This is a genomic window from Vallitaleaceae bacterium 9-2 (assembly GCA_038396585.1).
GTDB lineage: Bacteria > Bacillota > Clostridia > Lachnospirales > Vallitaleaceae > UBA1351.
Window position 1 is genome coordinate 230,687 of sequence record CP121691.1, and the last position, 57,671, is coordinate 288,357.

Annotated in this window: 62 protein-coding genes and 7 tRNA genes (2 of these 69 running past the window's edge); 59 read left to right on the plus strand and 10 right to left on the minus strand. The window is 38.0% G+C overall.

The window, feature by feature from the left end; translation table 11 throughout:
- The 7 genes from dnaX to QBE53_01140 all read left to right on the plus strand — a co-directional run.
- Positions 1-57: the 3' portion of a DNA polymerase III subunit gamma/tau gene (gene dnaX / locus QBE53_01110; protein ID WZL81730.1), read on the plus strand. It extends 1,560 nt beyond the left edge of the window; the window shows 57 of its 1,617 coding nt (coding positions 1,561-1,617); the start codon falls outside the window, past its left edge; its stop codon occupies positions 55-57.
- An 18-nt stretch (positions 58-75) separates the two neighbouring features.
- Positions 76-426 carry a YbaB/EbfC family nucleoid-associated protein gene (locus QBE53_01115; GenBank protein ID WZL81731.1) on the plus strand — a complete coding sequence of 117 codons (351 nt, stop codon included), beginning with the start codon at positions 76-78 and terminating at the stop codon, positions 424-426.
- A 2-nt stretch (positions 427-428) separates the two neighbouring features.
- Positions 429-1,028 carry a recombination mediator RecR gene (gene recR / locus QBE53_01120; GenBank protein ID WZL81732.1) on the plus strand — a complete coding sequence of 200 codons (600 nt, stop codon included), beginning with the start codon at positions 429-431 and terminating at the stop codon, positions 1,026-1,028.
- 86 nt (positions 1,029-1,114) lie between these two features.
- Entirely contained in the window at positions 1,115-4,267 is a 3,153-nt protein-coding gene (locus QBE53_01125; GenBank protein ID WZL81733.1) for a DUF6240 domain-containing protein, read from the plus strand.
- On the plus strand, positions 4,267-4,422 hold the full coding sequence (locus QBE53_01130) for a hypothetical protein (protein WZL81734.1): 156 nt from the start codon (positions 4,267-4,269) through the stop codon (positions 4,420-4,422). Before QBE53_01125 ends, QBE53_01130 begins: the two co-directional genes overlap by 1 nt.
- A 68-nt stretch (positions 4,423-4,490) precedes the next feature.
- Positions 4,491-5,894: a flagellin gene (locus QBE53_01135; GenBank protein ID WZL81735.1), complete on the plus strand. Its 1,404-nt coding sequence runs from the start codon at positions 4,491-4,493 to the stop codon at positions 5,892-5,894.
- A gap of 8 nt (positions 5,895-5,902) precedes the next feature.
- Complete coding sequence (locus QBE53_01140) at positions 5,903-6,373, plus strand: flagellar protein FliS (GenBank protein ID WZL81736.1); 471 nt, start codon at positions 5,903-5,905, stop codon at positions 6,371-6,373.
- Between the two features lie 77 nt (positions 6,374-6,450).
- On the opposite strand, the gene QBE53_01145 is transcribed toward QBE53_01140, so the two are convergent.
- The 3 genes from QBE53_01145 to pflB all read right to left on the minus strand — a co-directional run bounded on the left by QBE53_01145 (position 6,451) and on the right by pflB (position 9,708).
- Positions 6,451-6,621, minus strand: a complete 171-nt coding sequence (locus QBE53_01145; GenBank protein ID WZL81737.1) for a 4Fe-4S binding protein — start codon at positions 6,619-6,621, stop codon at positions 6,451-6,453.
- 94 nt (positions 6,622-6,715) lie between these two features.
- Positions 6,716-7,447 carry a pyruvate formate-lyase-activating protein gene (gene pflA, locus QBE53_01150; protein ID WZL81738.1) on the minus strand — a complete coding sequence of 244 codons (732 nt, stop codon included), beginning with the start codon at positions 7,445-7,447 and terminating at the stop codon, positions 6,716-6,718.
- Between the two features lie 29 nt (positions 7,448-7,476).
- The gene (pflB, locus tag QBE53_01155; GenBank protein ID WZL81739.1) at positions 7,477-9,708 is read right to left on the minus strand and encodes a formate C-acetyltransferase; all 2,232 of its coding nucleotides are present in this window, start codon (positions 9,706-9,708) and stop codon (positions 7,477-7,479) included.
- Between the two features lie 239 nt (positions 9,709-9,947).
- Here pflB and trxB point away from each other — a divergent pair, with 239 nt between their 5' ends.
- From trxB to QBE53_01180, 5 genes are all read left to right on the plus strand, one after another.
- Entirely contained in the window at positions 9,948-10,856 is a 909-nt protein-coding gene (trxB, locus tag QBE53_01160; GenBank protein ID WZL81740.1) for a thioredoxin-disulfide reductase, read from the plus strand.
- 37 nt (positions 10,857-10,893) lie between these two features.
- Positions 10,894-11,520: an MBL fold metallo-hydrolase gene (locus QBE53_01165; protein WZL81741.1), complete on the plus strand. Its 627-nt coding sequence runs from the start codon at positions 10,894-10,896 to the stop codon at positions 11,518-11,520.
- A gap of 82 nt (positions 11,521-11,602) precedes the next feature.
- Positions 11,603-12,472: a hypothetical protein gene (locus QBE53_01170; protein WZL81742.1), complete on the plus strand. Its 870-nt coding sequence runs from the start codon at positions 11,603-11,605 to the stop codon at positions 12,470-12,472.
- A gap of 70 nt (positions 12,473-12,542) precedes the next feature.
- Positions 12,543-12,902 carry a PilZ domain-containing protein gene (locus QBE53_01175; protein ID WZL81743.1) on the plus strand — a complete coding sequence of 120 codons (360 nt, stop codon included), beginning with the start codon at positions 12,543-12,545 and terminating at the stop codon, positions 12,900-12,902.
- Positions 12,903-12,980: 78 nt separating this feature from the next.
- Positions 12,981-14,261, plus strand: a complete 1,281-nt coding sequence (locus tag QBE53_01180) for a glutamate-5-semialdehyde dehydrogenase (protein WZL81744.1) — start codon at positions 12,981-12,983, stop codon at positions 14,259-14,261.
- 77 nt (positions 14,262-14,338) lie between these two features.
- Here QBE53_01180 and QBE53_01185 read toward each other — a convergent pair whose 3' ends face one another.
- Positions 14,339-15,388 carry a galactose mutarotase gene (locus QBE53_01185; protein WZL81745.1) on the minus strand — a complete coding sequence of 350 codons (1,050 nt, stop codon included), beginning with the start codon at positions 15,386-15,388 and terminating at the stop codon, positions 14,339-14,341.
- A gap of 184 nt (positions 15,389-15,572) precedes the next feature.
- On the opposite strand from QBE53_01185, the gene QBE53_01190 reads away from it, so the two are divergent.
- From QBE53_01190 to QBE53_01260, 15 genes are all read left to right on the plus strand, one after another.
- A complete protein-coding gene (locus tag QBE53_01190) occupies positions 15,573-16,331 on the plus strand; it encodes a peptidylprolyl isomerase (protein WZL81746.1) in 759 nt (252 codons plus the stop codon).
- A gap of 133 nt (positions 16,332-16,464) precedes the next feature.
- Positions 16,465-17,388 (plus strand): UDP-N-acetylmuramate dehydrogenase, encoded by a 924-nt coding sequence (gene murB / locus QBE53_01195; GenBank protein WZL81747.1) that lies wholly within the window; start codon positions 16,465-16,467, stop codon positions 17,386-17,388.
- Between the two features lie 14 nt (positions 17,389-17,402).
- The gene (gene rapZ, locus QBE53_01200) at positions 17,403-18,275 is read left to right on the plus strand and encodes an RNase adapter RapZ (GenBank protein ID WZL81748.1); all 873 of its coding nucleotides are present in this window, start codon (positions 17,403-17,405) and stop codon (positions 18,273-18,275) included.
- A gap of 9 nt (positions 18,276-18,284) precedes the next feature.
- Complete coding sequence (locus QBE53_01205; GenBank protein ID WZL81749.1) at positions 18,285-19,238, plus strand: YvcK family protein; 954 nt, start codon at positions 18,285-18,287, stop codon at positions 19,236-19,238.
- 16 nt (positions 19,239-19,254) lie between these two features.
- Positions 19,255-20,202, plus strand: a complete 948-nt coding sequence (whiA, locus tag QBE53_01210; protein WZL81750.1) for a DNA-binding protein WhiA — start codon at positions 19,255-19,257, stop codon at positions 20,200-20,202.
- 5 nt (positions 20,203-20,207) lie between these two features.
- Entirely contained in the window at positions 20,208-20,465 is a 258-nt protein-coding gene (locus QBE53_01215) for an HPr family phosphocarrier protein (protein ID WZL81751.1), read from the plus strand.
- 2 nt (positions 20,466-20,467) lie between these two features.
- Positions 20,468-21,061 (plus strand): XTP/dITP diphosphatase, encoded by a 594-nt coding sequence (locus QBE53_01220; GenBank protein WZL81752.1) that lies wholly within the window; start codon positions 20,468-20,470, stop codon positions 21,059-21,061.
- 12 nt (positions 21,062-21,073) lie between these two features.
- Positions 21,074-21,568, plus strand: a complete 495-nt coding sequence (locus QBE53_01225) for a metallophosphoesterase (GenBank protein ID WZL81753.1) — start codon at positions 21,074-21,076, stop codon at positions 21,566-21,568.
- 120 nt (positions 21,569-21,688) lie between these two features.
- Positions 21,689-21,763, plus strand: a tRNA-Pro gene (locus QBE53_01230).
- A gap of 9 nt (positions 21,764-21,772) precedes the next feature.
- Positions 21,773-21,843 (plus strand) — tRNA-Gly (locus tag QBE53_01235).
- 33 nt (positions 21,844-21,876) lie between these two features.
- A tRNA-Arg gene (locus tag QBE53_01240) sits at positions 21,877-21,950 on the plus strand.
- Between the two features lie 26 nt (positions 21,951-21,976).
- Positions 21,977-22,050 (plus strand) — tRNA-His (locus tag QBE53_01245).
- Positions 22,051-22,133: 83 nt separating this feature from the next.
- Positions 22,134-22,205: transfer RNA gene (locus tag QBE53_01250), tRNA-Gln, on the plus strand.
- Positions 22,206-22,209: 4 nt separating this feature from the next.
- Positions 22,210-22,283, plus strand: a tRNA-Lys gene (locus QBE53_01255).
- A gap of 37 nt (positions 22,284-22,320) precedes the next feature.
- Positions 22,321-22,402, plus strand: a tRNA-Leu gene (locus tag QBE53_01260).
- Between the two features lie 761 nt (positions 22,403-23,163).
- Here the strand turns inward: QBE53_01260 and QBE53_01265 are convergent.
- Genes QBE53_01265 through QBE53_01275 form a run of 3 tightly spaced genes read right to left on the minus strand, consistent with a single transcriptional unit; the run spans position 23,164 to position 25,582 of the window.
- Positions 23,164-24,759 carry a GIY-YIG nuclease family protein gene (locus tag QBE53_01265; GenBank protein WZL81754.1) on the minus strand — a complete coding sequence of 532 codons (1,596 nt, stop codon included), beginning with the start codon at positions 24,757-24,759 and terminating at the stop codon, positions 23,164-23,166.
- A gap of 11 nt (positions 24,760-24,770) precedes the next feature.
- Positions 24,771-25,220 (minus strand): ImmA/IrrE family metallo-endopeptidase, encoded by a 450-nt coding sequence (locus QBE53_01270; GenBank protein WZL81755.1) that lies wholly within the window; start codon positions 25,218-25,220, stop codon positions 24,771-24,773.
- A 38-nt stretch (positions 25,221-25,258) separates the two neighbouring features.
- The gene (locus tag QBE53_01275; protein ID WZL81756.1) at positions 25,259-25,582 is read right to left on the minus strand and encodes a helix-turn-helix transcriptional regulator; all 324 of its coding nucleotides are present in this window, start codon (positions 25,580-25,582) and stop codon (positions 25,259-25,261) included.
- Between the two features lie 217 nt (positions 25,583-25,799).
- Between QBE53_01275 and QBE53_01280 the strand changes: the two genes are divergently transcribed.
- From QBE53_01280 to QBE53_01365, 18 genes are all read left to right on the plus strand, one after another.
- Positions 25,800-26,294 carry a hypothetical protein gene (locus tag QBE53_01280; protein ID WZL81757.1) on the plus strand — a complete coding sequence of 165 codons (495 nt, stop codon included), beginning with the start codon at positions 25,800-25,802 and terminating at the stop codon, positions 26,292-26,294.
- Between the two features lie 189 nt (positions 26,295-26,483).
- On the plus strand, positions 26,484-26,924 hold the full coding sequence (locus QBE53_01285) for a hypothetical protein (protein WZL81758.1): 441 nt from the start codon (positions 26,484-26,486) through the stop codon (positions 26,922-26,924).
- 81 nt (positions 26,925-27,005) lie between these two features.
- Positions 27,006-28,322, plus strand: coding sequence for a phage tail sheath family protein (locus QBE53_01290; GenBank protein ID WZL81759.1), 1,317 nt, complete (start codon positions 27,006-27,008; stop codon positions 28,320-28,322).
- A 17-nt stretch (positions 28,323-28,339) separates the two neighbouring features.
- Positions 28,340-28,810: a phage tail tube protein gene (locus QBE53_01295; protein WZL81760.1), complete on the plus strand. Its 471-nt coding sequence runs from the start codon at positions 28,340-28,342 to the stop codon at positions 28,808-28,810.
- Positions 28,811-28,913: 103 nt separating this feature from the next.
- Complete coding sequence (locus tag QBE53_01300) at positions 28,914-29,342, plus strand: phage portal protein (GenBank protein WZL81761.1); 429 nt, start codon at positions 28,914-28,916, stop codon at positions 29,340-29,342.
- A 215-nt stretch (positions 29,343-29,557) separates the two neighbouring features.
- A complete protein-coding gene (locus QBE53_01305) occupies positions 29,558-31,612 on the plus strand; it encodes a tape measure protein (protein WZL81762.1) in 2,055 nt (684 codons plus the stop codon).
- Positions 31,612-32,286 (plus strand): LysM peptidoglycan-binding domain-containing protein, encoded by a 675-nt coding sequence (locus QBE53_01310; GenBank protein ID WZL81763.1) that lies wholly within the window; start codon positions 31,612-31,614, stop codon positions 32,284-32,286. The genes QBE53_01305 and QBE53_01310 overlap by 1 nt, the downstream gene beginning before the upstream one ends.
- Positions 32,283-33,230 carry a hydrolase gene (locus QBE53_01315; protein WZL81764.1) on the plus strand — a complete coding sequence of 316 codons (948 nt, stop codon included), beginning with the start codon at positions 32,283-32,285 and terminating at the stop codon, positions 33,228-33,230. Before QBE53_01310 ends, QBE53_01315 begins: the two co-directional genes overlap by 4 nt.
- Positions 33,223-33,597, plus strand: a complete 375-nt coding sequence (locus QBE53_01320; protein ID WZL81765.1) for a DUF2577 domain-containing protein — start codon at positions 33,223-33,225, stop codon at positions 33,595-33,597. The genes QBE53_01315 and QBE53_01320 overlap by 8 nt, the downstream gene beginning before the upstream one ends.
- A 3-nt stretch (positions 33,598-33,600) precedes the next feature.
- On the plus strand, positions 33,601-34,008 hold the full coding sequence (locus QBE53_01325) for a DUF2634 domain-containing protein (GenBank protein WZL83250.1): 408 nt from the start codon (positions 33,601-33,603) through the stop codon (positions 34,006-34,008).
- Positions 34,009-35,061, plus strand: a complete 1,053-nt coding sequence (locus QBE53_01330) for a baseplate J/gp47 family protein (protein ID WZL81766.1) — start codon at positions 34,009-34,011, stop codon at positions 35,059-35,061.
- On the plus strand, positions 35,054-35,599 hold the full coding sequence (locus QBE53_01335; protein ID WZL81767.1) for a DUF2313 domain-containing protein: 546 nt from the start codon (positions 35,054-35,056) through the stop codon (positions 35,597-35,599). Before QBE53_01330 ends, QBE53_01335 begins: the two co-directional genes overlap by 8 nt.
- The gene (locus tag QBE53_01340) at positions 35,599-37,254 is read left to right on the plus strand and encodes a hypothetical protein (protein WZL81768.1); all 1,656 of its coding nucleotides are present in this window, start codon (positions 35,599-35,601) and stop codon (positions 37,252-37,254) included. The genes QBE53_01335 and QBE53_01340 overlap by 1 nt, the downstream gene beginning before the upstream one ends.
- A 46-nt stretch (positions 37,255-37,300) precedes the next feature.
- Complete coding sequence (locus tag QBE53_01345) at positions 37,301-37,546, plus strand: hemolysin XhlA family protein (GenBank protein ID WZL81769.1); 246 nt, start codon at positions 37,301-37,303, stop codon at positions 37,544-37,546.
- Between the two features lie 11 nt (positions 37,547-37,557).
- Positions 37,558-37,782: a hypothetical protein gene (locus QBE53_01350; protein WZL81770.1), complete on the plus strand. Its 225-nt coding sequence runs from the start codon at positions 37,558-37,560 to the stop codon at positions 37,780-37,782.
- Between the two features lie 31 nt (positions 37,783-37,813).
- On the plus strand, positions 37,814-38,341 hold the full coding sequence (locus QBE53_01355) for a M23 family metallopeptidase (GenBank protein WZL81771.1): 528 nt from the start codon (positions 37,814-37,816) through the stop codon (positions 38,339-38,341).
- A gap of 130 nt (positions 38,342-38,471) precedes the next feature.
- Positions 38,472-38,999: a hypothetical protein gene (locus tag QBE53_01360; protein ID WZL81772.1), complete on the plus strand. Its 528-nt coding sequence runs from the start codon at positions 38,472-38,474 to the stop codon at positions 38,997-38,999.
- Positions 39,000-39,075: 76 nt separating this feature from the next.
- Positions 39,076-39,921, plus strand: a complete 846-nt coding sequence (locus QBE53_01365) for a MerR family transcriptional regulator (protein WZL81773.1) — start codon at positions 39,076-39,078, stop codon at positions 39,919-39,921.
- 52 nt (positions 39,922-39,973) lie between these two features.
- Here QBE53_01365 and QBE53_01370 read toward each other — a convergent pair whose 3' ends face one another.
- Positions 39,974-40,348, minus strand: coding sequence for a PH domain-containing protein (locus tag QBE53_01370; protein WZL81774.1), 375 nt, complete (start codon positions 40,346-40,348; stop codon positions 39,974-39,976).
- A 109-nt stretch (positions 40,349-40,457) separates the two neighbouring features.
- The gene (locus QBE53_01375; GenBank protein WZL81775.1) at positions 40,458-40,940 is read right to left on the minus strand and encodes a methylated-DNA--[protein]-cysteine S-methyltransferase; all 483 of its coding nucleotides are present in this window, start codon (positions 40,938-40,940) and stop codon (positions 40,458-40,460) included.
- A 232-nt stretch (positions 40,941-41,172) separates the two neighbouring features.
- Here QBE53_01375 and QBE53_01380 point away from each other — a divergent pair, with 232 nt between their 5' ends.
- Genes QBE53_01380 through QBE53_01395 form a run of 4 tightly spaced genes read left to right on the plus strand, consistent with a single transcriptional unit; the run spans position 41,173 to position 45,279 of the window.
- Positions 41,173-41,931 (plus strand): ABC transporter ATP-binding protein, encoded by a 759-nt coding sequence (locus QBE53_01380; GenBank protein WZL81776.1) that lies wholly within the window; start codon positions 41,173-41,175, stop codon positions 41,929-41,931.
- On the plus strand, positions 41,924-42,697 hold the full coding sequence (locus QBE53_01385; GenBank protein WZL81777.1) for a Yip1 family protein: 774 nt from the start codon (positions 41,924-41,926) through the stop codon (positions 42,695-42,697). The genes QBE53_01380 and QBE53_01385 overlap by 8 nt, the downstream gene beginning before the upstream one ends.
- 8 nt (positions 42,698-42,705) lie before the next feature.
- Entirely contained in the window at positions 42,706-44,067 is a 1,362-nt protein-coding gene (locus QBE53_01390; GenBank protein WZL81778.1) for an HlyD family efflux transporter periplasmic adaptor subunit, read from the plus strand.
- The gene (locus QBE53_01395; GenBank protein WZL81779.1) at positions 44,068-45,279 is read left to right on the plus strand and encodes an ABC transporter permease; all 1,212 of its coding nucleotides are present in this window, start codon (positions 44,068-44,070) and stop codon (positions 45,277-45,279) included. It begins immediately after the preceding gene.
- A gap of 25 nt (positions 45,280-45,304) precedes the next feature.
- Here the strand turns inward: QBE53_01395 and QBE53_01400 are convergent, their stop codons facing one another.
- Positions 45,305-45,751 (minus strand): CYTH domain-containing protein, encoded by a 447-nt coding sequence (locus tag QBE53_01400; GenBank protein WZL81780.1) that lies wholly within the window; start codon positions 45,749-45,751, stop codon positions 45,305-45,307.
- A gap of 102 nt (positions 45,752-45,853) precedes the next feature.
- On the opposite strand from QBE53_01400, the gene QBE53_01405 reads away from it, so the two are divergent.
- From QBE53_01405 to lon, 10 genes are all read left to right on the plus strand, one after another.
- Complete coding sequence (locus QBE53_01405; GenBank protein ID WZL81781.1) at positions 45,854-46,399, plus strand: DJ-1/PfpI family protein; 546 nt, start codon at positions 45,854-45,856, stop codon at positions 46,397-46,399.
- Between the two features lie 356 nt (positions 46,400-46,755).
- Complete coding sequence (locus QBE53_01410) at positions 46,756-47,685, plus strand: ABC transporter permease (protein WZL81782.1); 930 nt, start codon at positions 46,756-46,758, stop codon at positions 47,683-47,685.
- A gap of 1 nt (position 47,686) precedes the next feature.
- The gene (locus QBE53_01415) at positions 47,687-48,883 is read left to right on the plus strand and encodes an ABC transporter permease (protein WZL81783.1); all 1,197 of its coding nucleotides are present in this window, start codon (positions 47,687-47,689) and stop codon (positions 48,881-48,883) included.
- A gap of 8 nt (positions 48,884-48,891) precedes the next feature.
- Positions 48,892-49,908 carry an ABC transporter ATP-binding protein gene (locus QBE53_01420; GenBank protein WZL81784.1) on the plus strand — a complete coding sequence of 339 codons (1,017 nt, stop codon included), beginning with the start codon at positions 48,892-48,894 and terminating at the stop codon, positions 49,906-49,908.
- Positions 49,901-50,893: a dipeptide ABC transporter ATP-binding protein gene (locus tag QBE53_01425; protein WZL81785.1), complete on the plus strand. Its 993-nt coding sequence runs from the start codon at positions 49,901-49,903 to the stop codon at positions 50,891-50,893. The genes QBE53_01420 and QBE53_01425 overlap by 8 nt, the downstream gene beginning before the upstream one ends.
- Positions 50,894-51,027: 134 nt before the next feature.
- On the plus strand, positions 51,028-52,716 hold the full coding sequence (locus QBE53_01430) for a peptide ABC transporter substrate-binding protein (GenBank protein ID WZL81786.1): 1,689 nt from the start codon (positions 51,028-51,030) through the stop codon (positions 52,714-52,716).
- Positions 52,717-52,921: 205 nt separating this feature from the next.
- Positions 52,922-54,208, plus strand: coding sequence for a trigger factor (gene tig / locus QBE53_01435; protein ID WZL81787.1), 1,287 nt, complete (start codon positions 52,922-52,924; stop codon positions 54,206-54,208).
- 17 nt (positions 54,209-54,225) lie between these two features.
- Positions 54,226-54,807: an ATP-dependent Clp endopeptidase proteolytic subunit ClpP gene (gene clpP / locus QBE53_01440; GenBank protein ID WZL81788.1), complete on the plus strand. Its 582-nt coding sequence runs from the start codon at positions 54,226-54,228 to the stop codon at positions 54,805-54,807.
- Positions 54,808-54,825: 18 nt separating this feature from the next.
- Entirely contained in the window at positions 54,826-56,133 is a 1,308-nt protein-coding gene (gene clpX / locus QBE53_01445) for an ATP-dependent Clp protease ATP-binding subunit ClpX (protein ID WZL81789.1), read from the plus strand.
- 86 nt (positions 56,134-56,219) lie between these two features.
- A protein-coding gene (gene lon, locus QBE53_01450; protein WZL81790.1) for an endopeptidase La crosses the window boundary here: on the plus strand, positions 56,220-57,671 show its 5' portion. 867 nt of this gene lie beyond the right edge of the window; 1,452 of the gene's 2,319 nt are visible here — the first part of the coding sequence; its start codon is at positions 56,220-56,222; its stop codon lies beyond the right edge, outside the window.

Here is a 57,671-nt window from a genome sequence, read left to right on the forward strand (position 1 = left end):
GAACGAGCAATTCATAAGATACGTAATAAAATCAACTTTGATGTTGAGATTCAGTAGATATAAGGAGGAATTATTATGGCAAAAAGAGGCGGTTTCCCAGGTGGCGGTATGCCAGGAAATATGAATAATTTGATGAAGCAAGCACAAAAGATGCAACAAAAAATGGCAACAATGCAAGAAGAGTTGGATAGCCAGGAATTTGAAGCAGTTGTTGGTGGTGGCGTTGTTAAAGCCATTGTCACAGGTAAAAAAGAACTCAAGACCGTTACAATTGATCCGGAAGCAGTGGATCCAGATGATGTTGAAATGTTAGAGGACCTTATTGTAGCAGCGGTTAATCAAGCAATTAAAACAGCAGATGAAACTGTGAATAAGGAAATGTCCAAATTAACAGGAGGCTTAGGTCTGCCTAATGGTATGATGTAATCATGGATTATTATGGAACACATATACGAAAGTTGATTGAGGAGTTCTCAAAGCTTCCAGGTATTGGAGCAAAGACGGCGCAGCGTCTGGCTTTTTATATGGTTAACCAGCCAGAAGAAGCGGCAGAGCGTTTTTCAAAGGCGATTGTTGAAGCTAAAAAAAATACCCGTTATTGTGAAAAATGTTGTACCATTACGGACGATGCATTGTGCCCGATATGCCGAAGTGAAAAACGCGATGGCTCGACAATCATGGTGGTTGAAGAGTCAAAAGACTTGGTAGCCTATGAACGTACAAAGCAATATACGGGATTATATCATGTGCTTCACGGAGCAATATCTCCCATGCTTGGCATTGGACCTAATGATATCCGCATCAAAGAATTGGTGACGCGTATAGGTGCACAAGAGATTCAAGAAGTAATTTTGGCGACCAACTCAACGGTGGAAGGAGAAGCGACAGCTGTCTATATCAGCAAAATTCTTAAACCCCTTGAAGTAAAAGTTAGCCGAATTGCTAATGGAGTGCCTGTAGGCGGCGATTTAGAATATGTGGATGAAATTACTTTATTGCGTGCACTTGAAGGGCGCAAGACACTTTAAAGAGGATTATAAAATAACCGAAGGTATTTCGGTTATTTTTTTGTGCAGTTTTGCCGATGTAGATAGTAGAGAATGGAGATGATACAATGGCAACGAATATGATGATTCAGTCGATGAATGGAAAACCCATTGAAAATATATTAAATCAAGGAAAAAATATGAGCTCCCTTCAATTATCAACAGGGGATCTCTTTTATGGTGAGATTATCCACATGGATGATCAAGAAATGAAGATAAGCATTGATCATCAGTCAAATTCACAGGAAATGCTCCTGCAGATGAAAAATGCATCCCAAGAATTTCAGGTAGGCGAGACAATAGCGTTAAAAGTAGTCGAAGCAACAAAAGACATCTTAAAAGTATCTGTAGAAAAGCTGGAAACAGCAAATAAAAGTAGTCAAAATCACGACCCGACCAAAGATAAGCTTCAAGTAGGAAGCACAAAACAGACGATGCTTCAAGAAGAAAAACGTATGGAAGATACGGAGGCTATGACCCAAAAAAATTATGCTCAAGATTTTGCAGAGCAGGTAAAGCAAATTGAGACATCGTTATCAGAAAAAGAATATATGGCGCTTTTAAAAGAAGGATACGATTTGACAAAAATGAGTGTTCCCATGTTAAATCAGTTTTTAAAAATGCATCATCAACATACAGGTGGGGACTTTACGAAAGCTAATGTGGATAAGATAAAAAAATTTGCAGATAAAGTGGATAAAGTCAAGCAAATGGATACACCAGATGTGGTTAAGTTTTTGTTGGGCAATAAAGCAGCGACAATCTCAGAAATGTATAAAAGCTTATACTCAGGAGGTGAGCAACTACCGGAGTATGTTATGACAGAAGCCGATTATGAAAGTATAAAAAGTAGTGCACATCAGATGATTTCCAAGATACCAACCCAAAATGCACAGGAACTTCAGGCAATGACAAAGGAGCTGGTAATGCGTGGAGGTGCCTTAGACCAACGCAGTTTGGATGTCCTTGGGTTTTTGAACCAAGAACATCAAGGAGAAGATGTTCTAAAGATGGCGTTATATCAGTATGAAAACAATGCAAAGCTTGAAAATTATAGTATCTCTGAAGGGGAAAGTGTGGATACTATTATGTCGCGCCAAGAAATCGAACAAGCACTCGAAGAGATCCAAACGATTACAACCAAGGATTTACAACATGTACTAGCGCGCAATAAAGCGGCAACACTTGATAATATTATCCATATCCGTTTGGACCAAGAACTTCAACCTAATGAGGTGATAACAAATGTACAAGACATTGAAGAAAGCCTTGATAAAGAAATTGAAAATCTAAATATCTTACGATATCAGATGACCTTTAAGGCGGCGCTGCGATTAAGTCTTCAAGGGATTAATATTCGAACAACGCCATTAGACTCACTGCGTAGTGCGACCCAGCAAATAGCAGCAGAGCATATTCCAAGTGATGACATACAATCACAAGAGGCAACAGAAGGTTTGGAACAAACACAGGTAATGACACAATCGCCACAACAGGTATGGACGTTATGGCAGTCGAATATGGCACGTATTAATGGAGCGGCAACGCAACTGATTGCCGATGCGTCCCAAGTGTTACCAACCAACCAAATATCGATTAATACATTGCTTGCCAGAGCAAAAGCAGGTACAGAGCGATATGATACACTTCGTACACAGGTTCGACCAGATTTGGGAGACCGAATCGAGAAGGCGTTTTCAAATGTGGATGCCATATTAAAAGATTTGGAGTTAGAGACAACGCTTTATAATCAGCGTGCTGTGGAGATTTTAGGACGTAATAATATGGAGATAACACGTGAGAATATCCAGAAAATAAAACTGATTGACTTGCCGTTGCAAGAACTTCAAAAAAATATGATGCCCCAGCATATAGTATCCTTTTTAAAAGAAGGAAAAAATATAATGAATATGCCAATAACTACGTTGACACAAGCGGTGAATAATAAAACAAATACGACGCGAATTAATCCTGTAGACCAAATGATTAAAGAGCTACATCAACTTTTAAAAGCAGAAGATGTTCCAGAGGCAACGAAAGAATCGGTTATTGGAGTTTATCGACTCATGCATACGATTTCGTCGACCCACAATGCAGCGGTTGGTTTTTTATTGGAACATACATTGCCTGTAAATCTAGAAAACCTCTTTGAAGCGTCTAAGTATATTCGCCAAACCCAGCATCAAGAAGGAAAAATGGATGTTACCATCGATGATGCGACCGGATTTTTGGAAACGGTTAAGCAAGAAGGACCTTCAATTATGGAACAAATTGTGACCGGATACTATGAGAAGGATATGGAGCTTCAAGCATTTTTGGAACATCCATCCAGTCTTGAAGATGAAGTCGAGAGCACTTTGCAAGAAATACGTGATAAAGTACAAGCCTTGGATTATGATAAAATCGATCAGATACTGTTAAAGTTAGATGGACTAACACAAACGGATGGTATGCAGTCGATGGATAAAATTATGCATTTGACCATTGATGAGATTACGGTATTAGAACAAGTGCAAAAAGATCCATTTATGTTTAAAATGCTGTTTGAAGAGATGGTGGCAATTGCTCAGGAAAATGATGTGAATAATACATGGATTGATCCGCTTTTTCAATCATATATGAACAGTCTTGAACAGCAGACAGGCGAAGAAAACGGACGTCAAGGTATTTACAAGCAATTAGAGCAAATCAAAGAAGAGTTTTTGGAAAAAGCGTTAGAGAGACTGGTTGAAAAAAACGACGGGGAAGGTCGTGCACGATCTTTTTCTGATGTGACGCGAGAGATTGAAGCGTATGGGGGACTAGAAGAAAAGCTTTTAGAGGATGAGAGCTATCATACGATTCCGGTGATGATTAATCAACAAATACAACAAATGAATGTGTATTATTTTGAACAAGAGCGTCGTCAAGGCAATCAAGAGGCATCCTCGTCCATATATATGCAGCTTACGACAGAGCATATGGGGACTGCGAATATTCGTATACGCTTTTCAGATGTACCGGAGGTGACCATGTTTGCAACAACAGACAGTGGTAATCAAAAGATGCAAGAGTATGAAGAAGAGATTCGTCACGCTCTTTTGGAACTGGATATGTCAATTCGAACCATCACCTATGCCTCTTTTGAGGTACCTAAACCTATGAGATTCAATGGGGAACAGGCAAAGCGAAACCAACCTATACGTCGATATCAAGAGAGTCGTTTTGAGAAGGTGATATAATGGCAAGAGATGAAGGCATTAAAACATTAGCAGAAAAAATGATAGAGATTATTGGTAAGATGGATCAAGAACTTGGGTTTGAAAAAGCACAAGAGGCAATAGCATCTCCAATGCAACAAGAGGTAAACATCGAGAAAATTCGTCAAAAAGATTAATTTTTTTACGAAATCATCCGATAAAGGTAGAGAAGAGATAATATTTTCAATCAGAAAGGTGTGTACTTATGAGAATTAACCATAATATACCGGCGCTTCGAGCTTTAAATCAATTGAATCGGTCCAATAGTAAATTAGACACAACATTAGAACGTCTTTCATCAGGTCTTCGAATCAATCGAGCAGCCGATGATGCCGCAGGTTTGGCAATCACTCAAAAGATGGACACGCAGGTAAGAGGGTTGGAACAAGCGAATCGAAATGCCATGGATGGCATATCATTAATACAGACGGCAGAAGGTGCATTAAATGAAGTGCATGCGATGCTACAAAGAATAAGGGAATTGGCGGTTCAAGTTTCTAATGGTACTTATGATGCGTCCGATCGAGAAGCGGTGCAAAATGAAGTCAATGAGTTACAAAATGAGATTCAACGAATCTCGGATGATACAGAATTTAATGAAATGAAATTATTAAATGGAAGCGTTGACCGTCGTACATTTTCAGAAGACGAAACCGTAGGCAATATCGTGTCCATGAGTGATACGGTGACTCCTGGTGAATATGCTTTTGAAGTGACACAGGCAGCAACCCAAACAGAAGCTGTGGGTAGTGGCGTTGCCGCAGGCTTTTTTGATGGTGATGGTAAAGCAAGTGTTGGTGGTGTGATTAATGTTAATGGAGAGCAAGTTGAAATTAATATAGGTGACACAGCCGATGAAGTTTTTGGAAAAGTGCGAGATGCGTGTGAACGTGTTGGTGTCACATTAACATCATCGAATACGCCATTTGCAAATGGTGAGAGCTTGACTTTTACCCATGATAAATTTGGTGTGGACTATGAGATTGAAATTACCGGAACGAGTGATTTACTCGCAGGATTAGGCGTAGATACTCCAAATCTAACGGTTACAGATGGGACGGATATAGTTGTGGCTACACCGACAGGGTTCCCTGCGGATATGACTGTTGAAGCGTCTGGGAATGAAGTCGTATTTAAAGCATCGGGTAACTTTGAATTACGTATAGCAGGAGCGGGTGCGTTAGGAACAACGACAATCAATATTCTAGAAACAGGACCATTAAACCTTCAAATTGGAGCTAATGAAGGACAATTTATGGAGATTCGTATCCAAGAGCTGTCACCTAAGACATTGCGATTAACGGAGATGAACTTAGCGACAGTTGAAGGGGCTCAAGAGGCAATAACGATTGCAGACGAGGCGATAACAACAGTTTCAAGTGTGCGAGCTAAACTGGGTGCTTACCAAAATCGTTTGGAACATACGATTGCAAACTTGCAGTCTGCCGGCGAGAATATGACAGCGTCTATGTCACGAATTCAGGATGCAGACATGGCATATGAAATGGCTCAGTTTACTCAACAAAATATTATTCAGCAAGCCGGAACATCTATGCTGGCACAGGCAAATCAGAGGCCGCAATCATTGTTACAGCTTCTACAAGGATAGGTGATTAAATGAACAAGGAACTTGTTAATGAGTATCAAACCCGTATTGTTAATGCCAGTCGTAAAGAGCTTTTAGTTATTAATTATGAAATGCTTTTATCAGAGCTTGAAGAGGCTCTTGAAGGGCTAGATAGTGATAATAATCTTCGCTTTGAAAAGGCTATGCATATGGCGCAAAAACTTCTAAGAGAGTTAAGTGAAGGGTTAAATTTTGAATATGCAATATCAAAAGAGTTGCTGTCGCTTTATATCTATGTGAATAAACTTTTTTTGGATGCACAGGTCCATGATCTAAAAGAACCTTTAGAGGAAGCGGTGACAATTATCCGTATCCTTTTAGATGGATGGAAGCAAGTAGAAAGCGATGAACAAGAGCCGGTTATTGCAAATGGACAAAAGGTCTATGCAGGATTGACTTATGGTAAAGCAGCGCTTAATGAGTCGGTTGATTCTAAACCTAATCGAGGTTATAAGGCTTAAAACAGAATAGAGTGATATAAATATTCAACAAAAAAGAGCTATTGCGAAAGCAAAAGCTCTTTTTTAATCGTTATGTATTATTCTGGTTGAGGAGCATCTACAGGACATACGTCTGCACAAGCGCCGCAATCGATACATTCGTCAGCGTTGATTACGTAAATAGAATCGCCTTCTGAAATAGCACCAGTTGGGCATTCTGATTCACAAGCACCACATGAAATACAATCGTCATTAATAATGTAAGCCATCCGTTACACCTCCTACTTAATCTGTTAACAGTCTCATTTTATACCATATAAACAATAAATACAAGATGAAATTTTTACTAGTCTTAATCTGTATTTATTCGTTCATAACAACGTGTTTATTATGTGTTTTAAAAATATCATATGTTCGTTGCATGAGAGCGGCACTTGGTTCAGGAGTATCTTTTAATGTATAGTCTAGTCCAAGCTCTTTCCACTTGTATCCACCCATTTGATGGAATGGCAAAAGCTCGATTCGATCAATATTAGGATAATTGCTTAAGTGTTTGGACAAGCCTGTGATTGCTTCTTCTTGATCGGTTAGATCAGGGACAAGAACGTAACGCACCCATGTAGAAATATTTTTCTCGCGCAGGTAGTCTAAAAACTTTAAAGTAGGTGCCAACTCAACACCAGTCAGATTTTTATATTTTTCAGGATCAAAGTGTTTTATATCTAATAATACAAGGTCGGTCAGGTTAAGGATTTCTTTGACTTGATCATTAAAAATATAACCGGATGTATCAATGGCGGTATGAATACCGTGTTTTTTTAAGCGCGTGAAGAACTCTTTGACAAAATCAAGTTGTAAAAGGGGTTCTCCCCCGGTGACGGTAACACCGCCACCAGAATAATTCATGTAAGATTTATATTTTAAAGCTTCTTCAACTAAGTGATCTATGGAGGTGTCTTTTCCGTCTTTCATAATCCAAGTATCAGGGTTATGACAATATTTACAACGTAATGGGCATCCTTGAGTGAATACAACGAAGCGAATGCCGGGGCCGTCAACGGTTCCGCAAGTTTCGATGGAATGGATTTTTGCCATTGTTTTACCTCCTTATTTGAATCTATAAACTAAGCTCGTTCGTGGAAAGTACGGTTAATAACGTCAAGTTGTTGCTCGCGAGTTAATTTGACAAAGTTAACCGCATATCCAGATACACGGATTGTCAACTGAGGATATTGCTCAGGATGATCCATAGCGTCAATTAAAGTTTCTTTGTCAAAGACGTTAACGTTGATATGGTGACCGCCGTCATGGAAATATCCGTCAAGCATTCCGACAAGGTTGGTTACACGCATATCTAAATCTTTTCCAAGTGCTTTTGGAACAATAGAGAATGTGTAACTGATACCATCTTCAGCGTGTTCAAATGGTATTTTTGCAACAGAAGCCATAGATGCAATAGCACCGTTATGGTCACGTCCGTGCATTGGGTTAGCACCAGGAGCAAAAGGATCGCCTGCTTTACGTCCATCTGGAGTTGAACCTGTTTTCTTACCATAAACAACGTTTGAAGTAATAGTTAAGATACTCATTGTTGGAACGGAATCACGATAAGTCTTGTGCTTACGTAGCTTATTCATAAAACGTTCAACGATATCTGTAGCGATAAGGTCAACACTATCATCATTGTTTCCATATGCAGGATAGCTGTTAGGTTCAACTTCGTAGTCAACAGCAAGACCTTCATCATTACGGATAACTTTTACAGTTGAATGCTTGATTGCAGATAATGAATCGGCAACAACAGAGAGTCCGGCGATACCACATGCAGAGGTTCTTAGTATATCCCGATCATGAAGAGCCATTTGAAGCTTCTCATAAGCGTATTTATCGTGCATGTAATGAATGATGTTTAAGGTATTGATGTAAAGTTGAGACAACCAATCAAGAATTTGGTCGAATTTTGCCATAACTTCGTCATACTCAAGTACATCAGAAGTAATAGGTGCAAACATTGGAGCAACTTGTGTTCCGCTTTTTTCGTCAACACCGCCGTTGATAGCGTATAATAATGCTTTTGCCAAGTTAGCACGTGCGCCAAAGAACTGCATTTGCTTTCCGATAGGCATTGCAGATACACAGCATGCGATACCATAGTCATCCCCGTAGGTTGGACGCATAAGATCATCGTTTTCATATTGGATGGATGAAGTGTCGATGGATACTTTTGCCACGAAACGTTTGAAAGCTTCCGGCAATTGTTCAGACCAAAGCACAGTTAAGTTTGGTTCTGGAGCTGGTCCGAGTGTATATAATGTATGCAATACACGGTAGCTTGTTTTTGTAACCAGTGGGCGTCCGTCAATAGCTACACCACCGATTGATTCAGTAACCCAAGTTGGGTCTCCGGAGAATAAGTCATTGTATGAAGGCGTTCTAAGGAATCGCACCATACGAAGTTTAATAACAAAATGATCAATAAGTTCTTGAGCATCTTTTTCTGTTAAGAGTCCACGATCAATGTCGCGTTGAATATAAATATCTAAGAATGTTGACACACGTCCAAGACTCATTGCAGCACCATCTTGTTCTTTAATAGCAGCAAGATAACCAAAATATGTCCATTGGATAGCTTCTTGAGCTGTTGTAGCTGGAAGGCTGATATCATATCCATAGCTTTCTGCCATTTGCTTAAGCTCTTTAAGTGCTTTTACTTGTTCAGACAACTCTTCACGAAGAATAATCACATTTTCTTCCATGTAATCCATTTCAAGTTGTTTTTTTGAGGATAACTTTTCTTCGATAAGTCGATCAACACCATATAGAGCAACACGGCGATAGTCACCGATAATACGTCCACGGCCATATGCATCAGGAAGTCCAGTAATAACACCACTTCGGCGCGCACTTCGCATATCCTCAGTATAGGCATCAAAAACACCATCATTATGTGTTTTACGATAACGTGTGAAGATCTCTTTTGTATTTGGATCAAGCTCATATCCATATGAATCTAGGGCGTTTTCAACAACACGAATACCACCAAATGGCATAATTCCACGTTTTAGTGGAGCATCTGTTTGAAAACCAACAATTTTTTCGATGGATTTGTCCAAATATCCAGGTCCATGTGAAGTGATTGATGAGGGAACTTTAGTTTCAGCATCTAAAATTCCTTTGTCGCGTTCTTCAAGCATTAGCTTACTGACTTGATCCCATAGTTTTGTAGTATCTTCTGTAGCTGTCTCTAAAAATGCATCGTCATCTAAGTATGGCGTGAAGTTTCTTAAAATAAAGTCACGAACATTAATGCTTGTTGTCCAACTTCCTTTGTTAAAATCATTCCATGCAGCATTCATTAAGAATTCCTCCTTTATGCTCTCTTAAAAATATAATATCAAATGAAAAAACCTTTTAAAAGGTTATTCATGTTTATGATTATATTATATATGTATACTGTATACACGTCAAGAGGTTTTTATCGGATAATGATAATTGTTCTTAATCGCACGAAAAAAATGATTTTAATACGCACAATCTTATGAATATGATATAATAAAGAGCAAAGTGACTACGAATGTTAAAGCGGAGGTTAATTATGAATGAAGTATTAGATTTAGTCATTATCGGAGCAGGACCAGCCGGGATGACAGCGGCTATTTATGCGAGCCGAGCACAGATGAAGTTTGTTATTTTAGAAAAAGCGTTTCCTGGAGGACAAATTACAAATACATATGAAATCGAAAATTATCCGGGAATCAAGACAGCATCAGGATTTGAACTTACAACGATGATGCAAGAACATGTAACAAACTTTGGTATTGAGATTCAAACAGAAGATGTTCAAGACGTTGAGTTAGATGCAACGATAAAAATAATAAAAACATCAACAAATACCTACCATGCCAAGACGGTAATTTTTGCCATGGGAGCAACGTGGAAAAAACTTGGGGTTGAAGGGGAAGAGACTTTTTCAGGACGTGGAGTCTCCTACTGTGCCACCTGTGACGGTGCTTTTTATCGCAACAAGACGACGATGGTTGTCGGGGGCGGTGACGTAGCTGTAGAAGATGCTATCTATCTGGCGCGTATGTGCGAAAAAGTCTATCTTGTACATCGCCGCGATGAATTACGTGCAGTAAAAGTGTTGCAAGAAAAACTGTTTGAACTTGAAAATGTTGAAATTATCTGGGACAGCGAGTTGACCAAGATCGAAGGGGACCAATTTGTGAGTCGAACAGAAGTAGCCAATAAAAAAACCGGTGAAGTGCGCTCAATCGATGCAGATGGTGTATTTATAGCTGTAGGAAGTAACCCTAATACTGAATTTTTACGTGGAAAAGTCGATATGGATCAAGGGGGCTATATAGCAACCGGAGAAAACTGCATGACCAATGTTGAAGGTGTTTTTGCAGCAGGAGACTTACGCCAAAAATCCCTGCGACAAGTCATCACAGCATGTGGAGATGGAGCAACGGCGGTCTATAGTGCGGAGCGTTTTATATAGACCTATAGAGAGTGCATAAGAAGTAATGGAGGAAAAGATGAAAATAAAAACCATAGAAGTGAGTTTTTTGCAAACCAATTGTATGATCATATGGGATGAAGCGACACACCATGGTATTATTATTGATCCAGGTGCAAAAAGCGCTAAAGTTCTTGATACTATTGAAACTGAAAACTTAGTCATTACGCATATTCTTATTACACATGGACACTTTGACCATGTAGGCGGAGTGAATTTTTTAGTAGAAGCATTAAAAGAACAAGGCCAAGCGCCACAGGTGTGTATGCATGGTTTGGAAAAAGAGGAAATGGAAGCAGGGGCTAAAAAACAGCATGAAAAACAGTTTTTTGATATTGATATAGATTTAAAAGACAAACAATCATTAAACGTAGGATTTACAGCATTTGATCTAATTGTGGTTCCGGGACATACAAGCTATAGTGTGTGCTTTTATAATAAGGAGCACGGGTTTGTTGTATCAGGAGATACCCTCTTTTACCGAACGATTGGTACATCTGGATATTATAATGGACCGGATACAGACTTGCGCGAGTATGTGAAAAGACGTCTACTAACGCTTGCGGATGAGACTGTAGTATATCCTGGGCATGGAGATACGACAACAATTGGTGATGAAAAGCGAATGAATCCGTTCCTTGCATAATACGCCTGTTATCTTAAGGTTATGAAGATACATATATGTGTCGATATAAAATATATAAATAACCTTTAAAGTAGGTGATATAATGAATGGAAAAGTCTTATTGTTTGTACGAGATTATCAGATAAAAAGAAACTTGATTAGTTTGCTGACACATTTACAAGTCCAGTTTATGGAATGTTTTGAAGAAGAAGAATTGAGCTTTAAGTTGCAATTATATACACAAGGCAATCGTATATTTATTTATGAGTTTACAGGCAATGTCAAACAAGAAGAATATGAACGTGTGAAAGCGATCAAGGACAAAGGCTGGAAAATCCTTGCTATTTATCCAAGGTATTCAACCCGCTTTATTGATGAAAGCCAAAAAATACAGATTGACGATATATTAACCCATCCGATTGAACCGGAATCCATGAAGCGCAAGATGATTGCACTTATTAATAAGATGGCACCGGAAAGTAAAACTCAGCCAGTTCATCCTGAGAACTTACAAGATGCAGTGCGGGTTGAGATAAACCGAGCAACACGAGGTAATTATCCCTTGTCGTTTATTATGATTTCTCCACCGGAGATGTCCGATGAACACAAGGATATTTTTTCTGGAAAACTAAAAGAACATCTACGAGAGACGGATATGATTTATACAGAAGATGATGCAAACACATACATGATGTTGTGTCCGTTTACTCCTAAAAATCTTCTGGTTGAAGTAGAAAACAAGATTCGACGGGTATTTGAAGAGCTTAGGGAACCCTTTAAGATAGCGCGTAAAGACAAAGTATATGTTCATGGACTTACACTAGATGAAGATGGTCAATCGTATCAAGAAATCTATGAAAAATTGCTAAAAGGCATTCATGACAGTAAATTATTAGATCAAGAGGATATTCAAGATATATTTAAAGATCGCACGAAGCTTATGGCGTATCGTAATCTGTTTAAGCGAATATAACTTGCTTGTTTCTTCATATGTTTTGTATTATAATGAAGGTGTAAGAATATGAGACGGAGAAGGTGAATAGATGAAAGAACGCAGAAAGTATAAACGTTTGCCAATTAAGTTAATCATTGATATTGACAAACTCTTTAGACAAGATAATGAAATTATTAGCGACATAAATGAATCGATTGAAGTCGTCGATATTTCAAAACGTGGTATCGGCTTTTTGTGCAAAGATGAATTGCCATTAGATTACTACTTTAATGCAAAGATTCAATTTGATGAAGTACGTTTTTTCTATTGTGTCATTAAAATTATCCGTAAAGAAAAGATTGACCAGGGATATCATTTTGGATGTGAATTTGTTGGACTGGCAGAGTTCTTATCTAAAAAAGTAGATGAATATGAATCGATTCTTAATGATATGGATTCAGAAGTATAGAAAGATGTGCGTGACTAAGAGATAAAGCAGTACATGATGTACTGCTTTTTGTTTAACTTTTTTTACTGGAGGTATGATATGAGCATGTTAGAAGCTGCGGCACAAGCGAAAAAGGCATCAATTAAATTAGCGGCATCATCAACGAAACTAAAGAATAAGGCTTTGAAAAATATTGCTGAAGTATTGGTGGCCAACAAGAAGATGATTATAACGGCAAACCAATTAGACTTAGAACAAAGCGAAGCAGAACATTTAGAAGCGCCGTTACTGAAAAGACTGCGTTTTGATGATGCAAAGATTGAAGAAGTGGTGGAAGGAATACACAGTTTAATCAAACTAGAGGACCCTGTGGGACAAGAATTGTTAAAAACCGAACTTGATCATGGGTTGATGTTGGTTAAAGAAAGCTGCCCTATTGGTTTGATTGGTGTTATCTTCGAGTCGCGCCCGGATGCCCTTGTTCAGATTGCAAGCCTTTGTTTAAAAAGTGGCAATGCAGTTATGCTAAAGGGTGGAAGTGAAGCAAAAAGAACGAATAAGGTTTTGACCGAACTTATTGTTCAGGCAACGGATGAAGCGGGGATTCCTAGTTCATGGATTCATAATATTGAATCCCGAGCAGAAGTGTCTAAAATGCTAGGTCTTGATGAATATATTGACTTGATTATTCCAAGAGGCTCCAACGCATTTGTGCGATATATTATCGAAAATTCAAGAATTCCGGTTCTAGGTCATGCAGATGGCATCTGCCATGGATATATTCATCGGGATGCGGATATACAGATGGCTGTTGATGTTGCTCTAGATTCAAAAACCCAGTATGTGGCTGTATGTAATGCCATGGAAACACTATTAGTGCATCGAGGCATTGCCAAGGAGTTTTTGCCTAAATTAGCTGCAGCATATGCACCCTTTAATGTTCGCATCCATGGGTGTGAAAAAACACAGATGATTATTGACTGTGAACCGGCAACAGAACAAGACTGGAAAACAGAATATCTAGATTATGAAATTTCGATTCGAATTGTTGATAGTATGGAAGATGCAATAGAACATATTAATACTTATGGTTCAGGACATACAGAGACGATTGTGACACAAAACAAAGACAAGGCAAAAACATTTATGATGCTTGTTGATTCAGGAAATGTTTTTCACAATTGTTCAACACGATTTAGTGATGGATTTAGATATGGATTTGGTGCGGAGGTTGGGATTAGCACCAACAAAATACATGCAAGGGGTCCGGTTGGACTTGATGGGCTATTAATCTATAAGTACAAACTTTATGGGCATGGACAAATTGCAGGTGACTATGCACAAGGTATAAAAAAATTCACCCATCGACACATTAAGTAACATATGATTTTGGAATTATTATAGGCCAAGGAAAATTTTTCATCAACGAAAAATATCCTTGGCCTTTGTGTATGATTTTAGTTGTTTTTAAATCGATAGGTTGTCTTTGTACGATATATTTGTCCCGGTTCTAGAAAGCGACTTTCAACAAATGGTGCATTAAGAGCATCCGGGTAATACTGGGTTTCAAGGCAAAAGGCTGCTTGCTTTTGAAGGGGAATATTATCGCTGGCAATAAAGGTATTATCAATATAATTGCCAGAATAGAAAACGACACATGCAGCATCTGTGGTGACTTCCATGATGCGACCTGTTTTTGGGTCTTTGGCAACGATTAAGGGAGCGCTTGATGGCTGATTAAGCTCAAAAGCGTGATCGTATCCACCGGCGATACGAATTTGCTCTACATCGTCATTGATATTTTTACCAATAGGTTTTGCTACACGAAAATCAAAGACGGTACCTTCTACAGGGCTAAGACAAGTAGCGATGGTCTCTTCATTTACTGGAGTATATCGGGTTGCTTGAATTTCTAATTCATGGTCATGAATCGTTGTTGTATAGTCTCCACTTAGGTTGAAATAGCAGTGATTAGTCATGTTAACAAAGGTTTTTTTATCAGTTGTACACGTGTATTGAAGGGTGAGGGCGTTGGTATTATCAAAAGAATAACTGACGGTACAATCTAGATTACCTGGAAAGCCCTCGGTCATATCGGGACTCATATGATGTAAGGTAATACTGGCTTTTTCCTGACTGCAGTATTCGCTGACTTCCCATATTTGCTTGTCAAAAGCATTAGGACCTCCATGTAAGTTGTTGTTACCATCATTTTTGGCTAAAGTATATGTGGTGTCGTCAATGTCAAAGGAAGCGCCGGAAATCCGTCCGCCGACACGACCAATCATTGCGCCAATATATCCATCATAAGTTTCATACTTTTGAACATCATCATAGCTAATGGCAACATTTTTAAAGATACCGTCTTGATCAGGTACGTTGATACTTCGGATGATTCCCCCTAGGTTTAAAATGGACACACTGGCACCTGCTTCATTCGTGAGTGTATACTCCATCACATCATCGCCGGCTTGAGTTTTTCCAAAGAGCTTTTTGCTGATTTCCATAATGCATATCTCCTTCTCTACACTAGATTTTTGCAAACAATTTTACGATAAAATCCATTATACACCAACGCTTATAATGCTACAAGTAAGCAAGGGATAAAATCCGTTTCGACTGTTGCGAAAACAAGTAAAATATGTAATACTATAGAATGAAAACTAAAATAAATTTATGTTAGGAGACAAAATGGAAAAAGTTGTATTAGCTACAGTTGGTGATGTGGAAATCACAAAAGAGCAAATGATCAATATTTTAAGAAATATTCCTCAAGAGCATGCAGCAAGTGTTGCTGGTGAAGAAGGACGCGTACGTTTACTTGATGAAATGATTGCAGGTGAACTTTTATACTTAGACGCAAAGAAAAATGGTCTTGATGAAGAAGAAAACTTTCAAAAAATCTTAGAAGATACAGCTAGAACTTTATTACAACGCTATGCTGTAAATAAATTATTTGAAGGCATTGAGGTTTCAGATGATGAGATTAGTACACATTATGATGAAAATAGAGACCAATATACAGAAACAGAAAAAGCGAGTGCAAAGCATATCCTTGTAGATACAGAAGAAAAAGCACTTGAAGTTAAACAAGAAATCGAAGACGGCAAAAGCTTTGAAGATGCAGCAAAAGAGCACTCAACATGTCCTTCAAAAGAACGTGGTGGTGAGCTTGGAGAATTTGGACGTGGCCAAATGGTCAAAGAATTTGAAGATGCGGCATTTGATGCAACTATCGGAGAGCTTGTAGGACCTGTACAAACACAATTTGGATTCCATTTATTGATTGTCGATGCAGTAATCCCAGCAGCGGTTCAACCTCTTGAGCAAGTAAAAGATGCAATTCAAGGGCAGTTGGCACAAGCAAAGCAAGCGGATGTATACTTTAAGGCAGTGGACGAATTGAAAAAAGAGTATCCTGTAAAAGTGAATCCTGAAGCATTGAAATAAGCTATGACTCCTAGGGCCGTTCAGATTCTGTTCGGTCCTTTTATATACCTTTTTTAGAAGGTCCATGATATAATTAGAGGACAAAGAAATTTTCTTAGAGTAAATACAAGAGCATTACAGAATGGAGAAGCGTATGCCGCTAACAAAAAAGCAAGGATTTTTAAATAAGGTGTATGACATAATATCAAAAGATCAGGTATTATGTGATGAACCTTTAAAAGAATATACATCATTTAAGATAGGAGGACCTGCAGATTACTTGATTTTTCCAAAAACTAACATGCAGGTTAGTCGTATAATTAAGCTTTGTAAACAAGAAGAGATGCCTCTATTTATCCTTGGTAATGGAAGTAACCTCTTGGTTACAGATGAAGGCTTTCGTGGTGTAGTGATTCAACTATACAAAGCATTTAATACAATAACGGTCGATCAGACAAGGATAATAGCTCAAGCAGGTGCTAGACTTAGTCAAGTGGCCAATGCAGCAGCGCGTGCCAGCTTAACAGGGCTTGAGTTTGCCTCAGGGATTCCAGGAACCTTAGGCGGAGCCGTCTTTATGAATGCAGGAGCCTACGGAGGCGAGATGGAGCAAGTTGTGCGCCGGGTGACAGCAGTAGACATGGAGGGGAACCTATTTGAATTCACACATGATGAGCTAGCGTTTGCGTATCGCCACAGCATGTTGCAAGATCGGCACATGATTGCCCTAGACGTTGTGATAGAACTTCAAAAAGGAGATCAAACAGAGATTCGACGGATTATGTTTGAACTGAACAAACGTCGCAAAGAAAAACAGCCATTAGAATTTCCAAGTGCGGGAAGCACATTTAAACGTCCGGAGGGATATTTTGCAGGAAAGCTTATTATGGACGCTGGCCTTGCGGGATACCGGGTTGGAGATGCGATGGTGTCAGAAAAACATTGTGGATTTATTATTAATGTAGGTGAGGCGACCTGCTCAGATGTATTGGCGCTCATTGAACATATTCAAACGGTTGTCTATGCGAAGTTTCAGGTCACGTTGGAGCGAGAAGTCAAAGTTATTGGTGAGCGGTGAATTAAGGAGATAAGATGCAATTTTCAATTATAACAGGTATGTCGGGTGCAGGAAAAAGCACCGTATTAAAAAATCTTGAAGATCTAGGATATTTTTGTGTGGATAACTTACCGCCTACACTCATCGGAAAGTTCGCTGATATCTGCTTTAGCCCAGACTCGGGTATCAATAATGTGGCATTAGGGATTGATGTTCGTGGTGGAGAGTTTTTCAATGTGTTGTTTGAAGAAATTGATAAATTAAAAGCTGCTGACTATGAGATTAACATGGTTTTTTTAGAATCCTCTGATGACGTCTTAGTGAAGCGGTTTAAAGAAACGCGTCGCCGTCACCCCTTAGTGAGTGTTGGACGCATAGAAGATGGGATTGCACAGGAACGCGAGCTGTTAAAAGAAGCAAAACGACGCGCAGATTATATTGTAGATACGTCGTCGTTACTGACACGAGAATTGAAAAATGAAATATACAAAATATTTATAGAAGAAAAAAGCTATGATAACTTAATTGTGTCGGTATTGTCCTTTGGATTCAAATATGGAATTCCTTCAGATGCGGACCTTGTCTTTGATGTGCGCTTTATTCCCAATCCTTTTTATCTGGAAGAGCTTCGCTCAAAAAGTGGAAACGATCAAGAAGTACAAGAGTATGTTATGAAATGGGAGTCGTCACAAGTTTTTATGAACAAGTTGACGGAGATGATTTCGTTTTTGCTCCCACATTATGTACAAGAAGGAAAAAACCAACTTGTTATTGCAATAGGATGCACCGGGGGCAAGCACCGTTCCGTGACGTTAGCCAATGAGCTTTATGCACGGTTGGATGCAGATGAATACAGTGTCAATGTCTATCATCGAGATATTCAAAAAGATGCGCGTTTAGGGAAGTAAGAGGATGCTATGTATAAAAATAAAAGGATTGTATGCATTGGAGGCGGAACAGGTCTATCAACAATGCTTCGGGGCTTAAAAGAATATACCGATGAACTTACAGCAATCGTTACGGTAGCTGATAACGGGGGACATTCGGGAATCTTAAGAAAAGAGATGAATATGTTGCCGCCAGGTGATATTCGTAACTGTCTATTAGCTTTAGCTGAAACTGAACCTATTATGAAAGAAGTGTTTCAATACCGTTTTCATGATGGGGTGCTTAAAGATCATAATTTTGGAAATCTATTTTTAGCCGCCTTAACGTCAGTTTATGGAAGCTTTGAAAAAGCGGTTGAAAAAGCAAATGAAGTTCTTGCAGTAAAAGGGCAGGTGTTGCCTGTTTCGATGGAAGATATTCAGTTAAAAGCTACCTATGAAGATGGAACAACAGTTATTGGAGAACATGAGATTGTTTATACAAATAAAAGTAGTTACAAACGTATTATGGGAGTTGAATTGGTTCCACAAGAAGTACAACCCTATCCAAAAGCCATTGAAGCGATTTTAAAAGCGGATTTGGTTGTTTTGGGACCGGGAAGCTTATATACAAGCATTATTCCGAATTTATTGGTAAGCGGTGTTGTGGATGCCATTAAGCAATCATTTGCAACGATTGTCTACGTAGGTAATATCATGACACAGCCGGGAGAGACCGATGGTTATACCCTAAAAATGCATGTAGATGCCATCGAAAAATATCTAGGAAAAGATGTGCTACAATATATCATTGCCGATGATTCGCAGTTTGATGAAGAAGTACGTAAGCGCTATTTGGAAGAGCATTCCATTAAGGTAATCAATGATATTGATATAGATGTCTATAGAAATGTCATTACAGATCAGATTGGATGGTATTCTAAAGAGAGTGGTTATATCCGTCATAATGCGGAAAAATTAGCCGAGATTATTATTGAATTATAGGAAGAGGTGAAGACAAGTGTCCTTTTCATCGACGATAAAAGAAGAAACTGCTCGACTGATTGATTCGCCAAGGCATTGTCGAATTGCAGAAATTGCCGCAATTATTAATATGAGCGGGACGATAGAGTTTGATATAGAGCGAAATCGTTATGGAATCATGGTGCAGACAGAAAATGCAACAGTTGCAAGAAAGTACTTTACATTATTAAAGAAAACATTTAATATTAGTGTTGAAGTCGTTACGCGCAAAAGCCGATATTTAAAGAAGAAGAGAGTCTATAACATATATATTTTGAAGCGGCAAGAAGTGACAAAAGTTTTACAAGCATGCCACTTGTTGGAAGATAATAGCATAAACTATCGAATTGATCCATTAATTGTTGCCTCGACGTGCTGTCGAAGATCATATATCCGAGGTGCATTTTTAGCGGCGGGTTCCATGAGCGAACCGGATAAGACATATCATCTAGAGATTGTTGATGCTAGACAGTCCCACAGTAAAGAGCTGGTCAAATTAATGAATCATTTTGACATGGATGCCAAGATTGTTCTTCGCAAAAAATACTATGTGGTATACTTAAAAGAGGGCGCTCAAATTGTTGAGTTTCTCAATGTAATCGAGGCACATGTGGCGTTAATGAAACTGGAAAATTTACGCATCTTGAAAGAGATGCGCAACAATGTGAATCGCATTGTAAATTGTGAAACGGCCAATCTTAATAAAACGGTATCTGCCGCAGTTCGGCAGATTGAAGATATAAATTATATTCAAGAAGCTGTTGGTTTACATACGCTGTCAGAAGGTCTTGAGGAGCTGGCTTTACTGCGACTAGATCATAGCGAAGCAAGCTTAAAAGAACTCGGACAGATGTTGTCTCAGCCCGTTGGAAAATCAGGTGTTAACCACCGATTAAGAAAAATCAGTCAGTATGCAGAAAGTTTAAGAGAAGCAAGGGAGGATTAATTATCATGAAGGAAAAAAATATCGAAGTAAAAATCGCATCAGGGTTAGAAGCGAGACCGGTTGCGTTGTTCGTACAAGCAGCAAGTCAATTCCAGAGCAATATCTATGTATCCGTACAAAATAAAAAAGTTAATGCAAAAAGTATCATGGGAATGATGTCATTAGGCGTTTTAGAAGGTGAATCAATTCTTATTATTGCAGACGGTGAAGATGAAGAAGAAGCAGTGGTAGCACTTGAAAAATATCTAACTGAGGGCAAATAAATATGGAGCAATGTCTTATTTTTGCAACAAAAAATGAAGGAAAAATGAAGGAAATTCGTGAAATATTATCGGATGTACCTTATAAAGTACAGTCAATGTCAGAAGCTGGTATTGACATTGATGTAATTGAAGATGGTGATACATTTGAAGCCAATGCACTCAAAAAAGCCACTGAGATTTGTCAAGTCAGCAAGTGTATTGTCTTGGCAGATGACTCCGGACTTGAAATCGATTTTTTCGATAAAGCGCCAGGAGTTTATTCGGCACGATATCTAGGTAAAGATACACCATATTCAGAAAAAAATGCAATCATCCTAGATCGGATGAAAGAAGTTCCTCGTCATGAACGAACAGCCCGTTTTGTTTGTGCAATCGCAGTGGCCTTTCCTGATGGAACAACACATGTCGTACGAGAGACGATAGAAGGCGAGATTGGCTATGAAAGCAAAGGAGACAATGGTTTTGGCTATGATCCTATATTTTTTGTGCCTGAACATAAAATGACGACGTCTCAGATGCCTTCAGAGTTAAAAAATCAACTAAGCCATCGTGGAAAAGCTTTAAGAAAAATGAAAGCGTTATACTTTAATGCATAATGGAGTCGAAGAATGTATAAAATTTTGGTAATTAGTGACACGCATCATCATATTGGCAATGTAATCGATTTAATCGGTCGAATTAGCGATTTGAATCATATTTTGCACTTAGGGGACCTTGTTGCGGATGCAATGGATATAAAAGCAATCTGTGACGTTCCAGTGCATTTTGTATCCGGCAATTGTGATGGATATCATCCAGATATTCATGACACACTACTTGTAGAGATAAAAAATAAAAAATTTTTGTTAACCCATGGTCACCATTATCATGTAAAAACATCTTTGACGCATTTAGAGAAAATAGCGAAAGATCATCAAGCCGATGTTGCATTATTTGGACATACACATATGTCACATTTGGGATACAAACAGGATTTATTAATTATGAATCCTGGAAGTATTTCCAATCCAAGAAATTCAAAATTCCCTTCTTACGGGATAATTGAAATCGACGGAGAAGGGCGAATTCACGGGACTTTGAATGATTATAAAAAAAGTTTGTAAAAAGTGTTGACAAGCGAATATAATGTGTGTATAATATCACTTGCGCTTGAAGTTACGGAAAACATCAAAAATTACTTAATAATTACGATGATAATAACCGATAGTGTGACCGATGAAAATCGGGGTGTGGCTCAGCTTGGCTAGAGCGCTTGATTTGGGTTCAAGAGGCCGCAGGTTCGAATCCTGTCACCCCGACTTGCATATGCGGGTGTAGTTCAATGGTAGAACACCAGCCTTCCAAGCTGGATACGTGGGTTCGATTCCCATCACCCGCTTATTTTTATCCGTAGCTACATGGATAAAAGTATGTGCCTGTAGCTCAGTCGGATAGAGCACTGGCCTTCTAAGCCAGGTGTCATGGGTTCGAATCCCCTCAGGCACGTTTGTTTCAAATAATATTTAAATCTGGTGGGTATAGCTCAGTTGGTTAGAGCGCTAGATTGTGGCTCTAGAGGCCGTGGGTTCGAATCCCATTACTCACCCTAAGTCATAAAATGACTTAATATGAATTATAGGTTTGACAAGTAACATGAATTACTTAATAATAGTAATTAGTAAGTAACGATGGGCATTCGCCAAGCGGTAAGGCACAGGACTTTGACTCCTGCATTCGCTGGTTCGAATCCAGCATGCCCAGCTATGGGGCACTAGCTCAGTCGGCTAGAGCACTAGACTTTTAATCTAGGTGTCCCGGGTTCGAGTCCCGGGTGCCTCATTATAAATAGTTTATACTATTTATGCCAACTAAATATGCGGGTGTGGCGGAATTGGCAGACGCACTAGACTTAGGATCTAGCGCTTTACGGCGTGGGGGTTCGACTCCCTTCACCCGCACTATAAGAGTCTCAAGCTTTTGGTTTCAAGGGTTTGGGGCTTTTTTGTGTCTGGAATTATCTGCAAGAATTGCAACTGATTTTATCGAAATTGCACACAAATTGCACACACGTTTTATTCTTCGAGTTTTTCGAGGGCTTCGAGCTTCTTTTTTAGATCAAGATGCGTATATATTTCTGATGTAATCGGTGGGATGCTACTATCAATTTCCATAAGACGTTTCATATTAATAACCTATCGCTTTCTCGCTTGACGTTCTGAAATAAGCTCTCCATCGTCTCTTACGTTTAAGAATCTATTATATTGATAATTGTATCTCTTCAAAACCATTTGCTGGGCTAAAACGGTCAAATATCGCTTCAAATAGGGTTTGACAGTTTGGGCATTGGGAGAATATGCATTTTTCACCTTTAGTATATTTTTTGAGGGTATTATGGTTCATCTTTCAGATGCATATCACTTCAATCTCTTTCAAAGTTCTTTTTGCTTCAGGACGGCTTGCAAAGCTGGAAATATATTTCTTTGCCTATTACTACCTGCTAAATCATATCGGATTACAAATTTCACCACTGTTTATTGATGAATCCCATAGTTCACTCTGTTTTCGGGCATAAAAAAGCCCTTGTTTAACAAGGGCTACGTTTGGTATACTATATTCGTTGGATATAGGTATACGTGTAATCTAATTGGTTATTGTGTATCAGGACCGCTCTGTTGGCGCAGGGCAGTTTTTATATTAAGTTTATTTTATCAATATTTATTTAAGCATAAACTACATCTTCTACATCATCTTCAACATCATATTCATCGTAATCCATTGTATCATCGTAATCATCGTCGTCATCATCTGACTCGACATAATCAGATTCATCTTCTTCAGTAGTGGATAATGACTGATAATATTCTTCGGCGGCCATTGTCTTAATAAACTCAGCAGTAGGATCTTCTTCTAATACAAGTTCTTCCAACTCATCGATGGAAACTTGGAAAAACTCTTTGCGTAAGTTTGCTTTGTTTACTCTTTTTTTATGAAGCTTCTCATGCAGTTTATTTTCGAGTCCAACTGCATCATTGGAAAAGATGAAGCTATGTATATCAAATTTGAAAGGAACAGAAGCGCTACCTAATTCGTTGACACGTTCCTCAGGATTAATTCTTCGGGTCATTCCAACTTTGAATATATTATCACCAAATGATCCTAGGTTACTTATTATATAAACGTTTCCTGCTTTCCCGTTCTGTAGTGTGGAAACTTCTTCTTTTTTGATAAGGACATCAGATAATTGAGCTTCTAATTCTAAGATTCTGGACTTTAATAATTCAGCAGCGGCATCATCCGCATTTTCCATTTGGGATTTTAAAGAAGATAACTCGTTGTTATATTTGGCTTCTTCTTGTTCAATGCGTTCTTTTTGTTTCTTAAGTTCACGACGTTCAGCTGCTTCTTCTTTCATCTGTTGGCGAATGGCAGCTTGCTCTTCTTTGGCTTGTTGTTTCTTGACATAATAATTGTATTCAATCTTAACAGCATTTATAAAGAAGTATTCAATTTCACCAATAAACTTTGATATTGTGCCGGCAATATTTTGATTACCCTCAGCAGCAATAACTTGATATTTTTCTGTAATGCTCTTAATCAAATCAATAGAGTCATCAAGCTTTCCATATTTCAAATTTGAAAGTACATTTTGCAGTTCAGCTTTTAATGAAATGACCATAAGCGAATAAATGGACTTGTTTGCCTTAGTTGTATATCTGGACTCATAATCCGCAAGTGTTTTTTCGATTAAACGCTTATTCTCATTAAATGCTTTTCGCAATTCCTTAATATCCATTGAATGAAGATGCATACTAACACCAGGGGCCAATCGTTCAGCTTCCATAAGATCTGATGCTGGAATAACGACATCAAAATGTTGTACATCTTGATTTATATATTTTTTGATGGCATAACTTATTGATTTATGGATTTCTTTAGATTTTTTCAAAGCACGTTTTGCAGAAACTAATTTTTTGGTCACCTTTGCGAGTTCCTCGGTGCTTTGCTCATAATCCATCTTAGATATATTAAATTGATTACGAACATTCTCTGTTTCAGTTAAAATTGCATTGAGTGCTTCTTGAGCTTCAATAACAGAAGAAATTTGAAGATCCTCATGCGTCTTACTTAATTTTTTGTACTTCGCTTGCAATTCATTGTGCGAAGTGGCAATTGTTGTTAATCTCTCGCTTATCTTCTGGTTTTTTTTGTGTTGTAAATAGACTAAGATCCAACCCAAGATAAAAGGAACGACCAATGCACTAAATGCGAAGACGAGTGCGATAAACCAAGTTTCAAGATACCATTGTTTTTTCATATGAACCCCTTTCAAAATTGTTCGAACACTCCCAATGGCTCAAACGTTATTATATACTTTTTATCTATACGATAAAACAAGCCAAGTTTACGCTTGTAATATTCGATAGTCTCTATTAAAAACTCCTCAGTCACCCCAAGATATTCGGCTAATTCTAAGCGACCATGGCAACGAGCTTTATGTGCTTCAATAATCATATGCAGTGGGATAAGTTTTTCATAACCCCAAGCTCTAGCACGTAATTCCTGCTTCCGATTGGCTATAGACGTTTGATCAAGAATGTCACCATGTGATGTATGGTAGTGACCGATTTCTTCAGCTAAAATACAAGCTTTTTCTGTAGTTGTTTCTATGTGCTTGCTAATGCCGATAACGCCGTCTGCATAGAGACCTTTTGTTCTCATATTCAATTCATAGATATCATCAATATCACTGTCGATCATCAATTCCTCATAAGTCATTTTTTCACCCCTATAAAAAAACCTCATACTAATTCATCTTATTTTTTGCGTTTGCTTTTTACAAACGCTTTAAAGGCTTCTATCTCTTCTAATTCTTCATCGCTCCAATCTTCGCTATCATGATGAGCGGCAATTGTTTGAATATCATCACTGGGGGAATCATCCCATCCCATAAGATATGCTGGATGACATTGAAAAAGTTTTGCCAATTCAACGATTGTCTCATGCTTGATATTTTTTATTTCTCCACTTTCATATCTTTGTGCAGTAGCTTCCTTTACGCCCAAATAATTAGCAACTTCAGCAAGTGTCATATGTAAAGACAATCTTCGATTTTTTATTCGTTCATTTATAATAGCCATCGAGCCACCTCCTAAAGATAATCATAGCACCTACTTACGTAAAATGCAATATAAAATAAATATATCGTTTGAACTTACATAATACGTATTGACATCCAAAGAAAAGGGTGCTACTATCGACTTACGCATTAAGTAAGAAAAAGGTGTGAGCTTACACGATGAGTAAAAAACATAGATTATATAAAGTAAGAAGCAATAAGAATAGGGAGGCGTAATTATGGAAAGAAAAGATACGACGAGTACGATCATAAGATCAGAGCATAATATAAAAACAGCAGTAGAGCAGATGCGAAAAGAATTGTTTGAATATGGATTTATATGTAGAACCATCAAGAAGCTGCAGGCAGAGGTCCAAGATTTGGGTAATCTGGTCAAGGCAGAACGCGATACTTCAAAAGCAATTGTGTATTGGGGATCAGAAACACAAAAAAGCAATAAGATTGTTGATCCGACGGCAGATGCTGTAAGCAATATTATTGATAAATATGAAGCGCAGGTTGTATATGTAAATCAAAAGTTACACGACTTATATATGAAAAAAAACCGAGTTGAAGAAAATATAGATATGTTAGATGATCTTGAGCGCAAACTCATCGAACTAAGATATTTTAAAAAACTGCGATGGTATGAAGTGGCACGTGGTGTTGAATATAGTGAACGCCATTGTCGCAGAATGGACAATGCAATTTTAAACAAATTAGTGCAAATTTAGAAGTCGTCCTTTTATGTCCGTTTTTCTATGCTAAGATAATAGTGTAAGAAATTGCAAAGAGCTTGAAAGCGTATTATAACAATGTGGGATCCGATATCGGGTCCTATTTTATTTTACTCTACAAGTTCAATTTTATTCTTTAAAGGAGGTGAGGTAATAGATGGCGAAGGAGAAAATGGAGGGATTAATATGTTAAGTATGATTCAAAACGGTATCGTGGCAAAACTCGAGCAAGAGTTTGGAACAAAAATCAACGTATACGTTGATGAGGGTGTAGAACAAGGTTTAACGAAACCTTGTTTTTTAATTGCTATAGGAAACCCGAGTGTAAGTCAAAAAATAGGTTCAAGATTTTTGGGACATCATCCATTTAGAATCAAATATCTTGGGATGAGTTCACAAAACAATTTAGAGATTCAAATGTTGGCTCAAGATCTCTACGAAGCGTTAGACATTATCACATTATCAAATGGGGATAAACTTCGTGGAACGAAGATGCGTCATGAACTGGTTAATGGAGAGTTACAGTTTGATGTGAATTATGATATGTATGTTCGAAAAGTTGAAGAGCCAAAAGAACTTATGGGAACACTAGCAGTTAACAACCTAATTAAGGGAGGAAAAGTATGAAGACGAGACAAAAAGGAGTACAAAGCAGTAGGAATAAACATATGAATCAGTTAAATAGTAAGAAAGGATTGGTGAAATAATATGGCACTTGGTGGTGGTACGTTTGTCCTTCAAAACAAAGTGTTACCTGGAACGTATATTAATTTTATTAGTTCCATGAAAGCTTCAGCAACATTATCAGAACGAGGTGTGGCAGTTTTGCCTGTAGAACTGGATTGGGGGGTTGATGGTGAAGTCTTTACGGTGACAGTAGAAGAGTTTCAAAAGGACGCATTAAAGATTTTTGGATATGATTATACACATGAAAAACTAAAAGGACTCGTTGATTTATTTAAAAATATTCGAGTAGGGCACTTTTACAAATTGATGAATGGAGGTAGTGCTGCATCAAACCTCTATTGTGATGCAAAATATAAAGGTGTGCGTGGTAACGATTTGATTATTGTTGTCAAAGTTAATACAGATGATAACACCAAGGTTGATGTGCAAACCTACCTTGGCACAACTTTAGTCGATGAGCAAACGGTTCTTGCAAATACAGATCACCTTGTCGACAATGACTATGTACAGTGGAAGGCAAATGTTGAGCTTTTGGAAACAGCAGGTCTTGAGCTTACTGGGGCGGTTAATGGCATTGAAGCGACGGGAGTAGAATATCAAGCGGCACTTGATGCGTTTGAAGCCTATAATTTTCACACCTTTGGCTGCTTATCAACAGTACCTGAGATTGTTGACCTTGTGGTGCAATGGACAAAGCGATTACGCGATACAGTTGGAATGAAGTTTCAAACGGTTGTATATCGTACGTCGTCAGCTGATTATGAAGGCGTCATTAGTGTGGAAAATACTGTTACAGATTCCAATGCACGTCCGTCGTCACTGGTTTATTGGGTGACAGGTTCAGCGGCAGGGACGCCGGTAAATAAAAGTCAAACAAATAAAATATATGATGGTGGATTCAACGTGGACAGTCGCTACACACAACTTCAGTTGGAAGAAGCCATTCAAGAGGGTAAGTTCGTTTTCCATAAAGTGGGTGATGATATTAAAGTGTTAGATGATATCAATACTTTTGTTAGTGTAACAGATTCAAAATCAGGAGATTTTAGTAGCAACCAAACGATTCGAGTCTTTGACCAAATTGCAAATGATATTGGTGTAGTGTTTAATACGAAATACTTAGGGCATGTTCCAAATGATGCAGATGGACGTATTAGTCTGTGGAACGATATTGTTAAGCATCATCAAACACTTCAAGGGATTCGTGCAATCGAAAACTTTGAACCCAATGATGTCAGTGTTGAAGCTGGAGATACAAAAAAAGCAGTCGTTATTAGCGATAAAGTGACACCGGTTAATGCAATGGCACAATTATATATGACAGTAGTTGTTGAATAAGGAAGGAGTGAAGGATAATGGCAAATTTTATGAATGCAAAGGATGCAATTAGTGCGTCTTTGGCTAAATGTTTCGTGACAATCGAAGGAAACCGTTACGAATTCATGCAGGCAATCAACTTAGAGGCAAGTGTTGAGAAGACAAAAACGGAAGTACCTATTTTAGGAAAAACAGGGAAAGGAAATAAAGCAACAGGATGGACTGGAAGCGGAAACGCAACATTCCATTATAATACAAGTATCTTTAGATCCTTACTAAAGCGATATAAAGACAAGGGTGAGGATGTATATTTTGATATTCAAGTAACCAACGAAGATCCGACATCTGGTGTAGGACGACAAACGGTCATCTTAAAAGACTGTAACTTGGATGGCGGGATTTTGACTAAATTTGACGCGGATGCAGAATATTTAGATGAAGCAATCGACTTTACATTTGAAGATTTTGAGATTCCGGAAGAGTTTATATCCTTATCAGGGATGCAGTAAAAGCACCTAGAAGTGCATATTAATATATTGATAAGAACAAAAAAGGGATGTGCATAGAATGCACATCCCTTTATCATTTAAACGATAAGAGAGGAAGAAAACAATGGGAAATTTAGCAGGTTTTTTGGCACAAAATGCAAAGAAAATAGAAAACATACAATATGTAGTTTCAAAACGTTTTACAGATGAAGAGGGAACGCCAATTCCATGGGAAATTCGATGTATTACATCAACAGAGGATGAAGCATTGAGAAAGTCATGTACAAAGCGTGTTCAGGTTCCGGGCAAACGCGGGCAATTTACTCAAGAGACGGACTACAATCTATATCTTGGGAAGTTGGCAGCAACATGTACAGTGCATCCAAACCTTGATGATATGGAACTTCAAAACTCATATAATGCAATGGGGGCAGACCTTGTCTTAAAGAATATGCTTTCACCTGGAGAATATTCAGACTATTTAATCAAAATCCAAGAAGTCAACGGATTTGAGGTGAGTTTTGAGGAAAAAGTAGAAGAAGCAAAAAACTAATAAGTGAAGGTGATCTTGAGGCAAATATTGCATATTATTGCCTTCACAAATTTCATAAATGGCCTCATGAATTTTTGGATTTGGAGAGGAATGAACGTGCGTTTATCGTAGCGGCCATTGAGATTAAAGTAGAAGAAGATAAGAAAAGAAATAAGAAAGTAAGTCGACCCAAAAAGAGATAATTATTAGATGAACGCACAAAGGTAGGTGATTACATGGCAACATTAATGAATACATTACAACTAACAGATGGTAATCTTCCGGCAATAAGAAAAATGGATCAGTCGATCGATGTGATGACAGGCAAATTTCAAGCTATTCAAAAAATAACACAGAATTTTGTAAACGTAGAAGTTATTCAATCGGCAAGACAAGAAATCAATATGTTAGAAGAAGCAACCCAAGAATCATGTGGATATATGGAAAAACTTAAAAAGACGATGGGAGATTTAAAGGTTGGCGAAGGCGTACAAAAAGTGATGAACCTGTCAGACAAAATGGTCCAAACGACAGCGAAGTTGAATATGGCGAATGACGGTCAACAAAGTACGGCAGAACTTCAAGATATGATTTATCAATCTGCCAATCGATCGGGGACATCCTATGAGGCGAATGCTGGTGCGGTTGCTTCGTTAGCAGAAGGACCCGGAGGCACCTTTTCAGATAACGGAGAAACGATTGCTTTTGTAGAAGCATTTAACAAATCCATGGCGCTTGCCGGAGCTAGCCAAGAACAGATGGATTCAACGCGTACAGAGCTAGTGCAGGCGTTGGGATCAGGCGCATTAGGTGGAGATGATTTTAGCTCGATATTTGCCAATGTGCCCCAAGCTGTTCAGATGATTGCCGACTATATGGATGTCCCTATAGAACAGATGAATACTTTAGCAGACCAAGGGGCGATAACAGGCGATGTCGTCAAAGGCGCGTTACTTTCGTCGATGACAGATATAGATACGGAATTTGAAGCTATGCCTATGACGTTTGAACAAGCAACAAATCTAATTAAAAATAAAGCGTTGAAAGCCTTTGAACCTATATTTCAACAGATATCAAGTTTTATCCAAACGGATTCTTTTCAACAGATTATTAATGGTATTATTGTTGGATTAATGATGATCGTTTCTGTTGCATCTACATTATTTGGAATGTTGCAAGCGGGGGCAGCATTTGTTATTGATAATTGGTCTTGGTTTCAATACATTGTACTTGGTCTTGTTTTGGCTTTTGTTGCATATAATACGCATGCTTTAGTAACGAATGCTTTAATGGGTATTCAAGCTGCAAAAGCTGGGATTTTGGCTGGAGCACAGATGCTCCAAACGGGTTCAACACTTGCAGCTAAAACTGCTCAAGATGGACTTAATTTATCGTTATATGCATGTCCGATAACTTGGATTATTTTAGCAATTATAGCATTAGTGCTTATTATTTATCTCGTAGTTGCAGCAATTAATTATTTTGCAGGAACTGCGATTAGCGCTACAGGGATCATTGCAGGTACATTTATGTGGTTATTTGCTCTTATTGGGAATATAGCCATTGGATTTATTAATAGTACTATTCAATTTTTTATGACATACTTCGTGGAACCGTTTGTTAGAATCATAGAATTTATTCTAAATGTCTTTAACGGAGGTTTTGACAGTTTTGGAGACGGGGTGGCAAATTTAATAGGTCAAATTATATCATGGTTCTTATCCTTGGGAAAGGTTGTAACCACTATTATTGATGCTATATTTGGTACCGATTGGACAGACGGACTTAACTCTTTACAAAAAGAAGTAGGTTCATGGGGCAAGAATAACAATGCAATAACTCTAGAAACAAGAGACTATAAAATTGATCATAGATTTGATATGACAGATGCATATGGAAAAGGATATGATGCAGGGGAAAATTTTGAGCAAAACTTTGACATGGGAAAATTCACAGATGGAATGTTTGGTGATAAAAATCCTTATGAAAATGAGGATCCTTATAACAATGAAAATCCTTTTACAAATAGTCAAGATGATATCTATGAAACATCAAATAACACTGCAAGAATGGCAGACACTATGGATGTGGCAGAAGAGGACCTTACATATTTACGTGACCTAGCAGAACAAGATGTCATTAATCGATTTACAACGGCAGAGATCAAAGTAGACATGGGTGGCATCACCAACCAAGTCAGTGGAGAACAAGACCTAGATGGAATGGTTGAATATTTGGAAAATACACTTTACGAGACAATGGCTGTAGCTAGCGAGGGGGTGCATGAATAATGGCATATATTTTTGAAATGGATGGTGTGGCCTTACCGGTCGCACCGTCCAAAATGCAGATGAAAATCAAAAATAAAAACAAAACAATCAATCTCATCAATGATGGAGAGGTGAATATATTAAAATCAGCTGGTTTGACAGATATTTCTTTTACAGTGATGATTCCGCATGTAGAATATCCCTTCGGATACTATCCGGATAAATTCAAGCCGGCTTATTACTATCTAAGCAAATTTAAAGAATTAAAAAAGAATAAAAAGCCTTTTCGATTTAATGTGTACCGCAATAAGATCATGGGGGCAAAAGTCTTTGGAACAACTATGCTTGTGTCCATTGAAGATTACGCTATTGAAGAAAATGCGGCAGATGGGCAATCAGTGAATGTCTCTATTAACCTAAAAGAATGGAAGCCTTATAAAACAAAGGTGGTAGCTATATCCAAGAAAAATGAAGAAAACGTTGCAACCATTCAGACAACACGTGAAACTGGATCTGCGCCAAAGCCAAAGACATACACCGTTAAACAAGGCGATACACTTTGGAATATCTCAAAGAAAAACCTTGGTCAGGGAGCTAAGTACAGAGAGATTGCATCCTTAAACAACATCGCAAACCCAAATTTGATCTTTCCAGGGCAAGTCTTAACAATGCCTATTGAGGAGGTGAGTCAATGATTGAACTCGAAATTCAAACAAAAACCCTAAAATATTTTCCTGTAGTAGAAGGGACAATTCAATGGGTGACTGAGAGGAAGGGACAACCGGCAAAACTCACATTTTCGGTGGTTAAAGATGAGATTATCAACTTTCAGGAAGGGGACATGGTTAACTTTGTTGTCGATGGCTACAATGTTTTTAAAGGATTTGTATTTACAAAAAACCGAGATAAAAACGGTATCATTAAAGTGACAGCTTATGACCAACTTAGATATCTGAAAAATAAGTTTACGTATGCATACGAAAATAAAACAGCAAGTGAAGTCATTCAAACCTTATGTAAATACTTTGGCATAAATACAGGACAAATCGAAGAGACACCGTGGGTTATCGCACGCAAAATAGAGCAAGATAAGTCGTTGATTGATATGATGTTAAATGCCTTAGATTTAACCCTTCAAAACAGTAAAAAGCTATATATACTTTTTGATCAGTTTGGCGAACTTACATTGCGAGATGCCGAGGCGATGAAGTGTGACCTATTAATCGATCAGCAAAGGGCTGAAAATTTTCAGTACCAATCATCGATTGATAATGAGACGTATAACCTAGTTGTATTGCGTAATAAAGATAACGGAAAAAAAATTATCGCTTCAGATAATAACAATATTGAAAAATGGGGGCTGTTACAATACTTTGATCAATTTGACACAGATGATGTGAATGTGCAGTCAAAAGCAGATGCACTTTTGAAGTTATATAATCAAAAGAGACGCTCACTTAAGATAAGTAAAGCCTTTGGTGACCCAAGAGTACGAGCTGGATATCATGTACCTATAGATGTCCATCTAGGTGATATCGTGGCAAAAAACTACATGCTGGTTGAACGAGCGACCCATTCCTTTAGCCAAGATGTGCACACGATGGATTTGACATTAAGTGGAGGTGGTATTCATGCCTAATTTAATTGAGATTATTAAGCAAGCATCTGTAGAAGCAATAGAAGCATCGAATCCAACAGCTTTTGTATATGGGACGGTCGTCAGTGCGTCTCCGCTTAAGATAAACTTAGAACAGCGCCTAACACTCGATGCTTCACATTTGATTTTAACGACGCTTGTGCGTGATTTTTCGGTAGACGTTACCTTGGATCATGCGACGGCAAATGCACAAGGAGGGACGGGCGATAGCTCCTTTGCAACGCATAAGCATGCTGTCTCTGGGAAAAAAGCGATGACGGTTCATCTGGGATTAAAAGAAGGGGAACAAGTTTTACTCATACGTCGTCAAGGTGGACAAAAATATATTGTATTGGATCGGATAAGGTAGGTGATGGTTGTGATTCCAAAAATAAACGAAGAACTTCCTAGTGATTTTATATATGAAGAGCTTCCAACAAAAACATTTAAACTCAATGGCGCGCGCCAGGTTATTGTTGGACAAGCAGATGAGCTTGAAGCAATGCAACAAGCCATATACTTAATACTTAACATTGAACGCTATGAGAATCTCATCTATTCATGGAACTATGGAATAGAGCTACATGACTTGTATGGGAAAAGTGTGGAGTATGTTCTTGCGACGCTTGAATGGCGGATTGCAGAAGCGCTGCTACAAGATACAAGAATTACAGAGGTAACAAACTTTGATTTTAAGACACATGGAAACAAGATACATGTCACCTTTACTGCGACAACAGTATTTGGTGATATAGAAGCAGAAAAGGTGGTGAAGATATAAATGTATGAAGAGATAACCTACGAACATATTTTGCAAAGGATGTTAGATAAAGTTCCTATGGACGTAGATAAAAGGGAAGGTGCCATTATTTATAATGCGTTGGCACCGGCGGCAGTGGAACTGCAAAACATGTATATTGAGTTAGATGTAATCTTGAATGAAGCGTTTGCAGATACACAGAGCAGACCTTACCTTATAAAGCGGGCAGCAGAACGTGGAATTATTCCAAGCGAAGCGACAAAGGCGGTTGTTAAAGGTGTGTTTAACATAGATATACCGATAAATTCAAGGTTCTCACTCGGTGATTATAATTATAAGGTGATGGAACAAATTACAAGTGGACAATTCAAGCTTGAGTGTGAGACAAGCGGCGAGCTTGGGAATCAAATAGGGACATTGCTACCGATTTCCTATATTGCAGGTTTAACACATGCACAAGTAACGGAGATATTAATTCCGGGTGAAGAGGCAGAGGCAACGGAAAATTTAAGGCAAAGATATTTTTCTTCTTTGGAATCCCAGTCCTATGGAGGAAATGTGGCGGATTACAAAGAAAAAACGATGGCACTTGCAGGAATAGGTGGAGTGAAGGTTTATCCGGTATGGGATGGTGGAGGCAGCGTTAAACTGGTGATTATGGACTCGACATATGCCGTTCCAAGTTCCGCGCTTATTGAGGCGACCCAATCTGCAGTTGATCCGATAGTCAATCAAGGACAAGGAAAAGGTTTTGCTCCAATAGGGCATGTCGTCACTGTTATGGGAGTAACAGGCACAGCCGTAGATATTGCAACGACCATCACCTATCAAGAAGGCTGGTCGTGGGAAGATATTCAACCGTATGTAACAGCTGCTATCGATGAATATTTTCATGCTTTGGCTTCTGATTGGGATACAAGCGACAATCTGATTGTTAGAATTAGTCAGATTGAGACGCGCTTACTCAATCTTACAGGCATCCTAGACATAGCCAATACAACCATCAATACATTAGCTCAAAACTTGGTGATTGATCAAGATAGTATTCCGGTGAGGGGGGATGTAAGTGGATAATAGACCATTGATTGATTATTTACCGCAGGTTCTTAAGGAGGTCAGGGAATATAAGGCGATCATGGCGACAGAAGAACCGGAACTCAGGACGTTGTGGACAGCCCTTGAGGATGCGTTGAAGGACAACTTTGTTAGCGAAGCAACAGAACACGGAGTGCTCAGACTGGAAAGCATCCTAAAAATCACGCCAAAAGCAGCAGATACGTTGACAGATAGAAGATTTAGAATCAAGGCAAGGTTCAATGAACAACTTCCATATACCTTTAGAACATTGGAAGAACGCTTGAGGACTCTTTGTGGTGAAGATGGATATACATGTGAGTTGCTGAGTGATAGTCATATGCTAAGCGTTCGAGTAGAGGTGGTTGCAAAAGGACAATATAGTGCAGTTGAAGAATTGCTTCATCGTTTAGCCCCAGCAAACTTAATAATTGACTTAGAACTAAGATACAATCAAAACGCAACATTAAAAAACTTTACACATGCGCAATTAAGCGCTTATACGCATAAACATTTAAAAGAAGAGGTGATTATTTAATGGGAAAAACATATACATCCAATTATAACTTAACAAAAGATGACGAAAACGAATTCTATAATGTAGCGGTACAAAGTGAAAATATGGATTTGATAGATGGAGCACTAAAAGCATTAAGTGATGAAAAAGTAAGTCATATAGAAGGGAAAGGCCTATCAACCAACGACTACTCAGACGCAGAAAAGCAAAAGCTTGCAAAAATTCCAGAAGATGCAACAGACTATCAGCATCCAGCAACACATAGCTTGGATATGATTACTGAAACAGGAGCACGAAAGATTTTTTCATCTGCAGAGAGAACAAAACTAAGCGGGATAGACGAGGGGGCAAACAATTACAGACACCCCGATAAACATGCGCCAGATATTATAAAACAGGACTCAAAGAGCAGATTTGTTACAGATGCAGAAAAAAATATCTGGAATAATAAAGCGAATACAAGCTTAGTTACAACGAGCGTGAATGGTTTAATGAGCAAAACTGATAAAGTGAAATTAAATGGAATTGAACCAGGAGCGCAAGTAAATGCGGTAAAAAGTGTTATGGGTAAAACAGGGGAAGTGACAGTCAATAAAACAGATATTGGTTTAGGAGCAGTCCAAAATTATGGGGTTGCATCAACGCAAGAAGCACAAGCGGGGAAAAGTAATCAAAAATATATGACACCGTTGAGAGTAAAAGAAATGTTAGACACAGGACAAACATATAAAAAAATACCGTCATTAATCTATGAACTTAAAAATTCTGGACCGGATACATCTATTTCAAGTTTAATATTTAATGTTTTTGATAATGTATTATATTACTCATGGGCGACAAACCACTCAACAAAAAGATACTATGATTTAGGATCGTACAACATGCAAACAGGAGAAAAGAAGAGTACTAGTTCAAGTACTAATAGCAAATATAGAAATAGAATAATTTTTAAATGGGACGATAATTATGTCGGTACAATTTCAGAAGCAGGTATCAGAAAAATACATAAAGAGACTTTTTCAAGTAGTATCGTTGCAACACCAGTTGCAAAATTTCCGCTTAAAAATTTTAAGGAAGAAGAAGAACATATTTATTATATTGGAGCCACATCTACAAGAGAATCGAGCCTTGTAAAATTTAATAAGGTAACAGGAGCTCATGCAATTTATTCTATGAGTGGTTATGAAAGAGAGTTTTGCATAGTTGGAAATTATATAGTAACGTGTATAACAAATGAAAAATTTTATAGAGTACGAGATAAAAACACCTTAACGAAGATATCGACATCTGAAACTTTTTCGAGTACTGATCACACATTTGAGATGATATCAATATCCGACAGATATGCTATAGAAGTCACAGAAAATATGCGGTTTAAAAAGGTTGAAATTGATCCAAATAGTGGGGCTGTATTAAATGTCACATCCGATAGTAATTCATATAATATAGACAGGATACGAGGTTTGAAAAAGTTATCTGATTTATACATTTATATTGAAGCGACAAGTGTTGATGGATTAGAAACAATCATTTTTTTACTCAATACAGACACTTTAAGATTGACATTGATTGCAAAACAAAGTTTTGAAGAGCATATTTTATCAAGTCATATCAGAGATGGAAATAACATTGTGTCCTATGGAGAATCTGGATTTTATATCAGGGATTTGCTTTAAGAACAAGATGATTTTAAAGAAACAGTAAAAAAAAGGGGGGAGTATTATGAACGAGGAAACTTGCATTGAAAAACATAATAATATCAACCAGCGCCTAGATGTGCACGACAAGAGATTGAACAATCATTCTCAGAGAATCGATGAGCTTGAACAGCATCGATCGCGCACAGAGACGAAGATTGAAAATCTGTGTGAACAAATCAAATCGTTGGTAACTACTATTAAATGGGCTATGGGCTTAACAATTGGAACGTTGTTAAGCTTTTTTATTTGGTATATACAAAATCTTTAGGAGGAAGGGATATGAAAATCAACTGGAAACAGAAGTTAACAAGCCGTAAGTTTTGGATGGCAGTCACAGGGTTTGTCACAGCAATTCTAACTGCTTTTAATGTGGAGAGCCTTACGATAGAACAAGTCGTATCCATTATTTCTGCATGCAGCGTGTTAATTGCCTATATTATTGGTGAGGGCTTAGTGGATGCGAAGAGGGAGAGGGTGAACCAAGATGAATTTACAACCGATTAACGGAAATATTCAGATTACATAACCTTATGGGATGCGAATAGATCCTATAGACAAAGTAAAAAAGTTTCATAATGGTGTCGATATTCGAGCGAATATCGGCACACCGCTTTTGGCGGTAGCAGATGGAGAAGTAATTATATCCAAAGTAAATGGTGGAGGAGCTAAGAAGGGGTATGGATATTATATCGTAGTGCAGCATAAAGGGTTTGTAACCTTATCAGCGCATTTAAATCGTTTAGGCGCACCAGTTGGAACGTTAGTGAAAAAGGGTCAGGTTATTGGATATACAGGCAATTCTGGAAAGTCAACAGGACCGCACCTACACTTTGAAGTGCATGATACAGATAGAATAACCAATACCTTCTTTAATAGAGATGTAACAGGCAAGATGGCAACAAGTATTAATCCTAAAACTTTCAAATGGGTTCCGGATTATGTTCAACGTATGATTGACTCTGATTTTGACCGTGTAGATGATTGGGTGGCATTTATTGAGCAGCACAAAAACGATGAAGGAATAGGTAGATTTTTAGAAGAAGCGTTTATGAAGTTAAGCTAACATCGAAGCGATACTTAATTCGACCCATTAATTGATCTGTCTATTTGGCAGTTTTTTTTGACAATAAATTGACAACGATATTCTATGTGTTACTATATAAGCATAAAATATAGAAAGAAGAGGTAAAATCATGAAAACAAAAAGAGTATTAGCATTATTATTAGCAGTTATGCTAATCGTATCAGCGTGTGGGGGAAAAGCAAGTGATGAGATTGAGTTGACCATTCCTGCGGATTACGTTGGAGAGACAACACAAGAAGAATTAACAGCTGCGGCTGAAGAAGAAGGCTATTCATCAATTGTACTTAATGAAGATGGCAGTGCGACATATACCATGACCAAGGAACAACATGAAGAAATGTTGGGACAGATGCGAAGCGAGATGGACGGCGTGATTGATGAGATGATTCAATCCGAAGAATATCCAAATCTTGTTGATATAGAAGTCAATGACAATTATTCAGAGTTCAAAATTACAACTAAAAATGAAGAGCCAGATATGGCAGAATCCTTCTTGACGATTTCTTTTTACATGTATGGTGGAATCTACGGAATCTTTAGTGGTGAAGAAGTAGAGAATATTCAAGTTACATTTATTAATGAAGCAACAGGAGACGTTATTTCAGAATCCAACTCAAGTGAGCTAGGTGCAGAATAAGTTTTTGAAAAAAGATACATAGAATCCTTGACTATCACCTTAGGTGTTAGTATATGCTTATCCTGAGGTGATGATTATGTTAATTCATGAAGTAAGTAAACGCACAGGGCTTACTAAAAAAGCAATTGAATACTATAGTGCAAAGGGGCTGGTTCAGCCTTCTGTCTTAGACAATGGTTATAGAGAATATAGTGAGGAAGATGTTCTTATATTGGACAAAGTCAGCGTCTTAAGAAAACTTGATGTAGGGATTGAACATATTCGAGAGATACTTGAGGATACATCAGGCTCAGCCATACAAAATGTGGTGCTGAAAAAAGAGTTGGATATTCAACGTGACCAAGTCAAAAAAGAACTTCTTGCAAAACTAGGTTCTAACACATCGGAGAGTAATATCAAAGATGCGCTACAAGCTATTGAACAAGGTAAAACTATTGGAGATAGGTTGTTGGAAGCATTCCCCGGATACTATGGACGGTTTATTTGCCTACACTTTGCGCGGTTTTTAAATGAACCGATGGTGACCCATGACCAGCAAATGGCGTATGATAAAATTCTAACATTTTTAGATGAGATGCCGTCTTTAGTCATACCAGAAGAACTAAATGCGTACATGATGGAGAATAATAGGGATATATCTGTTGATCAGATCAGTGCTATAATAGAAGATACCCAAAGTGCGATAGAGCATCCTGACAGATTTTTTTCAGAGAATAAAGACTTTGTCAAGCGTTATCTGGCATATACATCTTCGGATGAATATAAGGATTCGCCTACGTACAAGCTAATGACACTGATGAAAGAATTTAATAGTGCAAACGGTTATTATGATGTTTTTATTCCTGCAATGAAGCAGCTAAGTGCTTCATATGCAAGGTATTATCAACAACTTGAGAATGCGAAGGATATGCTTGATATCTAGATATTCTATAAGCCCCCAGCAGCGCTTTATATAGCATTGCTGGGGGCTTTTTTTAGCCAAGAACATATGTAGCGATCAGTTGATCTAGCTTTCGAATATCAACATCTTTTTTGAGATTAAGTTTAAAATGCCCGGACTTTGTCCAAAATTCCATTTCGGTGTTAACGTCCAACATTCCAGGGGCGTTTTCGCTCGAATACATATCAATAGATTTAAAAGGAATCGAATAGACCTCGACTTTTCTTCCGGTGATACCTTGCTTGTCGGCGATGATAAATCGCTTGTTTGTAACAACTGCAACATCACGAATTGTTTTATAAGCAGCTACAGGCTTTTCCCCAGGTACAAGAATCTGTAAGACTTCCGGTGGAATTCGATCAGCCTCTTGGGTAAATGTCCATGTTAAGATTTCACTAATATTTGCCATAATACTCCTCCATATCTTTTGACATTATTGTAGGACATAAAACTATTTGTGTCCAGTTTGTGTGTTCATTCTATTTTATATTTGTGCCGTCTAAAAAACGAATGAAAAGTTACTTTATACGATGCAGGGTTAAAGGGTTTTCAAGAGCAAGTAGTTCCTGCTTGATATCAAGCCCCCCAGCATATCCCACGAGACGATGGTTGGAGCCAATGACACGGTGGCAAGGAATGAAGATCATGAGGGGATTTTTGTTATTGGCCATACCTACAGCGCGATATGCTTTTGGATTGTTGATGGCCAATGCAATATCTTTATAGGAACGGGTTTGTCCATAGGGAATCTGCTGTAGCGCCCTCCAAACACGTTGCTGGAACGCGGTGCCTTGTGGAGCGAGGGGAAGGTCAAAAACTTGACGTTCTTTGTTAAAGTATTCACTTAATTGTTGGAATGCGGCGTCTGAGACGTTGGAGGGTTCATTTGGAGTATCTATGTGAGTAACAATAGAGGCAGAGGTAATATTATTATGTTCATATCCAATTCGAAATATTCGCCTATTAAATTGTGAAAAGGTATAATACGCGTATTTTGGCATAGGCAACTGTCCTTTCCGTGCGATTTGTATTGTAAAAAGTTATGCTTTCAATATAGCATATATTTACCGCGTTATGAAGATAGAGACTGTTAATTGATATGAAAAAATGTATTGTTAAGACATATTAAGCTATATTTAATGCAATTATAATGGAAAAAAACCATAATAGATTGTAATATAGTACTCAAGAGAAAATGCTATTGTAACATTAGGGAAGAGTAAGGTGATAAAAATGCTTCAAATTAATGGATTAGGAAAAACATACGGATCAGGCCAAGCTGCCGTAAATGCTCTTCGAGGTATTGATTTAACAGTTGCAGAAGGTGAATTTGTATCAATTATGGGGCCTTCCGGTTCGGGTAAATCAACCTTGATGAATATTGTCGGATGCTTAGATAAATCGACGTATGGATCATATGCACTAGATACGGTGGACGTATCCAAGCTCAATGAAAATGAATTGGCAGCGATTCGAAATAAAAAGATAGGTTTTGTTTTTCAGTCGTTTAATCTATTGCCTAGAATTTCGGCGCTCAAAAATGTAGAATTACCCATGATCTATGCTGGAGTGCATCACAAAGAACGGCGAGAGCGTGCGGTTGAAGCGCTAAAGCGTGTAGGATTAGAAGCTAGAATGGATCATAAGCCAAATGAGATGTCGGGAGGACAAAAACAGAGGGTTGCCATTGCAAGAGCTTTGGTCAATAGTCCGGCAATTATTTTGGCAGATGAGCCAACAGGGAACCTAGATTCCGTTTCCTCAGAAGAGATTATGGAAATTTTCCAACAGTTAAATCAAGAAGGCGTTACGGTTCTAATCGTAACCCATGAACCGGACATTGCTGATCATACCCATCGTATTGTAACGTTTGAAGATGGATTGTTAATTAGTGATCAAAGGGTGGAATCGCCCTTAGATGCCCGAGAAATACTTAAAGAAAAACAACGCATGCTTAATGCATCGTTAAAAGGAGGAGAACACGATGAGTGAATTTAATGACAAAGAAAGCGCAAACGAAAATACAAATGCGGTAGCTGATGTAGAACTGAATGAAGAATATGTTCAAATGAATGGGTTCCAAAAGGCGATAGGAATAATCACATCACCCAAAAAGACATTGTTATCCTTAAGTGTTAAGCCTAGCTATGTGATTCCAATCATATTAATTATCATAGTTCCTATTTTGCACTTTTTCCTTGCATGGTCCGGTTATGAGAAGATGATGATTGAAAGCTTGGAGATGGGGGTTGCGGGAACGGGAGTAGAGGTTACACCAGAGCTGATTAATATGCAATTAAACGTTAGTAAATGGGCAATGGTTTTAGTGGCAGTATTTGGAGGTCTAGGTGGTGCTGCATTTAGCGCATTATATTATTTTGTTGCAGCAAAGATTGCAAAATCAGACGTATCCTATGGTCGCCTGTTTTCCGTACAACTACATGTTGCAATTATTGGATTGCTATCATATATTATACTAACAATTCTTGTGGTTCTAGGCAATCCGGCAGTAGCATACACTAGCTTAGCGATGGTCTTACCGCAATCAATGCAAACTACATTTATTGGTGGATTGTTATCACCTATTGAATTTTTTGGAATTTGGTCGTTGATTGTGATGTATTATGGCATGCGTATTGTCGCTAAAGTGAGTAAAAAAGCAGCATTAATTTCTGTTATTGTTGCACTTTTGGCAAGCATGCTATTTACAGGCGCGACTTTAGGACTTACTACAGCAATGACAGGAATGATGGGATAGGTGATTTGATGAAAAAGAAAGTAATTATTGGAATTGGTGCTGGGATCGTTTTAACAGCAATTATTGGTATAAGTGTATGGCGTCAGAACATGAACGGTGATGGCGGAGGTTTTGGAGGTAAGGAACAACCTGTAACAACTCAAACGGTTAATGTACAAGAGATTACGTCTACAGTGTCCGTGACAGGTGTTGCCAAAGAAGCATTAAAACAAGAGATGCAAGCAAAAGAAGTGCTTGAAATTACTAAAGTCAATAATGAAAAAGGGGATATCGTCAAAAAAGGTGATGTGCTGTTTGAAGTGGATGTTAAACCCCTTGAAGATGAATTAGAAAAGCTTAAATTAAACCAAGAGCGTGAATATTTACAACTAAGTCGCTTAAGCTCAGAGAGTAACGTATCTGGAGTTGAAAGTGCAAAAATTAGTAATGAGTTATCAAGATTAACATACGAAGCAGCGCAAAAGGAAGTGGCTACACAAGAAAAAGAATACAAAAAGCATCAAGAATTATATGGAGCAGGGATTATCTCAGAGGCAGAACTAGATACAGCAAAGGCCAATCTAGATAATGCAAAGACCCAATTAAATAATGCACAGTTAAACCTAGAACAAAGTCAGGTAAGTGTACGCGAGATTCAATCAACGACAGCAAATACCAATCAAGCCAAAGATTTTGATATTCGAGCACAACGCTTAGCGTTAGAAAGTATTGACCTTGATATTGCCAACTTAGAAGAACGCGTAGAAGAATATCGAACATTTGGAGAAGCCAAAATTGATGGTATTGTATCTGAGATGGATGTACATGAAGGAGATTTTCTAGAGGTTCAAGAGCCGATGGCAACAATTATCTCGGATGAAGAAATTATCATAGAAGCAAATATTCGTGAATATGATATTCGAGAGATTCGTATAGGTCAAGAGGTTCTAATAACAGGAGATGCAATTGATGAATCCGTTGAGGTAAAAGGGCGTGTGCAATACATTGCTCCGGTTGCAGCTAAAGCTATTATAAATGGGCGTGAGTCAACCTCAATCTTGGTTGAAATCGTTGTTGAACAAGGCGTTGAAGAAGTAAAGCCTGGCTATACTGTAGAGTGTGAGATTACAACTTTGAAAAATGAAGAAGCCATTGTCATCTCATATGAAATGTTCGCACGTGAAAAAGACGGAGAAAAAACGGTGTTCGTAGTTAATGAGAACAATGTGTTGGAAGAACGCGTAGTTGAAGTGGGAATTACTTCTGATTTTGATGCAGAAATCACATCAGGAATCGAAAAAAATGAGCTCGTAGTTGTAAATCCGTCAATGTTACTACATGATGGAATGAAGGTATCCGTAAATGAGCGAACGGTGGAAGAAGGGAACTAAATGCATTTAACAGAGAATTTTAAGCAAGCATTTTTGAGTTTGTCCACAAACAAGTTAAGATCGATTTTAACAATGCTTGGCATTATTATGGGGGTTTTTTCTGTGGTCGCCATACTAGCAATCAGTAATGCAGCCAAGGTTTTTATGTTAGATGAGTTCAACAAAATGGGGGCTAATTCAATTATCATACAAAACATGTCATCCAACGGTGAAGAGCTTGAAGAGCGGGACCGACTAACGATGGACGACCTTTATAAGATTAAAGAAGGGGTTGCTGAAGTTGAATTTGTAACAGCGGCACAAGTATTTTATTCGGATATTCGTGTAGAAGATGGATACCAATCCGCATATGTAACAGGAGCAACCCATGAGTATCCAAATTTTCAAGCGATGGAATTTGTTCATGGTCGTTTTCTTTCAGCAGAGGATATTGAAGGGCAACGTAGAGTTATTGTTGTTCCGGACACATATGCTAAGGAGCACTTTGGACGAACAGATATTATCGGGGAAGAAGTGACAATCACCAACTATTATGGAGAACTGCTGAAGCTTCGTGTTATCGGAGTCTTAAGTACCGAAGATAATCTTTTTTCTTCAATGATGGAAGGGATGCCGGTTGAAGTTGTTGTCCCTGTAAGCTTGACCCAAGCTTTCTTTGACAGTGATACTGTGGATCAGATACAAGTATCAGTTTTTCAAGGGACCAATCTGAAAGAGGCCGGAGAAAAGATTGTGCGTTTGCTAGAGTTTGTCAATCAAAATGAAGACAAATATATGGCGACCAGCATTGAAGATATTCAAAAATCTGTTGGTAGTGTATTAGATGTTATTTCAATGATTTTTGTTGTCATTGCCGTCATTACCCTAGTGGTTGGAGGAATAGGCATTATCAACATTTTGTTGGTTTCTGTAACAGAACGTATTCGAGAAATCGGTCTGCGAAAAGCCATTGGTGCTAAGAAGCGGGATATCATCATGCAGTTTTTAACAGAGTCAATCATGATGACTGGTTTTAGTGGATTGATTGGAATCATACTTGGTTTAATTACGGGAGGTATCATATCTGCACTTATAAAAATCCCGCCGGTTGTGGATTTGAAAACCGTCATATTTACCTTTACAGGATCGATTGTTTTAGGAATTGTCTTTGGAGTATATCCGGCAAAAAAAGCAGCAGATCTTGATCCAATTGAATCTTTACGATATGAGTAGATAATATAAAAGGAATAGCTTTTGGCTATTCCTTTTTTTGACTTAAAAAACTATTATGATAACGCTTGTCGTTGGTGACGTCTTCGCCAAACCAGTCTGGAGGGATAAACGTCTCAGCAGCATGGCGTGTATCAAATTCAACTTCAGCTAATTGCAGGCCATCATAATCATCATGAAACAAATCCAGTTCAATCGTATAATCTTTATACGCAATATAATAACGAGTTTTGTGAATAATTAGTCCTTCAACTTTCAAAGACAAATGCTCAAACTCCTCCCGGCTTATTTCAAGTTCATGTTCTTCACGCTCTAATAGCCCCTTGCCTTTAATGGTTAATATGTACTGGTTGTCTATCTGTCGTATACGGATAACGGGAAATGTTGATATGTAGCCTTGCTTAATTTGTCGATGGGGATAAGTGGCCAAATTATCCGGAAGTTTTGGGATAAGATATTTTTTTTCAATTTCCATAAGAGTGAACTCCTTGTTTTTTAAAAAAGATAATGGTAAAATATAGTTTAATAATATTATAACGTAAAATTGTGTTGAATCATAGTTTTTTAGGAGGCTGTTATGGGAAAAGCTGCTCTATTTTTAGCAACAGGTTTTGAAGAAATAGAAGCGATAAGCATCATTGATGTTTTAAGACGAGGCGGATTAGATTTAGTTACGATTTCAGTATCGGGTATGGAAGATGTTGAAGGGTCACATGGAGTGATTGTAAAAAGTGATGCCTTGTTTTTTTCAATTGACTATTCAGAATATGACTTATTTATCCTACCGGGAGGACCAGGGACAGAGAATTTGAAAAAACATGAAGGTTTGTGCGACTTACTTGTTCAAGTTCATAACGAAGGCAAGCGCATTGCGGCGATATGTGCAGCACCGAGTGTTCTTGGCGAGATGAAGATACTTGAGGGGAAGATGGCAACCTGTTATCCTGGATATGAAGAGGAACTAAAAGGGGCTCATGTACTTAATCAAGAAATCGTTCGTGATGGTAATGTTGTTACGGGCAAAGGTCCGGGAGTGAGTATGAAGTTTGCTTTTGAAATTCTCAAAGATTATCTGGAACCAGAAGCTATTGAGGGGTTAAAGGAACGAATGATTATTCATTAATCTGTATATATTTGAAGTCTATCTAACATAAATTACTGTATGGATATATTGGGGTTTCATGAGGGGAAAGACAAGGTGAATAGAGCGAAAGACTAAATATGCAAGGGATTTCCAGCCTTTTGCACTGCGGTCTGACAGCGTGATAAAATAATGCAAGATTAAATGGCTGATTTGCAAAAAAACAAATGTATTTTCTGGAAAAGACTTTACAGTACTTCAAATTTATTATATAATTACCAAGTAATTTAGGCTTATCATAGATGTAGACAAAACATAAAATGTATTTTAATAAGACCCGTTCCGATAGGAGTGGGTTTATGTCTAATTATGAAAGCTATTCGAAAGGAGTTTTATACATGTCAGGTTATTACGCAAAAAGGGTTCTTTCCGCGGTGATTACCATTTTACTTATTTCATCATTAACTTTTATAATGATGCATGCTGTACCGGGGGGCCCTTTTACACGTGAGCGTCCCGTTCCGGATGAGATTCTAAAAACGTTGAATGAGAAGTACAATTTGGACGCATCTTACTTTGAACAATATGTTGATTACATGAAGGGGCTGCTTACTTTTGACTTAGGTCCTTCTTATTCTAAAGTAGGAACATCAGTAAATGATTTAGTTGTTTCAGGATTCCCAGTTTCAGCAAAAATTGGACTCATGGCAAGTGCTTTAATCATTGCGTTAGGGATACCCGTGGGGATCATATCAGCCTTGAAACAGAATAAACCCATTGATTATTTAGTTATGTTTTTAGCCACAGTGGGAGTAACGGTGCCTAGCTTTGTTATGGCTACACTTATTATTTACTTCTTTGCCGGCAAGCTTGGGTGGATTCCAAGTTTTGGTGTCACTGATTGGCGAGGATATATTGGACCGGTTCTTGCATTGTCAGGATATTCGCTATCCTTCGTTGCCCGTTTGACACGTTCGAGTATGTTAGAGGTGTTACAACAAGATTATATTCGTACAGCACGTGCTAATGGAATACATGAATTTAAAGTTATTGCAAAACATGCAGTAAAGAATGCAATGATACCTGTTGTTACTTATGTTGGACCAATGGTTGCATCAATCCTTACAGGGTCCTTTGTAATTGAAAAGATTTTTGCCTTACCGGGCCTTGGAAGACACTTTATAGAAAGTATTACTAACCGTGACTATACGACAATTATGGGAATGACAATTATTTATGCGGTACTTTATATTGTTATGATTTTCATAGTGGATGTAGCATACGGATTTATCGACCCAAGAATCAAACTCGGAAAGGGGAAAGCATAAAATGGCAGATAATCGCTTTGTCTTCTTGGACAGCAATCTTGAAGACGCAGAAAAAGTACGCCCAAGTTTAACCTATTGGCAAGATGCTTGGCGACGACTTAAGAAAAACAAACTATCCATGATTGGTGTAGTAACAATAATATTAGTATTATTGTTTGCTCTTTTGGGTCCATACTTTACACCATTTTCATATTCAGACCAAGACAATCAATATAAAAACTTACCTCCGGTACTTAATGTATTTGAAGTTGAGGAAGATGTGAATTTTTATCTTTCAAGTGACTATAATATGTTTAGATTGGGAGATAATGGACGCTTAGAAGAACGTCTCAAAAATGCAAAAAAAGATCCAATCAATAAAGTATATACATATATCATGGAAGTTGATGGCGTTGAACGTGAGATCGTATTGGACTTCTCATATAATCTTTTGCCAACAAAGCAAGGATATGATTATGACTATACCATCACTTATGAAGGTATTGAATATACACAACCAACGGGAAAGATGTTCAACAAAACATATCCTTTTGGTACGGATGACTTAGGACGAGACTTGTTGACGCGTATCATGTACGGTACAAGAATTTCCTTACTTGTTGCTTTTATTGCAACACTAGTTAACTTATTCATCGGTGTAGTATACGGAAGTATCGCTGGATTTGAAGGCGGTCGTGTCGACAACATCATGATGCGTATTGTTGATATTATCAACTCGGTTCCGCTAGTTCTATATGTTATCTTGTTAATGGTTCTATTTGACGAAGGTGGTCTATGGAATATTGTTATCGCGTTAAGTACAGTATATTGGGTATCTATGGCGCGACTTGTTCGTGGTCAAATGCTATCGCTTAAAGAACAAGAGTTTGTTTTAGCGGCTCGTGTTATTGGTGTTCCAAAGCATAAGATTATATTTAGACATTTAATTCCCAATGCAATCGGACCTATTATTGTTTCAATGACAATGATGATTCCAAGTGCTGTATTTACAGAAGCATTCTTAAGTTTTATTGGTTTAGGTGTATCTGCTCCGATGGCATCCTTAGGGGTATTAGCAAACAATGCCTTATCAGGATTGTTAACGTATCCGTATCTATTGTTCTTCCCGGCAATGACGATTGCTATTATTATTCTTGCCTTTAACTTCTTAGGGGATGGATTAAGAGATGCGCTAGACCCAAGACTAAGGAAAGGATAGATTAAACTATGAGTAAGATATTAGAAGTCAAAAATTTAAGTACATCATTTTATACCCACTTAGGTGAAGTTCAAGCTGTTCGTGGTAATACGTTTACAATGAACAAAGGAGAAATCCTTGGTATCGTTGGTGAATCCGGTAGTGGAAAAAGTGTTACGGCAATGTCAATTATGGGCTTGATTGATCATCCTGGAAGAATTAAAAGTGGAGAAATCCTATTTAATGGTGAGAATATAGCCAATAAATCGAATAAAGCTATGTCAAACATTCGAGGAAAAGAAATCTCAATGATTTTCCAAGATCCTATGACATCGTTGAATCCGGTATATACAATAGAAAATCTTATGGTTGAAGTTATTCAACGTCATAAGCATGTATCAAAAAAAGAGGCAAGAGAGATTGCAATAGAAAAACTTAGTCTTGTTGGTATTCCAGAACCGGAAAGCCGCATTAAGTCCTATCCACATGAGTTTTCCGGTGGTATGCGTCAACGTGCGATGATTGCAACAGCGTTATCTTGTGATCCGAAGCTTCTTATTGCGGATGAGCCAACGACAGCTCTTGATGTTACGATTCAGGCGCAGATTCTTGATATCCTAAAGAAACTTGCACAAGAGTTAGAGACTTCAATTATGATTATCACACATGACTTGGGCGTAATTGCAGAGACATGTACAAAAATCATCGTAATGTATGGTGGCTTGATTATGGAAAAAGGACCTATTGATGAGATCTTTTATAATCCTCAACATCCATATACTATTGGTTTGCTAAATTCTGTACCACGAATGGACGTTGAAGAAAAAGGACGATTAATTCCGATTCCGGGTTCACCTCCAGACTTAATGAATCCTCCAACAGGATGTCCATTCTCAACACGATGTCCACGTGCAATGAAGATTTGTAAAGAAGAACCGGTACCTACATTCAAAGTAAACGATAATCATACATCAGCTTGCTGGTTGTTGCATAAGGATGCACCGGAAGTTGGAGGATTTGCAAAAGGAAGTGAAGTCATTGGCTGAGAATAAGAATTTATTAGAAATAAAGAATCTAAAAAAATATTTTACGATAAAGCATAGTATGTTTGAAGATAAACGAAAAGTTTTAAAAGCCGTAGATGGTATTTCCTTTAATATAAAAAAAGGTGAAACCTTCGGACTTGTAGGTGAGTCCGGTTGTGGAAAATCAACGACAGGTCGTTCCATCGTTCGATTGTATGAACCCACAGGCGGAGAAATCATCTATGATGGTGAAAACATTGCCAACATAAGCGACAAGGAAATGTTAAAATATAGAAAACGTATTCAAATGATTTTTCAAGATCCATATGCATCATTGAATACGCGAATGACAGTATCCGATATTATTGGAGAGGGGCTGGATATTCATACGAATATTACAGGAGCTGCTCGTCAAGAGCGTATCTATGAACTTCTTCAAAGAGTTGGACTGAAAAAAGAACATTCAAATCGTTATCCACACGAATTTTCCGGTGGACAGCGACAACGTATTGGTATTGCAAGAGCTTTAGCGATTGAACCGGAGTTGATTATCTGTGACGAGCCGATTTCAGCTTTGGACGTATCGATTCAAGCCCAAGTAGTTAACATGTTAGAAGACTTACAGGAAGAACTTGGATTAACGTATTTGTTTATTGCCCATGACCTTTCCATGGTTAAGCATATTTCTGACCGAATAGGGGTTATGTATCTTGGAAATATGATGGAAATTGCTGAAAGTAATGAACTCTATAAAAATCCATGGCATCCATATACAAAGGCATTATTGTCATCAATCCCGATTCCTGATCCAAGAGCCGACAAAGGACAGCGAATTATCCTTGAAGGTGATGTTAAGAGCCCGATTAATCCAAAAGAAGGATGTCGATTTAGCTCACGTTGCCGATATTGCAAAGAAAAATGTAATGAAGTGACACCTGAACTACGTGAAGTAGCACCGGATCACTTTGTGGCATGCCACTTTGTAGAAGAAATCAACGGACTCTAGTCAATATTTATTGTTATGCGTCTATCAAAATATAAGGGTATAAACTTGTGCATAACAATTAATATATATAGTGACATAAGTCACATGAAACTAAGGAAATAAAAGGAGGAAAACAAATGAAAAAAGTATTAGCAATGCTATTAGTACTTACGTTAGCAGTTTCATTATTTGCTGGATGTGGCAAAGATGATACCAATACAGGTACTACCGACAATGGAACAGACAGTAGTTCAACAGATAACGGTTCTACAGATGATGGCGCTACAGACGGAGAAGCGACAGATGGTGCCATAACTTCTGGTGGTATTCTTCACTGGAACGTTGGAGCAGATCCAAAGACTATTGACCCAGGCTTAAATGGTGCAAGTGATGGTGGAGACATTATCAGTCACACTTTTGAAGGGCTTGTAAGAGAAAAAAGCGGTGTAACTTATCCAGGAATTGCTGAAACTTGGGATGTTTCAGAAGACGGATTAACAGTAACATTCCATCTTAGAGAATCAAAATGGTCTGATGGAACACCATTAACAGCTAATGACTTTGTTTATTCATGGAAACGTGGAATGGATCCTGCAACAGCATCTGAGTATGCATGGATTTGGGAATATACAAATATTAAAGGTGCTTATGAAGCTGTATACGAAGGTGGATCATTAGATGACGTTGGCGTTCGTGCAGAAGACGATCAAACGTTAGTTGTTGAGTTAAACTCTCCAACAGATTATATCGTAAGTTTACTTTCTTTCTACCACTTCATGCCAGTTAAACAAGAAGCTGTCGAGTCTAAAGCAGACGGTGCTTGGGCTAAAGATGCTGAATTAGCAGTATCTAACGGTGCATTTGTTTTAACAAACTATACAATTGGTGAAGGATTAACTCTTGCTAAAAATGAAAATTACTGGGATGCTGAAAATGTATCAATCGAAGGAATGGAAGTTGTATTTATCGATGAACATTCAACTGCTTACCAAGCATATGAAGGTGGCGAATTATTAGCTATTCCTGAAGTGCCAACAGCAGAAGTTGCTCGTCTAATTGCAGAAGATCCTAACTTCTATGTATTCCCACTACTTGGAACATACTACTATAACTTTAACCTTGATCGTGAGATTTGGGCTGACCAACGTGTTCGTCGTGCGTTAACACTTGCTGTTGACCGTCAAATGATCACTGAAACATTAGGTGCAGGTCAACTTCCAGCAACTGGTTTCGTTCCAGAAGGTTTCTTAGATCACAATGGTGAAGATTTCGCATTAAAAGCTGGTGACTATGGCATTCCTACAGATGGAAGTGGTGTTGAAGAAGCACAAGCATTACTTGCTGAAGCTGGATATCCAAACGGTGAAGGATTCCCAGAATTTACAATCCTTTACAACACAGGTGAAGGTCACCAAAAAGTTGCTGAACTTGTACAAGAAATGTACAAAACAAACCTTGGTCTTAATGTAAAATTAGAGAACCAAGAGTGGGCAGTATTCCAAGATACTCGTAAAGTTGGAGACTACGAAATGGCTCGTGGTGGTTGGTTAACAGACTTTATGGATCCAATGGGATTATTAGGTATCTTCACTCAAGGTAATGCATACAATGATCCTAAGTTTGCAAACGATGAGTTTGATGAACTAATGGCTAATGCAAATACAACTCGTGGTGAAGAACACTACAATTACCTATACCAAGCTCAAGACATCCTTATGAATGAATTACCAATTGTTCCTTTATACTACTATACAGACAAATGGTTAATTTCAGACAAAGTACAAGGATGGGATCGTTCAGTACTTGGTGCTATCGACTTTACACATGCAACAGTTGTAGAGTAATCTGACGGCATCTACTAGACAAGAATGACAACAAAGGGATATGACTCCAATCGGAGCATATCCCTTTTTTTACAAAAGTATTAATTCGTATTAAAATAAAATATACGCTAGCATTCTATAGAGTGGTGTGTTATAATGTGTTAATGGTTTAAGATGGGTCAAAAGACCTTGAATATAGAGTGTTACAAGGAGGAAACGTTAAATAATGAGTACAAAAGTTGAAAAACTCGAAAACAGTATGGTGAAACTAACAATCGAAGTTAGTGCAGATATCTTTGAAAAAGGTCTGAATCACGCGTATAACAAAAACAAGAAATCTATCCAAATTCCAGGATTCCGTAAAGGAAAAGCACCACGAAAATTGATTGAAAAAACATATGGAATCGGTGTGTTCTATGAAGATGCAGCGAATTACTGCATCCCAGAAGCATATGACAAAGCAGTTGAAGAAGAAGGATTAGAAGTTGTATCACGTCCAGAGATTGACGTTGAGCAAATCGAAGCAGGAAAGCCATTTATTTTCACAGCAGAAGTAGCAGTAAAACCTGAAGTTACACTTGGAGATTATAAAGGTCTAGAAGCAACAAAGGATGCTGTCGAAGTAACAGATGAAGAAGTTGATAACGATATTGACAATGTACGTGAGCAAAACTCTCGTCTTGTAGATGTCACTGATCGTGCCATTACAATGGATGATCAAGTCAATATTGATTTTGATGGATATGTGGATGGAGAACCTTTTGAAGGTGGAAAAGCTGAAGGCTATGACTTAACAATCGGTTCAGGTTCATTTATTGATACATTTGAAGAACAATTAGTAGGTAAAAACGTTGATGACGAGCTTGAAGTTGAAGTGACTTTCCCAGAAGAGTATCATGTAGATGATCTTAAAGGAAAACCAGCAACATTCAAAGTAAAAATCAATGGAATCAAAGTGAAGGAATTACCAGAGCTTGATGATGAATTGGCAAAAGACGTATCAGAATTTGATACTTTGGATGAATACAAAGCAAGTGTTAAAGAAAAACTTGCTGAATCAAAAGAAAATGCAGCAACAGCAAAATTAAGAGAAGAAGTACTTGAAAAAGCTGTTGAAAATGCAAGCATTGAATTACCAGAACCTATGGTAGAGTTAGAAGCTGAGAACATGACATACGATATGGCTCAACGACTACAATATCAAGGTCTATCAATAGAACAATATTTCCAATATACAGGACAAAACATGGAGACGCTTAAAGCTAGCATGAAGCCAGAAGCTGAAAAGAAAATCAAAGCACGTCTTGTATTAGAAGCGATTGCAGTTGCAGAAAACATTGAAGCGACAGATGAAGATGTTGAAGCAGAAATTGCTCGTATGGCAGAAATGTATAATATGGAAGTAGAAAAAATCAAAGAAACTATTGGTGATGATGAGAAAGATTCAATTAAACAAGACCTTGTCAACCAAAAGGCATATGACTTAATCGTAGAAAACGCAAAAGTCAACTAGATTTAGGAGGTGTGGGTATGGCTTTAGTACCTTACGTCATTGAACAAACAAGCCGTGGAGAAAGATCGTATGATATTTATTCACGATTATTAAAGGAACGAATTATTTTTTTAGGCGAGGAAGTAAACGATACAACAGCAAGTTTAATTGTTGCTCAATTATTGTTTTTAGAATCCGATGACCCAGATAAAGATATTCACTTATATATAAACAGCCCTGGAGGTTCAATTACTGCGGGGATGGCTATTTATGATACCATGCAACACGTTAAGCCAGACGTATCAACAATTTGTGTTGGTATGGCAGCAAGTATGGGTGCATTTTTACTTGCAGGCGGACAAAAAGGCAAGCGTTTTGCATTGCCACATTCAGAAGTGATGATTCATCAACCACTGGGTGGTATGCAAGGACAAGCAAGTGATATTAAAATACATGCAGATCGTATCATCGAGATGCGTAAAATGTTAAATGAAATTTTAGCGGAAAATACAGGTCAAGATCTTGAAACAATTGAGCGAGACACAGAAAGAGACAATTTCTTGTCGGCTCAACGTGCAATGGAATATGGCCTCATTGATAAAGTAATAATTAAACGCTAACCGAAAGTTGGTGAAACTATGGCAAATAAATACGAAGATAAAAAGCAACTGCGTTGTTCTTTTTGTCACAAGCCACAAGATCAAGTTCGTAAGTTGATTGCTGGCCCTAATGTATACATTTGTGATGAATGTATTGAATTATGTTCCGAAATTATTGAAGAAGAATTCAGCCAAATTGAAGAAGCAATTGACTTAACGGATTTACCTAAACCGATTGAGATCAAAAAGTTTTTGGATGAATATATTATCGGGCAAGAAAACGCAAAAAAAGCACTTGCTGTTGCAGTGTATAATCACTATAAACGTATCAATGCAGACAATATTGCAGAAGATGTCGAACTCCAAAAAAGTAATGTTTTATTCGTCGGACCGACAGGTTCAGGAAAGACACTTTTAGCGCAAACATTGGCAAAAATGCTGAATGTTCCGTTTGCGATTGCAGATGCTACATCTTTAACAGAAGCAGGATACGTAGGTGAAGATGTCGAGAATATTCTTTTGAAGATTATTCAAGCAGCTGATTTTGATATTGAACGTGCAGAACGCGGAATCATCTATATTGATGAGATCGATAAAATTGCGCGAAAATCTGAAAATCCTTCCATTACACGTGACGTGAGTGGAGAAGGGGTTCAACAGGCATTGTTAAAAATTCTTGAGGGAACGGTTGCATCAGTTCCGCCACAGGGTGGACGTAAACATCCGCACCAAGAGTTTATTCAAATTGATACCACTAATATTTTGTTTATCTGTGCGGGTGCATTTGATGGATTAGAATCCATTATTGAACAACGTACAGGAACGACAACCATGGGCTTTGGAGCTGAAATCGAGAGCAAGAAAAACGTGGAAATCGGCGAGATTCTTAAAAAGCTTTCACCTGAAGATTTAATCAAATACGGTCTGATTCCGGAATTCGTTGGACGTGTTCCTATCAGTGTTGGTTTGGAAAATCTTGATGAAGAAGCATTGGTTCGTATATTAACAGAACCAAAGAACTCACTTGTCAAACAATACAAAGTTACTTTTGGTATGGATGATGTTGAACTAGAATTCGAAGAAGATGCTTTGCGAGCAATTGCAAGAAAGGCATTGAATCGAAAAACTGGTGCAAGGGGACTACGCGCTATCTTAGAAGAAATTATGATGGATATTATGTTCACGATTCCTTCAGATGATACGATTGGTCAATGTATTATTACCCAAGCAACAGTTGAAGAGGGTGCAACGCCAATTATTGTTTCGAATGAAAACTTGAAAGAGATGAAACAAAGTGCAGGAACAAAGAAGCGCTTACCCAAAAAGAACGAGAATGAAACAGCTTAAATATAAGATTAAGCGAAGTTAAGTTGCTTAGATATAAAACCCTTGCATTTATGCAAGGGTTTTTAAATGAAGTAATGGAGGATGTTATGAATAGAATGAATTTACCAATTTTATCATTAAGAGGGGTCAATGTTTTTCCGAAGATGTTTTTGCACTTTGATGCAAAACGTGCGACATCAGTGGCCGCGCTTGATGAAGCAATGAATAAAGATCAAATTCTATTTGTTGTTGCTCAAAAAGATGCAAGTGTGGAAGAAGTTGATATAAATGCAGATATCTATTCAGTAGGTACAATTGTAAAAATAAAGCAGATTGTAAAGCTACCTGGAGGTATTTCTAGAGTTCTTGTAGAAGGAATCCATCGTGGCAAAATCATTTCTATCGAACAAAGCAAACAATATCCTTTGGGAACGATTGAGCAAGTTGAAAGTGAGATAAAAGAACTATCAGATGCTCAAAAGCAAGCAATCATCGGCATGGCTATGGATATACTCAAGGAATATAAGCGTTTGAATCCTAAGATGTCTCAAGAAACGATTGATTCACTCAAAAAAATCAAACAGATCAGCTTATTAGCGGATTCCATGACAACCCATCTTATCAAGTCATTAGAGAATAAACAGCGCATTCTAGAAGAAATTGATGAAGAAATTCGGATGCAATTAGTTATTCGTATTTTAAATAATGAACTTGAAATCGCCCGAATTCAAAGAGAGCTTCATCGAAAAGTCAAGAGTACGATTGATCAAAACCAAAAAGAATACTATCTGCGTGAACAGCTTAAAGTTATTCAGTCAGAACTTGGTGATCAAGTAGATATAGGTGAAGAGATTGCAGAATATAAAGCGGCGGTTGAAGCATTAGATGCCGATGCATATGTTAAAGAAAAAATATTAAAAGAAGTTAAACGGTTACAAAAAATGAATGTAAGCTCAGCGGAAAGCTCGGTTGTTCGAAACTATATCGAATGCATGTTAGACATGCCATGGAATACGATCACACAAGAGCAAATCGACTTGAATAAAGCTCATGACATATTAGAAGCTGAGCACTATGGATTAAAGAAAGTTAAAGAACGCGTACTCGAACACTTAGCTGTTCGAAAAATGACTGAAGACGGGACGGCTCCAATTATTTGTCTTGTTGGCCCACCAGGAACAGGTAAGACGTCAATTGCAAAATCCATTGCAACATCCTTGAATCGAAAATATGTGCGTATATCCCTTGGCGGTGTACGAGATGAAGCTGAAATACGTGGTCATCGTCGAACATATATTGGTGCTATGCCAGGGCGTTTAGTGAGCGGATTGCGTCAAGCAGGAACCAGTAACCCAATGATTTTACTGGATGAGATTGATAAGATGAGCAGTGATTTTAAAGGGGATCCTAGTGCGGCGTTATTGGAAGTACTTGATAGTGAACAAAACCATCAGTTTAGAGACCACTATGTTGAAGTTCCGGTGGACTTATCCAAAGCGATTTTTGTAGCAACAGCCAACTCGTTAAGGACAATACCACGCCCTTTGTTAGATAGACTG

Bases quoted from the DNA above. Each gene is read 5' to 3' on its own strand.
- QBE53_01115 (WZL81731.1), top strand. From the start codon at position 76: ATGGCAAAAAGAGGCGGTTTCCCAGGTGGCGGTATGCCAGGAAATATG.
- recR (WZL81732.1), top strand. From the start codon at position 429: ATGGATTATTATGGAACACATATACGAAAGTTGATTGAGGAGTTCTCA.
- QBE53_01125 (WZL81733.1), top strand. From the start codon at position 1,115: ATGGCAACGAATATGATGATTCAGTCGATGAATGGAAAACCCATTGAA.
- QBE53_01130 (WZL81734.1), top strand. From the start codon at position 4,267: ATGGCAAGAGATGAAGGCATTAAAACATTAGCAGAAAAAATGATAGAG.
- QBE53_01135 (WZL81735.1), top strand. From the start codon at position 4,491: ATGAGAATTAACCATAATATACCGGCGCTTCGAGCTTTAAATCAATTG.
- QBE53_01140 (WZL81736.1), top strand. From the start codon at position 5,903: ATGAACAAGGAACTTGTTAATGAGTATCAAACCCGTATTGTTAATGCC.
- QBE53_01145 (WZL81737.1), bottom strand. From the start codon at position 6,621: ATGGCTTACATTATTAATGACGATTGTATTTCATGTGGTGCTTGTGAA.
- pflA (WZL81738.1), bottom strand. From the start codon at position 7,447: ATGGCAAAAATCCATTCCATCGAAACTTGCGGAACCGTTGACGGCCCC.
- pflB (WZL81739.1), bottom strand. From the start codon at position 9,708: ATGAATGCTGCATGGAATGATTTTAACAAAGGAAGTTGGACAACAAGC.
- trxB (WZL81740.1), top strand. From the start codon at position 9,948: ATGAATGAAGTATTAGATTTAGTCATTATCGGAGCAGGACCAGCCGGG.
- QBE53_01165 (WZL81741.1), top strand. From the start codon at position 10,894: ATGAAAATAAAAACCATAGAAGTGAGTTTTTTGCAAACCAATTGTATG.
- QBE53_01170 (WZL81742.1), top strand. From the start codon at position 11,603: ATGAATGGAAAAGTCTTATTGTTTGTACGAGATTATCAGATAAAAAGA.
- QBE53_01175 (WZL81743.1), top strand. From the start codon at position 12,543: ATGAAAGAACGCAGAAAGTATAAACGTTTGCCAATTAAGTTAATCATT.
- QBE53_01180 (WZL81744.1), top strand. From the start codon at position 12,981: ATGAGCATGTTAGAAGCTGCGGCACAAGCGAAAAAGGCATCAATTAAA.
- QBE53_01185 (WZL81745.1), bottom strand. From the start codon at position 15,388: ATGGAAATCAGCAAAAAGCTCTTTGGAAAAACTCAAGCCGGCGATGAT.
- QBE53_01190 (WZL81746.1), top strand. From the start codon at position 15,573: ATGGAAAAAGTTGTATTAGCTACAGTTGGTGATGTGGAAATCACAAAA.
- murB (WZL81747.1), top strand. From the start codon at position 16,465: ATGCCGCTAACAAAAAAGCAAGGATTTTTAAATAAGGTGTATGACATA.
- rapZ (WZL81748.1), top strand. From the start codon at position 17,403: ATGCAATTTTCAATTATAACAGGTATGTCGGGTGCAGGAAAAAGCACC.
- QBE53_01205 (WZL81749.1), top strand. From the start codon at position 18,285: ATGTATAAAAATAAAAGGATTGTATGCATTGGAGGCGGAACAGGTCTA.
- QBE53_01215 (WZL81751.1), top strand. From the start codon at position 20,208: ATGAAGGAAAAAAATATCGAAGTAAAAATCGCATCAGGGTTAGAAGCG.
- QBE53_01220 (WZL81752.1), top strand. From the start codon at position 20,468: ATGGAGCAATGTCTTATTTTTGCAACAAAAAATGAAGGAAAAATGAAG.
- QBE53_01225 (WZL81753.1), top strand. From the start codon at position 21,074: ATGTATAAAATTTTGGTAATTAGTGACACGCATCATCATATTGGCAAT.
- QBE53_01265 (WZL81754.1), bottom strand. From the start codon at position 24,759: ATGAAAAAACAATGGTATCTTGAAACTTGGTTTATCGCACTCGTCTTC.
- QBE53_01270 (WZL81755.1), bottom strand. From the start codon at position 25,220: ATGACTTATGAGGAATTGATGATCGACAGTGATATTGATGATATCTAT.
- QBE53_01275 (WZL81756.1), bottom strand. From the start codon at position 25,582: ATGGCTATTATAAATGAACGAATAAAAAATCGAAGATTGTCTTTACAT.
- QBE53_01280 (WZL81757.1), top strand. From the start codon at position 25,800: ATGGAAAGAAAAGATACGACGAGTACGATCATAAGATCAGAGCATAAT.
- QBE53_01285 (WZL81758.1), top strand. From the start codon at position 26,484: ATGTTAAGTATGATTCAAAACGGTATCGTGGCAAAACTCGAGCAAGAG.
- QBE53_01290 (WZL81759.1), top strand. From the start codon at position 27,006: ATGGCACTTGGTGGTGGTACGTTTGTCCTTCAAAACAAAGTGTTACCT.
- QBE53_01295 (WZL81760.1), top strand. From the start codon at position 28,340: ATGGCAAATTTTATGAATGCAAAGGATGCAATTAGTGCGTCTTTGGCT.
- QBE53_01300 (WZL81761.1), top strand. From the start codon at position 28,914: ATGGGAAATTTAGCAGGTTTTTTGGCACAAAATGCAAAGAAAATAGAA.
- QBE53_01305 (WZL81762.1), top strand. From the start codon at position 29,558: ATGGCAACATTAATGAATACATTACAACTAACAGATGGTAATCTTCCG.
- QBE53_01310 (WZL81763.1), top strand. From the start codon at position 31,612: ATGGCATATATTTTTGAAATGGATGGTGTGGCCTTACCGGTCGCACCG.
- QBE53_01315 (WZL81764.1), top strand. From the start codon at position 32,283: ATGATTGAACTCGAAATTCAAACAAAAACCCTAAAATATTTTCCTGTA.
- QBE53_01320 (WZL81765.1), top strand. From the start codon at position 33,223: ATGCCTAATTTAATTGAGATTATTAAGCAAGCATCTGTAGAAGCAATA.
- QBE53_01325 (WZL83250.1), top strand. From the start codon at position 33,601: ATGGTTGTGATTCCAAAAATAAACGAAGAACTTCCTAGTGATTTTATA.
- QBE53_01330 (WZL81766.1), top strand. From the start codon at position 34,009: ATGTATGAAGAGATAACCTACGAACATATTTTGCAAAGGATGTTAGAT.
- QBE53_01340 (WZL81768.1), top strand. From the start codon at position 35,599: ATGGGAAAAACATATACATCCAATTATAACTTAACAAAAGATGACGAA.
- QBE53_01345 (WZL81769.1), top strand. From the start codon at position 37,301: ATGAACGAGGAAACTTGCATTGAAAAACATAATAATATCAACCAGCGC.
- QBE53_01350 (WZL81770.1), top strand. From the start codon at position 37,558: ATGAAAATCAACTGGAAACAGAAGTTAACAAGCCGTAAGTTTTGGATG.
- QBE53_01355 (WZL81771.1), top strand. From the start codon at position 37,814: ATGCGAATAGATCCTATAGACAAAGTAAAAAAGTTTCATAATGGTGTC.
- QBE53_01360 (WZL81772.1), top strand. From the start codon at position 38,472: ATGAAAACAAAAAGAGTATTAGCATTATTATTAGCAGTTATGCTAATC.
- QBE53_01365 (WZL81773.1), top strand. From the start codon at position 39,076: ATGTTAATTCATGAAGTAAGTAAACGCACAGGGCTTACTAAAAAAGCA.
- QBE53_01370 (WZL81774.1), bottom strand. From the start codon at position 40,348: ATGGCAAATATTAGTGAAATCTTAACATGGACATTTACCCAAGAGGCT.
- QBE53_01375 (WZL81775.1), bottom strand. From the start codon at position 40,940: ATGCCAAAATACGCGTATTATACCTTTTCACAATTTAATAGGCGAATA.
- QBE53_01380 (WZL81776.1), top strand. From the start codon at position 41,173: ATGCTTCAAATTAATGGATTAGGAAAAACATACGGATCAGGCCAAGCT.
- QBE53_01385 (WZL81777.1), top strand. From the start codon at position 41,924: ATGAGTGAATTTAATGACAAAGAAAGCGCAAACGAAAATACAAATGCG.
- QBE53_01390 (WZL81778.1), top strand. From the start codon at position 42,706: ATGAAAAAGAAAGTAATTATTGGAATTGGTGCTGGGATCGTTTTAACA.
- QBE53_01395 (WZL81779.1), top strand. From the start codon at position 44,068: ATGCATTTAACAGAGAATTTTAAGCAAGCATTTTTGAGTTTGTCCACA.
- QBE53_01400 (WZL81780.1), bottom strand. From the start codon at position 45,751: ATGGAAATTGAAAAAAAATATCTTATCCCAAAACTTCCGGATAATTTG.
- QBE53_01405 (WZL81781.1), top strand. From the start codon at position 45,854: ATGGGAAAAGCTGCTCTATTTTTAGCAACAGGTTTTGAAGAAATAGAA.
- QBE53_01410 (WZL81782.1), top strand. From the start codon at position 46,756: ATGTCAGGTTATTACGCAAAAAGGGTTCTTTCCGCGGTGATTACCATT.
- QBE53_01415 (WZL81783.1), top strand. From the start codon at position 47,687: ATGGCAGATAATCGCTTTGTCTTCTTGGACAGCAATCTTGAAGACGCA.
- QBE53_01420 (WZL81784.1), top strand. From the start codon at position 48,892: ATGAGTAAGATATTAGAAGTCAAAAATTTAAGTACATCATTTTATACC.
- QBE53_01430 (WZL81786.1), top strand. From the start codon at position 51,028: ATGCTATTAGTACTTACGTTAGCAGTTTCATTATTTGCTGGATGTGGC.
- tig (WZL81787.1), top strand. From the start codon at position 52,922: ATGAGTACAAAAGTTGAAAAACTCGAAAACAGTATGGTGAAACTAACA.
- clpP (WZL81788.1), top strand. From the start codon at position 54,226: ATGGCTTTAGTACCTTACGTCATTGAACAAACAAGCCGTGGAGAAAGA.
- clpX (WZL81789.1), top strand. From the start codon at position 54,826: ATGGCAAATAAATACGAAGATAAAAAGCAACTGCGTTGTTCTTTTTGT.